This window comes from Janthinobacterium sp. BHSEK (genome assembly GCF_056174685.1).
Map to the genome: position 1 here is coordinate 1 of NZ_JBWBYV010000067.1, position 45,048 is coordinate 45,048.

The window sequence follows — 45,048 nt, forward strand, 5'->3', positions numbered from 1 at the left end:
CCTGCCTGCTATATCGCCGCAAGGTGGCGTTTTATCAGCTTCAGCCTGGAGATACGCGGCAAGCGGTGCTTGCCCGCTTCGGTACGCCCACCCATGTGGAGCGTGAAGGCGTCGCCTTCAAACAATATTCCTCCACGCCATGCGCGGTGCCTTGCGCCGAGCGGCTGTGGTTCGAGAACCGCTTGGACGCGGAGCTGGGAGTGTGGTCGGTAGAGCTGGACCGGCATGGCCGCGTGGTGAACAAGAATTATCTGGTATCGCTGCAGGCCTTCTTGCTAGGCCACCTCGCTCACCACATAGCGGTACTTGCCCGACGCCTCCGCCGCGATCTCGTCGACTTCCTCGATGGCGATGTCGACTTGCGCGCCCAGCCTGGCCCGGAAGCCGGTGACGATGGCGCTGCGCGTGGCGTCGTCCAGGCGCGGCAGGCAGACCAGCAGCACGCGCGTGCGCAGCAGGCTTTCCTGGATGATCTTGAAGCTGCGCACCTGCGGCAGTTCGCGCACGATGTAGACGAGGGCCAGGCCGTGCATGACGGTGCCGTCGACGGCCGTGAGGAAATCCGTGCTGCGCCCTTCGATTTTCTGCAGCAGGGGCAGGCCGCGGCCGCAGGTGCAGGGTTCGGCACCCAGCGCGCCCACGTCGCCCGTGGCGTAGCGGATGAAGGGGTAGTCCTGCGTGGCCAGGTGGGTGACGACGATGTCGCCCGTGGCCCCTGGCGGCAGCGGCTGGCCATTGCCATCAAGGATTTCCACGATGATGTCTTCGGCCGTGATGTGCATGCCGCCGTCCGGGCATTCGTGGGCGATGAAGCCCGCGTCGCGCCCGCCGTAGCCGTTCGCCACGGGGCAGGCGAAGGCGGCGGCGATCTGCGCGCGTTGCTCGTCGTACAGGCGTTCTGCGGTGACGAACGCCACTTTCACGCCCAGGCCGTCGAGCGGCAGGTCGCGCGCGCTGGCGTGGCTGGCGATGCGGCACAGGGCGGACGGATAGCCGAACAGCATGCGCGGACGCCAGCGGCGCAGCTGCCTGACATAATCGTCGAGGCGCGCGGGCGACATGGCAAACGCGGGCAGCAGGGTGGTGCGCAGCAGTGCGTCGCGCAGGCGGCGCACGCGGTCCTGCGCGTGCAGTTCGATGGGCGAGCCCCACAGCACGGCTTCGCGGTCGCCGATGTCGACGCCCCACCAGCGCGTGGCGCGCCACTTGGCGGCGATGTCGTGGCTGATGCGGCGCCGACCCAGGAAGAACTGCAGCGGCTCGCCGCTGGAGCCGCCCGTGGCGAACGGCCGCAAGCCCACGGCGCGGGCGGACTTGAAGCTGTCGCGCGCGCTGGCAATATCGCGTTTGCGCAGCAGCGGCAGGCGCGACAGGTCGGAAAGCTGGCGCAGCTGTTCCGGGTCGAAACCGCTGCGGGCGAACAGGGCGCGATAGTAGGGCACGTGCGCGCCCGCGTGGCGCAGCAGCGCGCGCAGGCGCGCCAGCTGCCATTCTTGCAGCTGTTCTGCGCTCCACCACTGCGAGCGTTCCAGCCGGCGCAGCAGGCGCACGCTGTGGTGGCCCTTGAACCATTCATGCAGGGGAAACAGCCAGTGGGCGACGAGGCGCGTGTAGGCGCCGGGACGCGGCGCGGCGCGGATACGGCGGTAATGGGCGGCCAGCCTGGGCGCGATGCCGGGCCAGCCGAAGGCGGCCGCATGCGCCAGGCCCGCGTTTGCCAGCGCCTGCGCGCGCGGCGGATCGCGCAGCAGCGCCAGGATGGCCTGCGCCATGGCGGCCGGATCTGCGGGCGGCACCAGCAGGGCCGTCACGCCGTCCTGCAGCAGCGCGGGGATGCCGCCCACGTTGGTGCTGACGACGGGCACGCCGCAGGCCAGCGCCTCGAGCACGGAATTGGGCATGTTGTCGGCCAGGCTGGGGTTGAGGACGATGTCGCCGGCCTGGTACAGGGCCGGCATGGCGGCGTTGTCGACGGGGCCGGCGAAGCGCACGGCATCCTTCACGCCGAGCGACCTGGCCAGGCGCGCCAGCGCCGCGCGCTGCGGCCCGCCGCCGGCCAGCACCAGGCGCGCCGCGGGAAAAGCCTCGCGCACGATGGCGAAGGCGCGCACGGCGCTGGCATTGTCGTACAGGCTTTCCAGATGGCGCGCCACGAGGATGCACGGGCCGGTATCGCCTGGCGCACGCGGCGCGGCCGGCGCAAAGCGCTGCAAGTCCACCACGTTCGGCACGATGTGGGCCGTATGGCCATGCTGCTCGAAGACGCCGGCCAGGTAGGCCGACGGCACGACGATGGCGCTGGCGCGGCGCAGGCTGAACGCCACCAGGCGCGGCGAGCGGGCGAAAAAGGCGGCCGCTTCGCCGCCCCGGTAGTTGAGCAGGGCGGGCTTGCCTTTCAGGCTGGCGATCCACAGGGCCGGTGCGGCCTGCAGGTGCCAGGACCAGCCGGAATTGGCCATGATGTGGAACAGGTCGACCGTATTGGCGGCGCGCCACAGACGCCACAGGTGCAAGGGCAGGCGCAGCGCGGCGCGCAGGTAGCGGATGCGCGCCAGCCAGGGCGGCAGGACGGGGCCGTTGACGGCCAGCAGCTGCACTTGCGCGCCGTCCTCGCGCAACAGCCGCGCCAGCTGCGCCGTCTGATTCGCCATGCCGCCGGCCGGCGGCGGCAGCGGGCCGACCAGCGCGATGCGCAGGCCCGTGAAGATCATGGCGTCGCTCCCGGCGCCATGCGTGCCGCCGCCACGCGCGCATACACGGGCGCATAGCGGCCCACGCTGGCGCCCCAGCTGCGCTCCGTCTCGACGAAGGCGCGCGCCTGGCGCCGCAGCGGCGGCCAGCTGGCCGGGGCCAGCAGCAGGTTCAATACCGTTTGCGCCAGCGCTTCGGCGTCGCCGGCGCGAAACAGCATGCCTGTCGCGCCATGCTCGACCAGTTCGCGGTGGCCGCCCACGTCGGACGCCACCACGAGACGCCCCTGCGCCATCGCCTCGAGCGGTTTCAAGGGCGTCACCAGCTCCGTCAGGCGCATCGGCAGGCGCGGATACACGCAGATGTCGACCAGCTGATAATAGCTGGCCACCTGCGCATGCGGCACCCTGCCCGCGAAGACCACGGCGTGCTCTATGCCCAGCTGCGCCGCCAGCGCGCGAAGCGGCGCGTCCTGCGGTCCGCCGCCGGCCAGCAGCAGGCGCAATGCCGGCTGCGCCGCCAGCATGCGCGGCATGGCGCGCAGCAGCAGGGCCAGGCCCTCGTAGGCATAGAACGAGCCGATGAAGCCGATAACAGGATGACCATCCAAACCCAGCGTGCGGGCCAATGCCGGATTGTGGGAGGCATGGAAGGCGCCCGTATCGACGGCGTTCGGGATCACCGTGATCTTATGCGCGGGCACGCCGCGCGCGCACAGTTCGTGCCGCAAGCCCTCGCAGATCGTGGTGACGGCGTCGGCGCGACGCAGCGCATAGGTTTCCAGCGCCCGCGTGAGCCGGTAGCGCAAGCCGCCGGAGCGGCTGCTGCCATGGTCGGCGGCCGCGTCTTCCCAGAAGGCGCGTACCTCATACACGACGGGGATGCCCAGCGCGCGGCCCGCGTTGAGGGCGGCGACGGCGTTCAGGGCGGGTGAATGCGCATGCAGGATGTCGGGCTTGAGCCGTTGCGCCAGCTTGCGCAAACGCACGGCCAGGCCGACGATGACGGCCACTTGGCGCAGCACGGGCAGGCGCGCCCACCAGCGCGCATCGGGCGCCGTGCGGTAGAAATGCCAGCCGTCGACCAGCTGCTGCGCGCCGTCGGCCGGACCCTGCTTGGCACTCGTGAGCTGCATGGTGTCCCAGCCCAGCGCGCGCTGCTGCCGCAGGATGGCCAGGGTGCGAAACGTGTAGCCGCTGTGCAGGGGCAGCGAGTGGTCGAGGATGTGCAGGATGCGCATGGATTAACCTGGGACGGATGTTGTGGTCAGTCCCTGCGGGAGCGGAATACGGCCCATTGGGCCATATTCCCCCAACGGGTCTGACCCCGTTGCAACCTGGCGCAAAAAGGCCTCGAACATCAGCAGCGCCCACAGGGGCGCGCTGTAGTCGCGCCGCCCGCTCGCGTGCTGCTCGAGCAGCAGGCGCACGTAATCCATGTCGAACAGGCCGCACTGCGCCAGGGTGGGTCCGAGCAGCCGCTGCTGCAGGCGCTGGCGCAGCGGGCCGCGCAGCCAGTCGGCCAGCGGGATGGAAAAGCCCATCTTCTGGCGGTACAGCAGGGTGTCTGGCAGCAGCGGGCGCAGGGCTTTTTTCAGCAGATACTTGCCGACACCGCGCCGCAGCTTGAATTGCGGCGGCAGGCCGGACATCCACGCCACCAGTTCATGGTCGAGCAGGGGCGAGCGCACTTCCAGCGCGTGCGCCATGCTGGCCCGGTCGACTTTCGTGAGGATGTCGCCGGGCAGGTAGGTTTTCAGGTCCAGGTACTGCACCTGCGACAGCGGATCCTGCGCGGGACTGGCCAGCGCGTGGCGGCGCAGCACTTCCACGGCGCGGTAGCCGTGCAGGCTGCGTCGCAGCTCGGGGCTGAACAGGCGCGCGCGCATGGCGTCGCCCAGCAGGCTGACGCCGTGAAAATACGCGTCCGTCGTATCGCGCGCCAGGCCCTCGAAGGTGGTCTTGGCGCGCAGGAAGCGCGGCGCCCAGTCGGCCTTCGGGTACAGCCGCCCCAGGGTGCCGAACAGTGACTGGCGCAAGCCGGCCGGCAGCAGCGGGTCCATCGCCTTGCGTACTTTTTCCTCGCGCGTGTGCAGGCGGTAGCGCCGGTAGCCGGCCAGGCTTTCATCGCCGCCGTCGCCCGACAGGGCCACCGTGACCCGCTGGCGCGCCAGCTGGCACACCCGATACGTGGGCATGGCGGAACTGTCGGCGAACGGTTCGTCGTACAGCTTGGCCAGCAGGTCGATCAGCTCGAAGTCGTCCTGCTCGACCTGGCGCGCGTGGTGCGCCGTGCCGTAGCGGCGCGCCACCAGGTCGGCGTAGCGCGCCTCGTTGTACGCCGGGTCGCCGAACGAGATGGAGCAGGTGTTGACGGGCGTGGCGCTGGCGCCCGCCATCAGCGCCACGACGGCGCTCGAATCGACGCCGCCGGACAGGAATGCCCCCAGCGGCACTTCGGCCACCATGCGGATGCGCACCGCTTCGCGCAGGCGCGCCAGCAGTTCGTCGGCCGCCTGCCCCTCGCTGGCGGGCGGGTTCGGCGTGAACGGGATGTCCCAGTATGCTTGCGGCGCGGGCAGCGGCTGGCCGGCGCGGATGGAGAGGGTATGCCCGGGCGGCAGCTTGCGCGCGTGCTGGAAGATGCTGCGCGGCTCGGGTACGTAGCCATAGGCGAAATACTCTTCCACGGCCAGCGGGTCGAGTTCACGCGGCATGGCCGGATGCGCGAGCAGGGCTTTGAGTTCGGAGCCGAACAGCAGGGTGCCGTCCTGCGCCTCGCCGTAGTACAGGGGTTTGACGCCCAGGCGGTCGCGCGCCAGGAACAGCACATGGCGCCGGCGGTCCCACAGGGCGAAGGCGAACATGCCGCGCAAGCGTTGCACGCATTGTTCGCCCCATTGCTCCCAGGCGTGGACGATGACTTCCGTGTCGCTGCTGGTGCGGAAGGGGTGGCCGAACTGGCGCAATTCCGCCATCAGGCCGCGATAGTTATAGATTTCGCCATTGAAGACGATGGCGATGCTGCGGTCGGCGTTGAACAGCGGCTGCTGGCCGCTGGCCAGGTCGATCACGGACAGGCGCCGGTGCGCCAGGCCCAGTCCCGGCTCGCGGTGCAATCCGCCTTCGTCCGGCCCCCGGTGGCGCAGGCTGTGGTTCATGCGCGCCAGCAGCAGCACGTCGATGTCGCGCTGGCCCTGCAAATCAAAGATGCCGCTGATGCCGCACATGGGAGGCCTTTCAGGGAGTGGTGGACAGGGGAGAGGGCTGGCGCGCGCCCGTCAGGCGGTCGTACACGGCCAGATAGGCGCCGGCCATGGCGGGCAGGCTGTGCTCGGCCAGCACCTGGCGCCGCCCGCGCGCGCCATGGCGCGGACCGAGTTCCGGCATGCTGTAGTAGTCGAGCATGGCGTCGGCCAGCATCTCGGGCGAACCGGGCGGCACCAGGGTGCCGCTCCAGCCCGACTGCACCAGTTCCGCGTTGCCGCCCACCTGCGTGGCGACGACGGGCAGCCCCGTCGCCATCGCTTCGAGGATGGTGTTCGAGCTGCCTTCGGCCAGGGACGGCAGCACGAACAGGTCCATGGCGCGCAGCAGCTGCGCCACGTCGTCGCGCGCGCCGGGCAGCCAGGCCAGATGGGCCGCGCCGGCCTGTTGCAGCAGCTCCAGGCAAGCCTGGCGGCACGGCCCGTCGCCGACGATGATCAGCCGCAGGCGCGCGCGGGCGCCCGGCTGGGCCAGCAGCAGCAGGAAGGCCCGCACCAGCGAGGCGGGATCCTTGACGGGGGCCATGCGGCCCACGCTGCCGATGACGAAGGCGCCGTTGCACAGGAAACCGGGCGGGCCCACGGCGGCGGGCGGCCCCAGGCGCGGATGGAATTGCACGCTGTCGACGCCATTGCCGATGTGCGACACCTGCGTGGGCGCCGCGCCGATGGCGTCCACCAGCCAGTGGCCCAGGTCGGCGCTGACGGCGATGAAGTGCTGCACCAGCGGCAGCATGCATTTGCGCAGCAGCCGGTATTTGCGGCGGGTGCCGTGCAGGTCGCTCATGTCGCGCCCGTGCTCGCCATGCACGCGCAGGCGCACGCCGGCCAGACAGGCCAGCAGCTGCGCCTCGAGGCAACCCAGGTTGCGCGTATGCACGAGCGCCGGGCGCAGCTGTTTCAGCACGCGGTACAGGCGCAGGTAGTGGCGCCAGTCCTTGCCTTCGCGCTTGTCCAGGCTGATCACGTCGACGCCAGGGGTGGTCAGGCGCTGGCGAAACGCGGTGGCGTTCTTCAGGCAGACGATGGCGTGCCGGTAGCGCCCGGGCGGCAAATGGTTGATCAGGTTGACCAGGCCGTTTTCCAGCCCGCCCACGTCGAGCTGGTGGATCACGTGCACGATCAGGGGGGCGCCGCCGGGCCCTGCGGCAGCCTGGCGCGTGCCGCCGGTATCGAAGTCAAGGGCCATGCGGCAGCTCCTGCAGGCGTTGTTCGATGACGGGCAGCGCCGCTTGCAGGAAGGCTTGCAGGCGCGCGTGCGGCGGCGGCGCCAGCTCGTCGTAGGCGGCAAAGACGAGGATGTCGGCGCCATCCTGGCGCCTGCCCAGCAGCTTGGCTTGCGCCAGCAGCAGTTTCACCAGCACGGGCCGGGCCGTGACGATGCCGCCCTGGCGGTAGAGGCGCCACACGAGCAGGCGCTCGCCGCCGTGCGCCAGCACGCTTTCGCGCACGGTCATGGGGCCGCCGGCCAGGGTGACGGGCCGCACGCGCTGCGCCAGTGCCATCCAGCGGGGGCCGTAGGGCAGGGCCTGGTGCGTCAGCAGTTCGGCATCGCGCGCCTGGCGCGCATACCAGTGCAGCTGCAAGCCCACCGGCGCGCCGTCGCCATCCCGGCGCGCATACGTGGCGGCAAAGCGCGCGGGCGCGCCCGCATACGGCGCCTGCCAGAGGGGCGCCGCGGCGTGCAGACGCCGCCAGGCGGGCGGATCGGGCAAGGCCAGCACGGCGGGGGAGCCGGGCGCCGCCATGCCATCCTGGCGCTGGCTGGCGAAGGCCAGCGCCGGCCACAGCGCCGCCAGCAGCAGGCAGGCGATGCTGGCGCGCACGGCGGCGCGCGGGCTGGCCGCAACGCCACCAGCGACAGGCCGGGGCGGCAGGACGGGTGGCAACGTGGGTGGCAAGATCGGCGCCGGCGGCAGTTCGCGCCAGCGCGCGGCCAGCCAGAACAGCAGCAGCGCCACCACGCCGAAGAACAGCCAGCCATAGATCAGGTGGTCGACGCCCACGGCCAGGCGCATATTGCTCAGGTGGCCCAGCATCACGATCAGGTAGGCGCGCACGCCATTGGCCAGGATGGGTACCAGCAGGGCGGCGGCCATGACGGCCACGCGCCGCGGCGCGCTGTGGCAGTTGACGTGGGCGAACAGGGCGCCCAGGGCCAGCGCGGCGATCAGGTAACGCAAGCCGCTGCACGCCTCCACCACCGACCAGTTGCCGGAGGGCAAAGAAAAATTGCTGCCGTCGCGAAACACGGGCACGCCCGTCCATTGCAGCGCCGTGACGGTGAAGGCGGCCGTGAAGTCGATCAGCGGGTCGAGGAAGACTTCGCCAAACGGCACGGCCAGGAACAGATACGCGAGCGGAAAGGCCAGCAGGCGCACGGCCGGCCAGCCGAGGATGGCCAGCACGCAGGCGGGCAGCATGGCCGTGGCCGCATATTGTTCCACCACGGGCACGTTGGCGGCGTCGGCCAGCAGCCAGGCCAGACCCAGCGCGCCCAGCAGCAGCAAGCCCTGCCGCGACGGCTGGGGCGCCAGCGCGGCCAGGCGGTCCCGCTGGCGCCAGGCCAGCCAGCAGCTGATGGGCACGATCAAGAAGCCGTGCGCGAACGTTTGCGAGCGGGACCACAGTTCCACCATCGACCAGAAGGTGGCGTGGTACAGCAGCACGACGGCGGCCAGGGCCAGCAGCAGGGCCGCCAGGGCGGCCTGGCGCCGGCCCCGCGGCAGGACGGCCGCGTCCGGCAAACGCGTGGCGCTGTCGAGCTGCAAGCTCATGTGGAGGGCTCCCGCGCCGGCAGCAAAGGCGCGGCGGCGCCGCTGCCAGCCGCATCGGTCCCGGCCTCGGCAGGCAGTCCCAGCATGGCGCCCAGGCCCCGCAGATTGCGTTCCCAGTCGTAATCCTGCAGGACCAGCTGGCGCGCCGCCGCGCCGATGGCCGCGCCGCTGCCTTCGGCCGCGTCGCCCTGGGCATGGCGCAGCACGCGCGCCGCATGGTGGATGAATTCGGCGTCGTCGCGCGCCAGCAGCAGTTCCAGGCCCGGCTGGGCGGCGATGCCTTCCAGCGCCTGCGGCGTGGCCAGCACGATCTTGCCCATCGCCATCGCTTCCAGTACCTTGTTCTGCACGCCGCGGGCGATGCGCAGCGGTGCCACGGCCAGGGCCGCGCCGGCCAGGTAGGGGCGGATGTCGGGCACCTTGCCCGTCACCACCACGCCAGGAGTCTTGGCCAGCGCCGTTACGGCGGGCACGGGCGCGCTGCCGACGATATAGAACCGCAGCTGGGGAAACTGGCGCCGCAGGGCGGGCCAGACGTGGCGCACGAACCATTGCACGGCGTCGACGTTCGGCCAGTAATCCATGGCGCCCGTAAACACCAGCGCCTGCACGCCGGGCGGATATACGCCGGGCTGGGCCGGCATGGGCGTGAAATATGCCGTGTCGACGCCGTTGTTGACATGGCCCGTCTTGCGCCGCGCCATCGGGGCGCACTGGCGGAACAGGGCCGCTTCGGCCGGCGAGACGAAGCTGGCGGCCGTGAACTGCTGGGCGATATGGCGCTCGTACTGCAGCAGCAGATGCGCTTCGCGGCGGTACAGCTGCGACATGGGCCAGGGCTTGCTGTCGCCGTACTGGCGCCACTTGTCGGAATCGACGTCGACGAAATCGATGACGCGGTGCAAGGCGCGGCCCGCGCTGCCGTCGATGTATTGCGCCATGGGGCCGGAAAAGGCCAGCGCGTGGCGCACCTTGCCGGTCGAGATCACGCCTTCGACCCATTGCAGCAGCCGCGCATCGCGGTAATACTGCACGCTCATGGCTTGCCGCGACAGCAGCGCCTGCGTGGCGCGCCAGCGGGCCGTAGTGCGCCGCAAGCCGATGAAGCGCGTGCTGGCGCACAGGGCGGCCACGGTTTTCGCGTGCTGCCAGTCGTCGTCATCGTCGATGAAGCAGCCCAGGTGCACGCGGAAATGCCGGCTCAGGTATTGCAGCATGTGCCACGAACGTATCTTGTCGCCCTTGTTGGGCGGATACGGCAGACGGTGGGAGAGGAACAGGAGTTCGCGCATGGTGTGTCCCCTTGCTTAGCCCAGTTGCCGCACGATGTGCGGCCCCAGCAGGTTGGCCAGCGGCAGCGGCAGGCGGCGCCAGGCGCGGATGAACAGCGCGTATTTCGGATTCAGGGGATTGACTTCCGGCAAGGCCCTGGCGCGCACGAGCTGGCAGGCATACGGCAGCGGCTGCGCACTAAAACCCCAGTTCTTCTTGAAGTCGAAGGCGCCCGTGCCCAGCTTGCTGCGGCCGAAATCGAACAGGCGGTAGCCGCGTGCGCAGGCGCGGCGCATCGCTTCCCAGTACATGAAGTCGTTGGCGCCCGTGCTGCGCGCCAGCGGCGTGCCGCCACCGTAATACGGCAATACTTCATCGCGGAAATAGAACAGCAGCACGCTGGCCTGCGCCTGTTGGCCGTGGTACACGGTGAGGATGTCGCAGGCGTCGCCGAAGACCGTGCGCAGCAGGGAAAAATGGCGCTGCGCGAAGACGGGCGTGCCCAGCCGGTGCACGCTGGCCGCATAGATCGGGTAGAAATGGCGCAGGTCGTAGTCGATGGCGCTGTGCAGGCCGCCCGCCATGGCCTTGCGCACGACGGCGCGCTGCTTGCGGGGTATGGCCAGCAGATTCTGCTCGGCATCTGGGCTTAACGGCCGGCGGAAGGTCGCGTACAGGGGTTTGTGCAGCCAGGAAGTCTCCATGTCTTCCGGCGCTTCGCGCCAGCGGTATTCCAGGTGGCCCACGCCGAGGCGCCGCGCCAGCGCCAGCGCGGCGCTGTCGAGCGCCTGGCGCACGGCCGCGCCGCCGCCGGCGATGCCGCCGTAGACGCAGAACGGCAGCGAGACGAGCGATGCGCCGAACAGGCGGCTGCGCAGATGGGCCAGCGGCAGCACGCCGGCGATGCGCCCGTCCTGTTCCGCGTACAGGAAATAGCTGTCGTGCTTGAAACCTTGCTCCATGATGGTTTGCCAGCCCGCCCGGTGAAAGAAGGTCGCTTGCTGGCAAGTATCGACAAAGGCATCCCAGCGTGCATGCTCGTGCGCCTGCAGGGAGCGCACGGCGATGGCGGCGCTGGACGGCGCGTAGTCGGGAGGAAGGCTGGCCTCGTGCATCATGTGCTTTCCAGAAAAATACGGTCCATGCGGTCCCAGGCGAAGTCGCGCGTCAGTCGCCCCAGCCGCGCTTCCATGCGCCCCAGGTTCAGGTAGTGGCGAAAGCGCGTCCTGGCGCTGAGACCAAGTGGACGCGGCTGGCCGGGATCGAGTTCCCAAGGATGAAAATAGAATATGCCAGCTTGCCCGTCGCGCGAATTGATGCGTCGCAAAAGCCAGCGCGACAGTGCATACGGCATCAATCTGAAATAGCCGCCGCCGCCGGCCGGCAGGTTGCGTCCGCGCAGGCGCACGGTGCTGACGGGCAGTTCCAGCACGCCGTGCGGCCCGCGCGGGCGCCAGGCGAAGCGGGGCGCGTCGGGCATGCCGTAATGGTCGTGGCGGATCGGGTAGATGCTGGAACTGTAGCGGTAGCCCGCTTCCTGCAGCACGTCGAAGGCCCACAGATTGGCCGCGCCGATGGAAAAGCTGGGCGCCCGGTAGCCGCGCACGGCCAGCCCCGTCAATTGTTCCAGGATGGCCTTGCTGCGGCGCACGTCGTCGGCGAACTGCGCGGCCGGCTGCTCGTTGGCGCGCAGGTGGGCATAGCCGTGGCTGGCCACCTCGTGCCCGGCGGCGGCCACGCGGCGCAGCATGGCCGGATAGCGTTCGGCGATCCAGCCCAGCGTAAAAAAGGTGGCGTGGATGCGCCGGCTCTCCAGCAGCAGCAGGATGCGCTCGATATTCGCCTCGACCCGGCATTCCAGGCGGGGCCAGTCGGCGCGGGCGATGTGCGGCGCGAAGGCGGACACCTGGAAATAGTCTTCCACGTCGATGGTGAGCGCATTCTTCAGCGCCGGCGGCAGCGCAGGCGCCGTCATGGCGTGCCCCGGCGCGCCGCCAGCCAGGGCGCGACGATGGCGGCGATGCGCGTGGCCGCGTGGCCATCCCACAGGGGCGGTATGCGGCCCCGCTTGCCGCCCGTGTCGAGGATGGCGCGCGCCAGCGCCAGAATGGCGGCCGGCTCCGTGCCGGCCAGCGTGTTCGTGCCGTCGCTCACGGTGACGGGCCGCTCCGTGTTGGCGCGCAGGGTCAAACAGGGCACGCCCAGGGCCGTGCTTTCTTCCTGGATGCCGCCCGAATCCGTCAGCACCAGGCGCGCCTCTTGCATCAGGCCCAGCATTTCCAGGTAGCCCAGCGGCGGCAGGCGGATGATCGCATGCCGCGCCAGCACGGGTTCCAGGCCCGCCAGGCGCAGGCCGGCCAGGGTACGGGGATGGATGGGGAACAGCAGCGGCAGCTGGCGCGACAGCTGCCCCAGCGCCTGCAGCAGCGCGGCGAGCTGCGCCGGGTCATCCACGTTCGACGGCCGGTGCAGGGTCAGCAGGCCATACGCGGGCGGGCAGGCGTGGCCGTGCGCGCGCAGGGTGGCGGCCGGCTTGACGGCGCGCGGCAGCTGCCGCCGCAGGCTGTCGATCATGACGTTGCCCGTGAAATGGATGCGTTCGGGAGCGATGCCTTCGCGCAGCAGGTTGGCGCGCGCGCCTGCCTCGCTGGTGAGCAGCAGGCTCGATAATTGATCCGTCAGCACGCGGTTGATTTCCTCGGGCATGCGCCGGTCGCCGCTGCGCAGGCCCGCCTCGACGTGGATCACGGGGATGTCCCGCTTGGCCGCCACCAGCGCGCAAGCGAGGGTGGAATTGACGTCGCCCACCACCAGCACGGCATCGGGCGCCAGCGGCGGATGGGCGTCGAGCACGGCGTCGAAGCGGCGCATGATCTCGGCCGTCTGCTGCGCGTGGTTGCCCGAGCCGACGTCGAGGGCGATGTCGGGCGGGCGCAGGCCCAGGTCCGTAAACAACTGTCCATTCATGGCCGTGTCGTAATGCTGACCCGTATGCAGCAAGGTCACGCGCACGGCCGGCGCCTGGCGGGCCAGGGCGGCCAGGATGGGCGCCATCTTCATCAGGTTGGGGCGCGCGGCCACCACGCACAGCAGGTGCGCCGGCGCGGCGGACGCAAAAGAGGGGTCGGACATTGCGGCCTCCTTAGAATTGCATGATGAGCGTGGCGCTGACGCCGTTCTCGCGGTAATCGCCGCCCCGGTTGCTGGCGTGGCGCGTGTGGCGCAGCTCGATGCTGGCCGTCATGTCCGGCTGCAGGATGCGGTTGTAGCCGGCCGTCATGGTGATGTTGTTGTCGCGCCGGGGCACGCTCAGCGAGCGCACGCTGGCGTAGCCGCCATTGAGATTCACGCTGGTGCGCGCACTGGCTTGCCAGCTCCAGCCCAGGTTGCCGCCGATCTGGCGCGTGCGGTCTTCGCTGCCGAATTCCACGCCGGGCAGCAAGCCGCTGTCGATGCCGCTGGCCGTCTGCGCCGTACGGTCGACAACCGTGATGCCGGCGATCATCGTGCTTTTCGCCGTGGCGCGCGCCATCGTCAGCTTCAGCTGTTTTTGCAGGAAATAGCGGTGGCTGAAGTAATTGATGGCGCCCCGTTCCGGCCCCAGGCTGTTGGCGTAGCGCAGGAAGGCATCGATGCGCAGGCGCCGGTCGCGCGTGTTGGGAAAGATGCCGCGCCATAACTGATCGAGCAACTGGGCCGCGTCGCGGTTTCCCAGGCGAGAAAATTGCGTCGGCATGGTGGTGATGTTTTCGCTGTAGCTCAGTTGCCAGTTGGTATGGCGCTGCAGGAAGTTGGCATCCAGGCTGTAGGTGGTGCCAAAGAAGCGCTTGCCCGTGCTGAAGGCCACGCTGGTGCGCGGCGATGGCGTCCACACGCCGCCCAGCGACCAGAAGCGCCCCTCGGGCGCCTTGCCGCTGGTAGAGATATAGCCTTCCTTTTCCAGGCCGCCGCTGGCCGTGGCCGCCCATTTGCTGCTGAACGGATAGCGCAGGCCCACGCTGCTGCGCTGCATGCGCACGGGCGCCAGCTTGCTGTCCTGCGTGCGGCGCACGTCGTGGCTGGCGTTCCAGGTCCAGCCGCCGGCGCGCGGCTCGCCGCTGAGCAGCAATTCCATTTCATCGCTGTGCACGGACAACAAGTCGCCGCCGCTGTCGACCGTGTTGCGCGTGTAGCGCAGCTCCGCCGTGGCCAGGCCGCGGAAGCGGTGGCGCAAATACGGGCTGATGCCGGTGGTGCGCACGGTGCTGGCATTGTCCGTGTCGGGCAGGTCGTCGATCAATTGGGGACCGAACGGCGAGATGTTGCGCCGGTTCACGCTGGCATCGGCATCGATGAAGAACCAGTCCTTCACCAGCTCGGCGTCGGCCGAGGCGTGCAGCTGGTGGTTATCGGTATCGGCACGCTGTCCCGACAGGTATTTGTGCCAGCTGTAGTCGAGGTGCACGCGCAGGCGGGGGCCCGTGCCGATGAGGGCGATGGCGGGCGCGATTTCCGTGATGAAGTCCGATTGCGCCTGGCCGGGCGGCGCGCGCAAGGCATTGTCCGTATAGCTTTCGCGCAGGCGCAGCGACGGTTTCACCAGCCAGTCGACGGCGCCGGCCGGCGCGGGCAGCAGCAGGGACAGGAACGGCAGCAGCGGCAGCGGAACCCGGCGGCTAATCGTAATGGCCATAGCCGTAGTAGTCGTTGCCGGGGAATGATCTGGTCTTGTTGTAGATTAAATGGATGTGCTCGCACGAGTCGATCTGGCGCAGCGCTTCCTTGACGGCGTGCTGGGTCGTCGTTTCCGCCTCGACCACCATCACCACTTGGCCCATCTGTCCCACCAGCGCGTGCGCCTCGCTGGTGATCAAGAGGGGCGGCGAGTCGAAGACGACGACGCGGTCGGCGTAGCGGCTGGCGATCTCGGCCAGCAAGCGGCTCATGGCCCGGCTGGCCAGCAGTTCCGTCGCATGCTTGTTGCTGCGCCCGGCGGGCAGGATGCTCAGGTTGGCCACGTTGGTTTTCAGGATCACGTCCGCCATCGCCAGCTGCGGGTCGAGCAGCACGTCCATCAGCCCCGGCTCGGGCGGCAGGCCCAGCACTTTCAGCACGGACGGGCGCGCCACGTCGGCATCGACCAGCAGCACTGTGATATCCATTTCCATGGCGATGCTCATGGCCAGGTTGACGGCGCAATACGTCTTGCCTTCGCCGGGCATGGCGCTGGTGACGACGATCAGGTTGCCGTGGCGGATGGCCTCGGCGCCGCTGGCGCGCGCCTGGCGCAGCAGCGGGCGCTTGATGATGCGGAAATCCTCGGCCACCGAACTGCGCCCGCCATCGTGCGTGAGCATGCCCTGCTCGGCCAGCCGGGCCAGGTTCAGGGGCCGGTACTGGGGCGAGCGGGCCGCCTGCGCGCCATCCGCGCCAGCGGCCACCTCCGGACCATCCGCACCATAGGGCACGCTGGCCTCGGCCACGCCCAGGATCGTGGGTTCCTGCTTGCCGCTGTCCTTGCTGCTCATCGTCGCTCCCCTGGTGGCTCTAGAATTTCAGCAGCGCGGCCGTCATGACCCCGCCGTACAGCACGAACAGGCTGCCCAGGCAGGCGCCGAAGCCATAGCGGGCGCGGCGGCGGCGCACCTGCTGCAGCGGCGTCCAGTTCATCGATACCGTGCCCAGCACGTTCAAGCCCGTCGCGTCGCGCAGTTCGGACGGACTGAGGAAGGTGGGGCGCACCTGGCTGATCAGCAGGGCCGCGGCGACGCCGGCCACCAGGGCCACGCCCAGCGCCGCGCTGAACAGCAGCGGGCGGTTCGGGCCGACGGGCGCATATTGCACCGTGGGCGGGTCGATGATCTTGAAGGCCATCATCTCGGTGGTGGAACTGAGTTCGCCCGACAGCTTGGCCGCTTCGCGCCGGCCGATCAGCTTTTCATAGTTTTCCTTGTTGATGATGTAGTCGCGGTTGAGCTGTGCCAGCTGCGATTCCACCTCGGGCACGGCATTGCTCTGCGCCAGCAGCCGTTCATTGCGCGCGCTGTATTCCTGCACGCGGGCGCGGATGGCGGCCACCTTGGCGTCCGCGTCCGTCAGCGCCACCTTCAGCTGCTGCAGCATGGGGCTGTAGTTCTTGCCCGGGTCGCCGGACGCCGTTTTCAGCTTGCTTTCCTCGATCTTGCGCTCTTCCAGCTGGGCCACCAGGCGCTTCGAGGCGATGATGTCGGGATGCAATTCCGTAAATTGCATGCGCAGGTTGTCGAGGTTCTTGTTGAGCGAGGCGATGCGCTCGTCGAGTTCGGGATTCGTGATGGACGACGCGTTCGGCTCCATGTCGAGCACGGGCTCGTCGCCCTCGATCTGGCTCTGGATGGCCTTGCGCGCCTGTTCCGCCTCGACCAGCTCCAGCTTGGCATTGTTCAGGCTATCGGACGACATCAGCAGCTGGCTGCCGTAGTCGATGCCCTGGCGCGGCAGCAGCAGGTTGTTGCGGATCTTGAATTCCTTCACCAGGTTTTCCGCCGCGCTCAGCTTGTCCTCGTAATTCTTGATCTGCTCGTCGATGAATTGCACCGCCTTCTGCGAATCGCCCTTTTTGCCCTGGAAACTGCCTTCGACAAAGATGGTCAGCAGGCTTTGCACCACGTCGCGCACCAGCTTCGGGTTGCGCCCGCTGTAGCTGATGGTGTAGATGTCATAGGCGTTGGTGCCGGTGATCTTGATGCGGCTCATCAGGTCATCGAGCTGGGCCTCGTGCTCGCGCACGGTCTTCGAATCGAGGTCGAGGTCGACCATGCGCATGACGCGCTCCACGTTGGGCCGGCTGAGCAGGGTGCGGCTCATGATGGCCACCTGCTGTTCCGTGTTCGGCACGCTGGTCATGCCGGCCATCAGCGGCTTGAGGATGGTTTGCGTATCGACAAACACGCGCGCCGACGTCTGGAAGTCGTCGGGCAGGCTGATCACCTTGATGAAGCCGACGATGGCCACCAGCCACGCCACCAGCACCGCATGCCAGCGGTATTTCCAGATGCCTTTCAGGCTGGAAAGCAGTTGCTGTATCAATTGCTCCATGTCGCTTCCTTCAGGTAACGGTGCTGCACGGCAGACGGGCGGGCGACGGCGTCTTGCAAGAAATGCTTGTCTGTTGAGTAAGCAAAGTATAGGGCGCCTGTCGAGCAAGATTTCCCAAGATGATTGCTTCTTGATACGCCTCAAGGTTCACTTGCCGGCTTTTAATAATCATAGGAAGTTCGCGGCCCAGGCTGGTTCTGCGGGGCCGGCCATGGACGCGCCATCGACTCGAAGAGGCTCCGCATGAATCCGTTTTGCCGTGCATTTGTCTGCAACACGCTGCTCCTGGCCGGTGCCGCCGGCCTGCTGGGAGGCTGCCGCACCCGCTATCCGCTGGCGCCCGCCGACGACAGCGCGCCCATGCACGATTACCTGATCGGGCCGGGCGATTCCGTCAACATCATCGTCTGGCGCAATCCGGAAGTGTCGCTGACGGTGGCCGTGCGGCCGGACGGCAAGATCACCACGCCGCTGGTGGAAGACCTGGAGGCCAGCGGCAAGACGTCGACCCAGCTGGCGCGCGACATCGAGCAAGCCTTGAGCAAGTTCATCCAGCAGCCCGTGGTGACGGTCATCGTCACCAATTTCTCGGGGCCGTATGGCGAGCAGATCCGCGTGATCGGCGAGGCGGCCAAGCCGCAGGCGCTGCCGTACCGGCTCGGCATGTCGCTGATGGACGTGCTCATCGCCGTGGGCGGCATCACCGATTTCGCGGCCGGCAACAAGGCCAGCATCATCCGCGTGCGCGAGGGCAGCCAGCAGCAGCTGCGCGTGCGGCTCGACGATTTATTGAAGGAGGGCGATATTTCCGCGAATGTCATGATGCGGCCGGGCGACGTTTTATTGATCCCGGAAAGCTTTTTTTAACAGCGGGCTCGACAATATCAAAACAGCACTTATATTTGTCATTTTGTACTTTTCGGCAAATTTCATCGTGTTATTTTGCTATCTAAAGACAGATTTCTTCTGTTTTTTTAGCTAAAGGTGGGAACTTCTCCCGTTTTTGTCTTGTCACAAGGCATTGGCTTCAGTCCGTCTCGACGGCTGCCGATGAACGTGAGGACAAGATGAGCTTTGAAGATGAACCCATTATTTCCTTCGACACGCCCGGTACTTTCAGCGACCTGGTGGTGGGCGAGGGGCAGATCGACCCGGCCATGGAGCATGAGCTCGACCTGCAGCGCTTTCATATCCGCATGGCCAATTCGCGTGGCCGGCGTGAAGCGGCCAGCTTGCTGATCCGCAAGATGTACGGCTGGCGCGGCTATGCCGTCGATCCCGGCATCGCGCACGCCTTGAACAAGATCACCTTGTTCGCGGAAACGGCGGGCACCACCGTCGGCACCATGACCCTGTGCCTCGACAATGACGAGACGGGCTTGCCGGCCGATGAAAACTTCCGCGACAAGCTCGACGTCCTGCGCGAGCAGGGCCGGCGCCTGTGCGAGCCGTCGCGCCTGGCCATCGACAAGGGTGTGAGCAAGCGCGTGTTTGCGGCGCTGATTCATATTTCTTATATCTATGCCCACAATATTCACGGCTTTACGGATTACGTGATCGAAGTCAATCCGCGCCACGTGGTGTTTTACAAGCGCATGCTGGGCTTCCAGGACTTCGGCGGCGAGCGCGAGTGCACGCGCGTGGGGGCGCCGGCCGTGCTGCTACGGCTGGACCTCGACTACATGGGGGCCCAGATCCGCAAATACGGTGGCCTGATGGAACAGCATGGGGGTGAACGGTCGTTTTACCCCTTTTTTTTTCCGACATGGGATGAGCCCGGCATTACCGACCGGCTGAGGCAAGGGCGCAACTGAGGTTTATTTGCTTTTCAGTAAGATCGCCTGCATGTAGCCGCCCGGAATCGCGTAGGTGATGCCGCTCGGCGCGCTGATGGCGGCCTCCTTCAGGCCCTTGACGTACACCATGTTGACGATGCCGTAGACGAGACCGGTCTCGGGATCGAACAGCGGGCTGCCGCTGCTGCCCGGATACGCCGTCGCGTCCAGCTGGAACACGGTGTAGGGCGCCTTTTGCAGCTGCGCCAGGCGCCGGACGTCGAGGCGCTGCGCGTTTTCGCTGGGCATGACCACCGGCGTCAGCGATGACACGGTGGCGCGGTGCGTCACGTGGTGCAAACCGAGCAAGGTCCCGAGCGGAAAACCCGTGAAAGCCAGGGCCTGGCCCTCGCGCACCGTGGCAGCGTCGCCCAGCGCCAGGGCGGGCAGCGGCGCGCCCGCCAGGCGCAGCAAGGCCAGGTCGTGTTCCGTGTCCAGCGCCTGGACTTTGGCGGGGCGAAATTGCGCCACCTCGCCCTGGCCCGTGAGTATGCCGATGACTTCGTTCGGATTCGCGTCGAGCAGTTTCTGGATCACATGCGCGCACGTCAGCACGCTCAAGCCGTCGCCGGCCACGAAACCCGTGCCGATGAAATTCATCGGCGGCGTGCGCGTCTTTTGCAGGCTGCCCACGCCGACGATCGACGGCTTGACGCGCGCGATGGTCTGCGCCAGCGATGCGTCGGCGCGGCACGGCGCGCAGGCCAGGAGCCAGGCCAGGCAGGTGAGCAGGGCGAAGGGGAATGTCAACGGCAGGGCTTTCATGGCGGCGCGCTTTCAAGGGCAGGAGGTGGCGGGGAGTGGGCGGGCCTCAGCAGCGCGCACAGCAGCAACAGATAGCACAGCAAGGCGATGCGCGGCACGTCGAGCAGGCTGTCGAACAGGCCGACGACGAGAAAACCCAGCAGGGCGGCGGCGCAGGCCAGCGCGCCTGGATCGCCCCCCCTGGCCTGGCGCAGCAGGCGCGTGCCGGCCATGGCCAGCAGGGCCAGCATGGCCAGTGCGCCGCACCAGCCCGTTTCCACCAGCACGTGCAGCGCCATGCTCTTGATATGCCATGGCAAGTGATGGTGGTCGCTGCTGAAAAACCAGTAATTGTTGGCCTGCGTAAAGCGTCCGTTGGCGAGCAATTCCTCGCCGCCGGGCGTGCGCAAGCTCAGATTGTCGACTTCGAGCACGGACGAGTCAGCCGTGCCGCTGGCCGCCAGTTCCAGCTGCACGGGCGGGCGCAGCAGCCAGGCGCCCGCGCCCAGCCAGCCGCTGTCGAACGGCACGTCGTAGTGCTGCCAGACCGCCGCCGGACTGCCGGTCGGATGAGGACGCAGGCGCAGGGGGACGGACACGCAGCCTTGCGCATACAGCAATTGCCGCTGGCACAGGCGCACCTGCAGCACGGGCATGGGGCCGCTTCGGCGCACGTCCAGCGCCAGGGTGTAGCGCGTGGCGGGCTGCACGCGCACGCGCTGCAGCAGCCGCAGCAGTTCGCCATAGCCGGCGCTGTAGCCGGGACTGGCCAGGCGCACATAGCGATTCCCCCCTTCTTCGGCATACGTGATGGTGGCCGGCACTTCGCGCTGGGGATTGTGCCAGTAATAGGTGGCGGGAAAGCTGCCCATGCCCATGCCGAACAGGCGCTCGCCCCAGTCGGCTGGCTGCATGGCCAGCGCTTGCCGCCAATGGCGCAAGCGGCCCTGCATGTCGAAGGCCGTGGTGGCGAAACGCTCGGTGGCGTAATAGCTGGCCGAGACGGGGATGGCCAGCAGCAGCAGGATGCCGGCCGCGCCCGCGATGCTCAGGCTGGCCCGGTCCAGCCGCCACAGGGGCGGGCGCAGGCGTCCGTTGCCCAGCATCAGCATGGCCAGCAGCACGACCAGGCCGGCCGGCAGCAGCGCGCCAGCACCGGCCCAGTGCCAGCCTATCCAGGCGAGATTACATGCGAGCATGGTCCACGCCATCATCGCCACGCCCAGCCTGGCTGGCCCCTTGGCGGCGCCAGCGCCGGGCCACAGCATGGCCGCCAGCAGCACGGCCGCCAGCAGGAACAGGAAATACGGGCCTTTCAGCCAGCCGGCCGTGTGCTGATCAAGCGGCTCCGGCCACCAGGCGGCCAGCAAACCCTGCAGGCACAGCGCGCACAGCAGGCTGGCCGGCGCCAAACGCCACGGCAAGGGCCGCGCGGCCAGCACGAAGCTGGCCGCGAGCAGGACCACGGCGGCGAGCAAGCCCCGGTAGCCGGCCAGGCTGAACATGTACACGAGCAGGCCGGTGCCCAGACCGGCCAGCAGCAGCCTGAGCAACACACCGCGCACGGGCGGGCGGCCGGGCGGGCGCCGCGCCGCGCCGGGCGGCGTGCGCAGGGTTTGCCAGAATCCCAGCAGCATGGCCGCCGCCAGCGCCGCATACAAGCCCCGTGAAAAGGTGGTGAACGCCGCGTGCAGGGCCAGGGCCAGCAGCAGCATGGCCAGCGCCGCCTGCCAGCGGCTGCGGGCGCGCGCCAGCCACAGCGCGGCAAACGGCAGGCTCAGGGCCAGGTAGCCATCGAGCGCGGCGCCGCCCGTGTGCATGGCGGAAAACGGCGCCGTGATGCGGTAGTCGCTCGACAGGTTCGACAGGCCGGGAAACACGGCCCGTTCCCACAGCGCGAACAGCGACACCATCGCCAGCCCGGCCAGCATGCCCGGCAGCGCGTAGCGGCGCAGGGCGGAAGGATCCCCGTCGCGCAGCAGCAGCGGCAGCAGCAGCATGCTCCAGGCCCAGGCCTTGCCCAGCCGCAGGCTGTTGTAGGGGCTCAAATAATTATCCCAGGCATTCAGGTCGAGCGGCGCCAGCGGCAGCACACCGCGCAGCACGGCCGCCAGCCAGGCCAGGCTGCACAGCAGCAGACAGGCGCGGGCGGCGGGCGAGAGCGTGGCCGCGGCGCTCTGGACAGGGCCGCCCAGGCGCCAGTAGCCGCACGCCACCGTCAGCAACAGCAGCACGTCGATTTCCTCGAGGAAGAACCAGCCCGTCCACGGCGCCAGGTCGAGCACGGGCAGCAGGGCGGGCACGCAGAACAGCCAGCAGGCGGGGCGCCAGCACAGCAGCAGGAAATAGGCTGGCAGCAGGATGGCAAACAGCAGGCCGGGCCAACCGTGGCCCAGCGGATAGTGGCGCAAGGCCAGCGCGCAGGCCGCGCCCGCCAGCAGGGCCAGCGGCCGCGCCGCCAGCCCGGGCATGGCAGCGTGCATGGCCATGGCTTACAGCTGGGTCAGCAAGGCCTGCGCCGCGGCCCGCTGCGGAAAGTCCTTGTTGGCGGCAAGCAATTGTTCCAGTTGCTTGCGCGCGCCGCCCTTGTCGCCCGCTTTCGCCAGGGCCGCACCCAGGTGGTACAGCACTTCGGGGGATGTCGGCGCCAGCCCCGCCGCCTTGCGCAGCAGGGCCGTGGCGCGCGGGACGTCGCCCCGTTCCAGTACGATCCAGCCCAGGGTGTCGAGCACGGCGGGATTGTCGGGCGCCAGCTTGAGCGCCTGCTCGGCCGTGGCTTGCGCGCGCGGATCTTTTTCCTGCTGATACGCCCAGGCCAGGTCGTTCAGCGCCACGACATTGTCCGTGTCCTTGGCCACCACATACTGGAAGTGCTCGATGGCGGCGCGGTATTGTTTCGCCGCCAGCCGTGTGCCGGCCAGGTAGGTGTGCGTCGGCACGTCTTCCGGATGTTCCTTGAGCCAGGCGGCCATGCGCGCCTCGGCGTCGCGCTCCTGGCCCGACGCCTGCAAGGCGCGGTACAGCTGCACCTGCAGCGGGCCGATGGGGCTGATGTCGAACGCGTGCTGGTACAGCTTGACGGCTTGCTGCGGCAGCTTCTGTTCCATCAGCACGTCGCCCTCGAGCTTGTAGCCGGCCGCCAGCTTCGGCTGCTGTTCCTGTACCTGCCGCGCCACGGCCAGCGCCTCGCGCTGGCGATTCAGGTTCAGCAGCAGAGCCACTTCCACCACGCGCGCTTCGAGCAGGGACGGGTCAAGCGCCTGCGCCCGCTTGACGGCTTGCAGCGCATTATGGTGGTCGCCCAGCGCCAGGTGCAGGCTGGCGATGCGCATCTGCAGGGGCGCGGACGTGGTTTGCAGGCTGGCCAGCTTGTTGTAGCTATCGAGCGCGGCCGGCGCCTGGCCGGCGCTGTATTCGACCTGGGCGCGCAGGGCCAGCGCATCGGCGTCGCCCGGATGGCCCGTCTGAAAGGTGCGTGCCAGTTCCAGCGCCTTGTCGGGTGCGCCCGTCTTCAGGTAGAAGTTACTCAGCAGCAGGGCCGGCGCGACGGCGTCGGGATTGTCGCGGTGGGCCCGTTCGAGCCAGCGCCGCGCCTCGTCCGTCTTGCCCTGCGATGCGGCCAGCTTGGCCAGCGCCGCGCACAGGTCGGCATTTTTCGGCGCCTTCGCCAGCGCCCGCTCGAAGCGCTGTTTTGCCTGCTCCGGCTTTTTCTCCGCCAGGTCGATCTGCGCCAGGTTGTTCAGGGCGGGCAGATAGACAGGGTCCATGCCCAGGGCTTGCTCGAAACTGGCGCGCGCGGCGGGCAAGTCGCGCAAGGCCAGGTAGACGCCGCCTTTCAGGTTCAGCAGCAAGGGATTCGTGCCTTTCTGCTGCTGTTCCATCATCTTGACCGTGGCCAGGGCCTTGTCGTTCTGCTTGTTGCGCAGCAAGGTCATCACCAGCATGGTGCCCGCCTGCGGCGTGCTCTTGTCGAGCATGCTGGCGCGTTCCAGTTCATTGATGGCGCGGCTGTTCTCTCCCATGCCCAGGCGGCTGATGCCCAGCGCCGCATGCAGCCTGGCCGTGTCCGGCGCCAGGGTGCTGGCTTGTTCGAAATACGCCGTCGCCTTGTCGTAGCGGCGCGCGCGCAAGTGGGCTTCGCCGGCCAGCGACAGCAATTCCACGTCGTCGGGGAAGGCGGCCAGCATCGGTTGCAGCAAGTCGATGGCCGCGTCGGTCTTGTTGCGCATCAATTCAATCGACGCCATCATCTTGACTGCATACAGGTGTTTCGGATACACGGCCAGGAAGCGCCGCAGATAGTTTTCCGCCTGTTGCGGCGAACTGAGCGCCAATTGCACGGCGCCGGCCAGCAGGATGGACGGCATGTGGTCGGGCGCCGCCTTGAGCACCAGCTGCAAGCCTTGCAAGGCCGCCTTGTGCTTGCCCTGGCGAAAATCGAGCAACGCCTGCGCCTGCAGCAGGCCCAGGCTGTTGGGCGCCGATTTGCGCGCCGTGGCCAGCTGGGCCGCCGCTTCCGGGTAGCGGTTTTCCACGATGTCGAGGTTGGCCAGGTCGATGTGCGCCTGGGTATTGTCCGGTTTGATCTTGAGGATCTGCATGTAGGCGAGGCGCGCCGCGCCGTTCTTGCCTTGCAGGCGCAGCAGGTCGCCCTGCAGGCGCAAGGCGTCGAGGTTGGCGGGCGCGTTTTTCAGGGCTTGCGCCAGCAGCAGCTCGGCCGCCGTCACCTGCTGCTGCAGCGCCGCCAGGCGCGCCAGGCCCAGCAATGCCTCGACCTGGTCCGGATGGGCTTCCAGCAGGCGCGAGAACAGGGCGCGCGCCTCGTCCTGGCGGCCCAGTGCCAGCAGGGCGTCGCCGCGCAGGGCCAGCACGCTGGCCGGCTGCGCCGCATCGTCGGCGATCTCGGCCAGCACCTTGTCGAACTGGCCCAGCATCAGCCAGGTCTTGCCCAGCAATGGCATCACTTGCTGCGCCGACAGGCCCAACGATTTTGCCTTGCGCAATTCTTTCTCGGCCGACAGGGCCTCGCCCGTGTCGATATAGATGCTACCCAGCAGCAAGCGCGCGGCCGCATTGTCCGGCTCCTTTTGCAGCAGGTTCTTCAACTGGATGATGGCGGCCCGCGCCTCGCCTTTCTGCCGGTACTGCTGCGCGTCGGCCAGCAGGCTTTCGCTGCTCTGCGTGCCGTGGCAGCCCGTCAGCAAGGGCAGCAGCAGGGTGCAGCACAGCGCGGCGGCCGGCAGGCCTGGGAAAGGGCGGGGCAGGGAACGGGCCATGGAAGTCTCCGGTAGCGGCATGCATGAACGATGAGCATGGCCTAGCTTAAAAAGATGGCCGCCGGTCTCCTTGATTGCGCTCAACAAGCCGCCGATTGTCCGCGCGCCTGCCGGCCGCCGCTCCGCGTTTCTTGTTCCCGCTCAAGAATGGCCGAACCGGCAACCGTAGAATTTCCCGGACGGCGATGCTCAGGCCGCAACCCTTCGGAGCACAGGCTATGGACAGCAAGGTGAATAACAAGGCGGGCGTGGTGGCGGTGGTGGGGCTCGGCTATGTGGGCTTGCAGCTGGCCGTGGCGTTCGGCATGCGCCAGCGCACGGTCGGCTTTGACTTGTCGGCCCGCAAGGTGGAAAGCTACCGGCGCCATATCGATCCGACGGGCGAAGTGAGCACGGAACAGCTGCTGGCGGCGCAATGGCTGAGCGTGGGCTGCGACCCGGCCGAGCTGCAACTGGCCGATTTCATCGTCGTGGCCGTGCCCACGCCCGTCGACAGCGCGCACAATCCCGATTTTTCGGCCCTGGCCGGCGCCAGCGCGGCCGTCGGGCGCCACATGCGGCGCGGCGCCGTCGTCATCTACGAATCGACCGTGTATCCGGGCGCCACCGAGGAAATCTGCATCCCCATCCTCGAGCAGCATTCGGGCTTGCGCTGGAAGGAAGACTTTCACGTAGGCTTTTCGCCCGAGCGCATCAATCCCGGCGACAAGGACCACACCCTGCACAGCATCCGCAAGGTGGTCTCGGGCGACGACGCGGCCACCCTGGACAAGGTGGCGGCCCTGTACGAAGGCGTGGTCGAGGCGGGCGTGCACCGGGCTTCGAGCATCAGGGTGGCCGAGGCTGCCAAGGTCATCGAAAACACGCAGCGCGACCTGAACATCGCGTTGATGAACGAGCTGGCCATCATCTTCGACCGCATCGGCATCGACACGCTGGAGGTGCTGCAGGCGGCGGGCACGAAATGGAATTTTTTACCGTTCCGTCCCGGTCTCGTGGGCGGCCACTGCATCGGCGTCGACCCCTATTATTTGACGCACAAGGCGGAAATGCTCGGTTACCACCCGCACGTGATCCTGGCCGGGCGCCGCATCAACGACGGCATGGCCAAGTTCGTGGCGGAAAAAACCATCAAGGAAATGGTGCGCGCCGGCTTCAAATTGAAAGGCTCGCACGTCAACGTGCTGGGCCTGACCTTCAAGGAAAACTGCCCGGACCTGCGCAATTCGAAAGTGGTCGACATGATCCACGAGCTGCAATCATACGGTGTGCAGGTGCACGTGCACGACCCCGTCGCCGATGGGCGCGAGGCGCTGGAAGAGTACGGTCTATTGCTGGAAAGCTGGGAGCAGCTGCCGCAGGCCGAGGCCATCATCAGCGCCGTCTCGCACCAGGCCCTGCTGGCCCGCCCGCTGGCCGACTTCCAGGCCAAGGTGCTGGAAAACGGTTGCTTCATCGACATCAAGTCGCATTTCGACCCCCGTCCGCTGCAGGACGGCGGCTTGCACGTGTGGCGGCTGTGATGGCGGCCGCTACCATCGGTCCCGCCGGCAGCGACAGCGCGTATGCCCGGGCCTGCGCGCAACTGGCGCAAACGCCGCGCCGCTGGCTGGTGACGGGCGTGGCCGGCTTCATCGGTTCGCACCTGCTGGAAACCTTGCTGAACCTGGGCCAGGAAGTGCGCGGCCTGGACAACTTCATGACGGGCCACCGCCACAACCTGGAGCAGGTGCGCGCCAGCGTGGGCGAAGCGGCATGGCGGCGCTTCACCTTTATCGAAGGCGATATCCGCGACCCGCAGGCGTGTGCGCGCGCGTGCGGCACGCCGGTACTGACCGCCAGCGGTGGCGACGGCGACGGTGAGGCAGACGGTGAAGCCGGCGGCGGGACAACTACGGCCGACGGTGGCGGCGGCGCCAGCGACCCCGGCGGCAGCCGGGCCGCGTGCAACCGTGCCGATCCGGGCGGCTCCGTCGCCGTCGACTACGTGCTGCACCAGGCGGCGCTCGGTTCCGTCTCGCGTTCGCTGGAAGACCCGCTGCTGTGCCATGCCGTCAATGTCAGCGGCTTCCTGAACATGCTGGCCGCCGCGCGCGACGCGGGCGTGCGGCGCTTCGTGTATGCGGCCTCGAGCGCCACGTATGGCGACCATCCGGCCTTGCCGAAAGTGGAGCAGCACATCGGCGCGCCCCTGTCGCCATATGCCTTGAGCAAATATGTCAACGAGCTGTATGCGCAGGTGTACGCGCGCTGCTACACCATGCAGACGGTGGGACTGCGCTACTTCAATGTCTTCGGTCCGAGACAAGACCCGCTGGGCGCCTACGCGGCCGTCATTCCCCGCTGGATCGCCGCCATGCTGGACAATCAGGCCGTGCGCATCCATGGCGACGGCGCCACCAGCCGCGACTTTTGCTTCGTGCACAATGCCGTGCAAGCCAATATCCTCGCCGCCACCGGGACCGACCCGGCGGCCGTCAACCAGGTCTACAACGTGGCCGTCAACGCCCGCACCAGCCTGACCCAGTTGCACGCCACCATGCAGCAGATGATGCTGGCCGTGCGCCCGCAGCACGTGCCCCAGGCGCCGCACTACGGCGAGTTTCGCGCCGGCGACGTACGCCATTCGCAGGCGGACATCGCCAAGGCGGCCCGCTTGCTCGGCTATGTGCCCACGCACAACCTGGCGCAAGGCTTGCGGCAGACCATCGCCTGGTATGTGGCACAGGCTGGCCGGGCCTGAATCGCGCCCATCCTGCCGGCAAGTCTTGCCTGCAAGTTCCGCCTGCAAGTTCCGCCTCTTAGCGCCGGACGGGCGCCGCCGTCGGTGCCGGTGGTGCTGTCGGGGTGGGCGGCGCGGGCGGCTCCGGTACGCCGTCGGCCTTGCTGCGCAGGACCCGCGGCGTGCCCCGGAAATCGGCCGTATGCAGGGTGACGGGGCGGCGCCAGACGCGGGCGATATACGCCAGCACCTGTTCGGCCCGCTCCAGATCGAGGCCGCGCCCGTCGCGCTGGTGATCGTGGCGCAGCACCAGGCTGCCGTCGTCGTTGAGCAGGGTGACGGCCACGCATGGCGCGCCATAGTTATATTTGGGCGCCAGGATGGCTTCGCGGATGGCCGTCAAGTCGCGGCTGGCCAGGCGCGTTTCGCCGTCAAGGCGGCTTTCATGCACGAACAGGCCCAGGCGGTCAGCCAGTTCGGCGTCCAGATAATTGCGTATGAAACTGCAGTCGTCGTCGTCGCGGCAGATCTGGCGCGCCCGCGCCAGTCCTTCGCGCTCGATGATGTGTTCCCACATGCAAAAGCCCAAATGATAGGGGTTGACGGCCAGCGCCTGCTGGTGCTCGCCCGCGTAAGGGCGCACCACGTCCGAATGCGACTTGATGGCGGACAGATACAGCGCCGGCGGCAGGAAGTGGGCTTCGCGCAGCAGCCGCGCATGCCAGTACGAGGCCCAGCCTTCGTTCATGATCTGGCAGGCATATACGGGATAGAAGTAAAACGACTCTTCGCGCACGGCGAGGAAAATGTCGCGTTCCCAGTCGGCCAGCTCCGGCCCGTATTGTGCGATGAACCACAGCAAGTCGTACTCCGCTTGCGGCGGCACGAGCGGGCGCTGGGTCAGGCGCGCCCTGGCCGCCCCGTGCGCCGCCAGCGCGGCCGCTTCGCCGGGCAGGCGCTGCCAGCGCCGGGCAAAAGGTTCGTCATCGGCGGCGTTGTCTGGCGTGCCCGCCGCGCCGGCTGGCGCCGATGCCGCGGCATACGGCGGGCGGTGCAGTTCGGCGTGGATGTCCACGTGCTGTTCCAGCGCCAGTGCCGCGTCGAGCACGGCCTCGACCTGTTCCTGCCCGTGGCGCTGCAGCGCCAGTTCGAGACGCTGCGCCCGCGCCGCGCTTTGTTCCAGGATGCGCTGGCCCGCCATGGCGCCGAAACGCAGGAACAGGGCATTGCGGCTGGCAAAGTCGGCATGGCCCAGCACGTGGGCCGTGACGAGGGTGTTTTCCGCCACGGAATTGTGTTCAGCCATGTAGGCATGGCATGGGTCGCCGGGAAACATGACTTCGAACATGTGCGAGTTGCCCATCTTTTGATGCACGAGCTGGTGGATGTAGCGCACGCCGAAGGACCAGTGGCGCATGCGCACGGGCAAACCATAGATGGCGATCTCGGCCATGAAACTGTCCGGCACCAGTTCGAACTCGACGGGGGCAAATTCCAGGCCCAGTTTCCGCGCCAGCGCTTCGATGCGCGCCGCGTAGGCGTCCAGGCCGGGTTTGTCTGGCGCGCTGCCGTGGCCCTGTGCGTCATGCCGCGTCATGCCGCTTCCTCCGTACCGGCCGCCTCGTGCTGGAAAAAGGTGCGGATGGCCGCCCAGATATCGTCATTCCTGCTCAGGATGCTGCTGTGCAAGGGCAAGCCCCGCCTTTCCTGCTCGGCGCACAGGCTGTGCATTTCCGTTTCCAGGCTGCGCGGCACGCCGGGCACGGTTTCCACATAGCCCATGTAGTTGAGCAAGGCGGCCAGCTCACCGAGGGCCAGGCTGGCCGCCGCCCGGTCTTCGCTGAAATTCTCGCCATCGGAGGCATAGAACAGGTAGGCGTTGTAGCGGCCCGGCGCATAGTGTTCCTGCAGCAGTTCGCGGCTCAGGCGAAAGGCGGTGGAGGCCATGGTGCCGCCCATGCCATTGACCTGGAAGAACTCGGCTTCGGAAAATTCCCAGGCCCGCGTCGTATGGGCGATAAAACGTGTTTCCACGCGCGCATACCTGCGGCGCAAGCCCTGCAAGGCAAAGAAAAAGAAGGATTTGGCCAGCTTGCGCTCGGCCTGCGCCATGCTGGCCGACACGTCCAGCACGAAAAACACGATGGCATTCGCGCTGGGCCGTGGCTGTAGCAGCACCTGGCGGTAACGCAAGTCGTCATTGGTGAACGGCACGGGCCGCGCCTGCAAGGCGCGCCGCTTGATGGCTTCCTTGACGGTGCGTCGACGGTCCAGCCGCGAACGGGCGCCATGACGGTCCAGTCCGCTACGCACGAGCCGCACCTCGTCGATGGCGCCCAGGTGGCGCGGTTTCAGGTCCGGCAACTCGAAGGTCTCCCACAGCCAGTCGAGAATGTCGTCGATGGGAAACTCCAGCAACAGGCGCACGGCGCCCTCGCCATTGCCGCCTTCGCCTTGCGCCCCGGCCCCGTCCGTGGCGGGGCGCGCCGCGCGCAGGAGATCGCCGGGCTGGCCGTCGCCCTGTCCCGCGCCCACGCTGTTGCGCGCGGGCGCCAGACGGAAGCGCGCATGTTCGAGCAGACGCAGGGGCACTTGCACCGTGCGCTGCTGCGGTCCGCCGATCAGGTCCGGCGTGGCGATCAGCTCGGGCAAATGCGCCTGCACGGCGTCGCGCACTTTCTGGTTGTGGCGCAGCCAGTCGCGCGCGCCGCGCGAGAACAGCGCATACCAGGGCCGGGCCAGGGCAGGCGCGGCGCCCGCCGGTGCTGCCGCGCCGGTGGCGGCGTTGCAGCCAGTGGTGCCAGCCGTGCTTGCCGTGCCAGTCATGCCTGTCGGGCCGTCGCGTACCGGAGGACCCTGTTGCTTGCCGCTGTCTGGCGTGGTCGTGGCGGACATGGCTATTCCTGCGCCAGCAAGGTGGTCACGTAGTTGAGCGCTTCGCGCGCGCTATGGGCGTCGTAGCCGTATTCGTCGACCAGGCGCTGCTCGACGGCGGAGATCCTGGCCCGCACGTCGTCGTCGGGGCGTTTGGCCGAGCCGACCAGGCGCAGCACGTCGCGCCGCTGTTCGAACAGATATTGCTGGATGGCGTCGTGCAATTGGGCATGGCTGCCCAGGCCGAACGCCTCGCCCCGCTTGAAGGCGCTCATGGCCTTGCGCACCACTTCTTGGCGGAAAGACTGCTTGCCCGAATCGCTGATGTGGATTTTTTCTTCCACGGCGCGCAGGAAGCGCTCGTCGGGACGGCGCTCTTCGCTGGTGATGGGATCGCGGATCTGGCGGTTGTCGAGCATGGCTTCGACTTCATCGAGGTATTTGTTCAGCAAGTCCTGTGCTTCTTGCTCGAATGACACGAACAAGGCCTTGTGCACGTCGGCCTTGACCCAGCGGTTATAAAAATCCTTGCGCGTGAGCACCAGATAATCGACCCATTTGCGCTTGCGCCGCGGCTCGATGCGCGCATCGCTTTCGATGCCGTCCTTCAGGGCCAGCAGCACGTCCATGGTCGACAGGCTGTTGCGCTGGGCGGAAATGATGGCGTGCGACAGGGCGTTGATGACGAAACGGGGCGACACGCCCGACAGGCCCTCGTCGGGCGCCTTGTCGCGCTCGCGCAGGCGGCGCAGGTCGGCCGGTTGCAGGTCGTCGACGTCCTCGTTGGCATACACGCGCAGCTTCTTGACCAGTTCCGCTTCCTTGTCGTCGCCCTCGGGCAGGCGGCTCAGGATGGCAAACACGGCGGCCGCATGCAGCACGTGGGGATCGAGGTGCACGTCGCGGAAGGCGGGCGCGGCCGCCTGGATCAGCTTGCGGTAGATGCGCGCTTCTTCGCGGTAATTGAGCGTGTACGGCACTTGCACGATGACCATGCGGTCGAGCAGCGCCTCGTTCTCGCTTTCTTGCAGGAATTTACGAAATTCGGCCAGGTTGGTGTGCGCGAGGATGGTTTCATCGAGGTATATCAGGGGAAAGCGCGACACCTTGACATTCTTTTCCTGCGTCAGGGTCAGCAGCAGGTAGAGGAATTCCCGCTTGACCTTGAGGATTTCGATCATTTCCAGCATGCCGCGGCTGGCCGCATACACGGCGCCGGACCAGGACCAGGCGCGCGGGTCGCCTTCGTCGCCGTATTGCGCCACTTTCGACAGGTCGACGGAACCGACGAGGTCGGCCAGGTCGGCCGTCGTGGGATCGTGCGGCGCATACGTGCCGATGCCGCAGCGGCCCGCCTCGGACAGGTGGATGCGTTCGACGGGCATGCGCAGGAAGTCGCCGGCGTACTGCTCTTCCAGGCGGGCGCGGCAATGGGGGCACAGTTCGCCATGCAGTTCGGCATCATAGCTGGCGCGAAAATCGGCGCGCATGCTGTGCGGCACCAGATGCAGCGGCGATTCGTGCACGGGACAGCCGGCGATGCCGTACAGCGCGCCTTCGCTGCTGTGGCTGTACTCTTCCAGCCCCCGCTTGAGCAGGATCACCATGGTCGACTTGCCGCCCGACGGCGGGCCCAGCAGCAACAGCATGCGCCGGCCCACCTCGGAGCCGGCGGCGGCCGCCTTGAAGTAGGCGGCGACCCGGTCGATCGCCTCGTCGATGCCGAACAGTTCGTCGTCGAACAGGCGGCAGCGGAAGCGCCCGGCGGCGTCGGTCTGGCCATTCCAGCGCATCATGTCCCACAGGTACTGGTGCGCGCTGCGCGTCAGCAAGGCGGCGCGGCCGGGCAGGATCTGTTCGATGAAGTCGGCAAAACTGCCGCGCCAGGGGCTGATGCGGTGCTTTTCCGCCCATGCCGCCATGCCGTGCACAAAACCCGCATGCTGGCCTGCGTCTGGGCCGCCGGCATCCGCGGCGCTGTGGCCTGCCTGTCCGCCCGCAGGAGCCTCGTCGTGGCTTGTCGTACCAGGGCTCGTCATTGTTTTCCCATCCATACCGTTGCTGGCGTTGCCGCATTGTTGCCAACCCTGCCAACCTTGCCGGCCTTGCTGCCGTGGAACAGGCCCGCTTCCCGCCTGTCAGTCAAGTATACGGCGGCGACTCCGGCCGCACGCCTGATCTTGCTCAACCTTGGCAAGGGAACTATTTTTTCCTTTGCTGTCTCCTGCGGCGCAGGGCGGCCATGCGTCCGCGCGGTTCAATCCAGATCAATACCGGCCCGCGCGGGCCGTCCACACTGGTGGTTTGCGGCGACCCACGAGGAGAACACGATGACAGGCAACGAGAATGGTTTCAGCGCCCCGCCTGGCGGCAGCGGCAGGGGGCAAAGCGCGGACGATGAAGAGGCCGTCGGCCAATTCGCCGTCCCCGGCGCAGACGACAATACGATCGAGAGCGCATCCGTCGCGGACGTGCCCGACGCCTTGAGCGGCGTCAGCATGGAATTGCTGGAAATCAAGCGCAGCATCGAAGACGGCATGCGCCAAAGTATCACCCAGGCGGGCGGCGTGCGCGCGGCCGATGCCTTCAGCGACGGCGGCAATATCCAGGGCGTGTCCATCGGCCTGGGCGAGGGCGCCAGCGACAGCTCGTCCGGCGAGCCGGGCTTGCCGGCCCTGACCCTGTACGTGGCCGAAGCCACCTCCGTCGACCGCGCCAAGGCTGCCATCGTGGGCGCCATGGGCGTGCGCGCCGTGGCCAGCGACCATGTCCCCGTGAATATTGTCGTCACGGGCGTGATCGATGCGCAGCCGCACCGGTTCCGCCTGCGCCCGGCGCCGGGCGGCGTGTCGGTCGGGCATTTCCGCATCACGGCCGGCACCATCGGCTGCCTGGCCGTGGGACGCAGCGCGCCGCGCAACGGTCGTTTGATGATTCTTAGCAATAATCACGTGCTGGCCAATTCCAATGGCGGCGTGTTCAACGATTGTATCGTGCAGCCTGGCCCCGTCGACGGCGGCCGCTGCCCGCAAGACCAGGTGGCCGTGCTCGAGCGCTTCGTGCCCATCAATTTCAGCGGCGGCGTCAATTATGTCGATTGCGCCACCGGCTGGGCCTGGCCAGACCGCGTGCGGCCCGAACTGGTCTACCTGAGCGGCGGCGTACCCGCGTATTTCCGCATCAGCAATGCGCTGGTGGCGCCCGCGCTGGGCATGATGGTCGGCAAGTCCGGCCGCACGACGCAATTGACGCAGGGCCGCATCACGGGCCTGGGCGCCACCATCAACGTCAATTACGGCGGCGGCAGGATCGCGCTGTTCCAGGACCAGATCGCCATCACGGGCGTGAGCGGGGCCTTCAGCGCGGGCGGCGATTCCGGCTCGTCCATCTGGACCTGGAACCAGCAGCGCAATCCCATCGGCCTGCTGTTTGCGGGCGGTAACAACATCACGTTCGCCAACCAGATGCGGCGCGTCGTGGCGGCGCTCGACATCAATTTGTACACCTGAGCACGCTGCCAGGACCGGGCAAGGCGGTGGCGCGCCGCCTTGCCTGACGCCGCTTTTTGCACGATGATGGTGTAGTGGCCACGCATGCTTGCGCCCGGCGAAGGGCGCTGCAGCGCAGGATGGCCGGGTGTATCATGGAATGCATCAGGAGGGTGTGTCATGTCAAACAGTAAATTCGCACAATCGCCATATGCCGTCTTCGAGGACGCCGCCATGCCGTATTTGCCGGATGAGGCTACTGGACAGGGCGTGGGGCAGTACGCGCCTGCCGCGCCGCACGGCCGCCTGGAAGCGGCACGACGGCGCAATGAGCGGGCGCTGATGGCCATCGACGGCGTGGAAGGCGTCAGCCTGGGGCAGACGGCCGTGGGCAAGGAGGCGCTCGTCGTGTATCTGCGCGACTCGTCCGTCAAGCGGCGCGTACCGTTGCAGATTGAGGGCTATCCGGTGGAAACCAGCATCACGGGCCAGATCGATATCCAGCGCTGGTAGGCCGCAAGCGGGCCTGCCGGCTGGTATGCCTGCCAGAAAGTATTGCGTGGAAGGCCTGTTGCCAGGCCCTCCACGCAGTCTTGCGGCCTGCCTTATTTGCTCAGGCGGGCTATCGCTTCGGCCACGCCCGCGCCATAGGCGGGGTCGCACAGGGTGCAGTTGCCGATGTGGCGTTGCTTGACTTGCTCCGAGGCGCCCGAGATGGCGCGCGCCGTGTTGTCGAACAAGGCTTGCTGCTGCGCCGCGGTCATCAGGCGGAACAGGGCGCGCGGCTGCGAATAGTAATCCTCGTCAACCCTGTGGTTCCAGTGGTCGGCCGCGCCCTCGATGCTCAATGGCGGCTCGCGGAAATCGGGTTGCTCGGCCCATTCCTGCGCGCTGTTCGGTTCATAGCCCAGGGTGCCGCCCTGGTTGCCGTCGACGCGCATCTGGCCGTCGCGGTGATAGCTGTGGAACGGGCATTTCGGCGCATTGACGGGAATATGGCTGTGGTTGACGCCGAGGCGGTAACGCTGCGCGTCGCCATACGAAAACAGCCGGCCTTGCAGCATCTTGTCCGGCGAAAAACTGATGCCCGGCACCACGTTGGCCGGGTTGAAGGCCGCCTGTTCCACTTCCGCGAAATGGTTGTCCGCATTGCGGTTCAGTTCCAGCACGCCCACTTCGATCAGCGGATAGTCGCCGTGCGGCCACACTTTCGACAGGTCGAAGGGGTTGAGGTGATACGTGCCTGCCTCTTTTTCCGGCATGATCTGCACGTACAGGGTCCAGCGGGGGAAATCCTTGTTTTCGATGCTGTCATACAGGTCGCGGTGCGAGCTTTCGCGGTCCTTGCCGACCAGTTCCTCCGCTTCCGCATCCGTCAGGTTTTGTATCCCTTGCTGGGTTTTGAACGTGAACTTGACCCAGAAACGCTCGTTTTGCGCATTCAGGAAGCTGAAGGTATGGCTGCCGAAGCCGTGCATGTGGCGGAAGCTGCGCGGCAAGCCACGGTCGCTCATCACCACCGTCACCTGGTGCAGCGCTTCCGGCAGCGAGGTCCAGAAATCCCAGTTGCTGTTGGCGCTGCGCAAGCCCGTGCGCGGGTCGCGCTTGATGGCATGGTTCAGATCGGGAAATTTCAATGGGTCGCGCATGAAAAACACGGGCGTATTGTTGCCGACCAGGTCCCAGTTGCCTTCTTCGGTATAGAACTTCAGGGCGAAGCCGCGGATATCGCGTTCCGCATCTGCCGCGCCCCGTTCGCCGGCCACCGTGGAAAAGCGTGCAAACATGGGCGTTTGCTTGCCCACTGCGCCAAAGATCTTCGCGCGCGTGTAGCGCGTGATGTCGTGCGTGACGGTAAACGTGCCGTGCGCGCCCGATCCCTTGGCATGCATGCGGCGTTCGGGAATCACTTCGCGGTCGAAGTGGGCCAGCTTTTCCAGGAACCAGACATCTTGCAGCAGGGCGGGGCCGCGTGGGCCGGCCGTCTGGATATTCTGGTTGTCGACGACAGGCGCGCCAAAGGCGGTGGTCAGCTTTTTCATTGGACTCTTTCTTTCATGGCTAGGCAGAGCAATGGACGCACCGGCGCTACTCAAACACTGGCTGGGTTGAATGCACACTCACCGGGGCTGGTCCAGAGTAAAATTTCTAAAATGCAAATTAGTGTAAACCTTTTCTTGCAGGGCGGCATGTCACGCCGCCTGGGCAAGCTCAGGCGGTGCACTTGCATCATAAGCGCTGAATGGCTTGCGCTCCCGCACGCTTGCAAGTTGCAAGTATACAAAGGCGGGCACCGCTCACGCCACTGGCCTTTTGTCCAGGCCCTAGAACTTGTTCCAGTTGTTATGCCGGTGCTCCGTCGCTTCCTTCATCAGGTGGCCCGCGCGCAGGGCGTCGTCGGCCTGCACCGTCATCGCCAGCTCCTGGAGGGCGGGCGGGTAGTCGTGGTGGGCCGCTTCTTCCAGTAACTCACGGCCCTTGGCCAAGTCGCGCGGCACGCCGCGGCCTTCGCGATAGGCGTTGTACAGCAGGAACATGGCGTGTGGATTGCCCAGCTCGCTGGACTTGGCCAGCCAGTGCGCCGCTATGACGGGATCTTGCGGCACGCCTTCGCCATTCGCCGCCAGCAAGCCCAGCATCAGAGCCGCCTTCGCATGGCCTTGCTGCGCCGCTTGCCGGTACCACAGCCAGGCTTGGGCAGGCGTAGCCGCGCGCAGCATCTGGCCCAGCTCGAACGCCGCTTCCGTGTCGCCGGCGCGGGCCGCCTGTTCGAACAGGCTCAGCGCCTCGGCGCGGCGCTCGGGACGGGACTGGTAGATCAGCGCCAGTTCGCGCTCGGCGACGGGCATGTCCTTGCCGGCCCAGCTGCGTACCTTGCGTTCGGCCTGCCGGTCGCCCGCCTGGCGCGCGTGCATGGCCACGGCTTCGATTTCGGCCGCCGTGGGCGGCGGTGACGCCTGGCAGGCGGCCAGGACGCTAGCCAGCACGACGGCGGGGAGGGAGAGTGCGTGTTTCATCTGGATACATTTCATCAAGACAGGCCGGAACTGCGGCAGTCCCGGCCCATGGACCTTATTTGCTCAGGTCGATGCGGTACTTGGCGAAGCCGCTGGCGTCGAGCCCGCCTTCGGCCGCCACGTTGGCGATGCCGCTGCCTTGCGCCAATGCCAGGCGGCCCGGCGCCGAGCGCAGGATCACGGGGCCGGCCGTGGCCGTCTTGACGAAGCTCCAGCTGCGCGCGCTGCCATTGGCCGCCAGTGTCACCTTGCCGCCCTTGGTGCTGAGCGAGGCCAGGTAGTTGCTGACCACGGCCTGGTTCGCATCGGGCGACTTGATGATGGTCTTGCTGCCGTCGATGCCCGGCACGGCGCCGCCGCCGCCGGCGCGGTAATCGTTGGTGGCGACGATGAAATCATCGCCATCGGCCACCGGCGTACCCTTGTACGTGAGGTTGACGATGCGGCTGCCCGGTTTTTTCGTCACGTCGATCTGATACGTGAGGGCATTGTTTTCCGCGTAGAACACGTCATAGTTGTAGATCGTGCCATACGACGGTACCAGGTCCTGCTCCGTCGTGGCGCTCGGGTCGATCTGGGCGAATTGCCTGGCCGACGTTTCCAGCCAGGCCTTCAAGTCCGCGCCCTTGATCTTCACGGCTTGCAGGTTGTTATTGCTATATAAATACAGGTCGCCCGGATTGCGCACCTGCAAGCCGATTGGTGCGGCCGGTGTCGCGCCCGCGGCCACGTCCGTGAAGTCCGACGGCCCGTTGCGGCCCGCCTTGAATGGCGCGCTGCACGAGATGACGGGGATATTCTTGTAGCTGGACAAGGTCGCATCCGTGCTGGTGGCGATGAAGTTCTTCACATAATCGAGCTGCGCCTGGTTCACCAGCTGGATGGCGCTGACGTCGCCCACCAGCGCGAAGTAGGCGGACATCTCGAAATCCGTGCTGATGCCCAGCGGCTGCTTGGCGTAGGCGATGGTGGCCGCGTGCTCGGTGGCCACCAGCGGGGCGATGGCCGGGTCGGCTTTCACGAGGGTCGTGCCATCCGTGTACTTGAAGCCGCGCGATTCCACCGTCGTCCTGGCCGGCTGCACCACCCACTTGCCGCCCTGATACATCAGCGTCAGCTTGATGATGCCCAGGCGGCGGCCCCAGCTTTGCGCCATGACGGTGGGCACGCCGTTCACAAAGCCGTTGACGGCGTCGATCTTCGCGCTGGCGGGAAAGGCGGCGAACGAGGCGTCCAGCGCGGCCGCGCCCGTCTCTTTGCCTTTCGGGAAGATCAGGTGCGAGTGGCCGATCATCAGCGCGTCGATGCCCGTGCTGGTCAAGTGATAGCTGCCGTTTTCCATCTTCGGGCTGTAGGCGCTCGTGTCCAGGCCGCCATGCGACAGGGCCACGACGAGGTCGGCGCCCTTGTTGCGCAATTCCGGCACATATTGCTTGGCCGCTTCCTGCACGCCCGTCACACTGACTTTGCCGGCGAGCACTTTCTGGTCCCATTCGAGGATTTGCGGCGGCACAAAGCTCAGCACGCCCACATTGATTTTCACGGTCAGCTTGCTGCCGTCGGGCGCCGTGGCGGCGAAATCGCGGGGCAGCAGGGCGTAGGGCTGGAAGATGGGCTTGCCGCTGGCCACGCCGATGACATTGCTCAGCACGGAAGGGAAGGCGGGCGCGCCGCAGGTCCCCGTCGGCTTGGCCACGCCGGGAATGCCGAAATCCGTGTTGGTGATCTGGCTCAGGTAAGGCAAGCCATAGTTGAATTCATGGTTGCCCATGCCGCCCGCGTCGTATTTCAGCGCGTTCATGGCCTTGTGCACGGCCAGCGTCCCGGAACAGGGCACGGGCGCGGCCACGGCCTGCAGGTCGGCCAGCAAGGTGCCCTGGATGACGTCGCCATCGTCGAGCAAGACGTTGTTCGGGTTTTCCGCGCGCGCCGCCTGGATCAGGGTCGACGTGCGCTCCAGGCCCAGGCTCGTGTCTTCGGCCAGCGCGTAATAGTTGTAGCTCAACACGTTCGAGTGGATATCGGTGGTTTCCAGCAATGCTACGGTGACCGTCGTACCCTCGGGAATGGCTGGCGCCGTGTTGGAACTGCCGTTGCAACCGACCAGCCCCGCACTTGCCAGCGCCGCCAGCATGACCCAATTTGTTTTCATTACCGCCCTCGGAAAGATTCAAAGGACGCGACTGTAACGCCGCCATATGACGCTGCGATGACAGCCGTGCAAGGCGCATGGAATCAGGGGGCGCTGCAGGCGGCCACGGCACTGACCAGCCAGGCCGCATTGACGGGCCCCAGGCGCAGCGTGCAGATCTGATGTTGAGAGTTTAGAATCACTGTATACGGCAAGCCCTTGATTTGATTGCCAAAGGTGACAAGCAAGGCGGGCGAGCCCAGGGCTTGGCGATAGCTGGCCGGGTGCCGCCGCAGAAACGCCCGCGCGGCCGTCCGCGTATCGATGGCGATGCCGACGAAGGGCAGTTTCGGCTGGCTGGCGGCATGAGCATTGAGAATCGGCAACTCCTGGACACAGGGCAGGCAGTTGCTGGCCCAGAAGTTCAGCACCATGGCCCGGCCCTGGAACTGGCTGAGTCTTAGCTGGCCGCCCGCATCGAGGCGGGGCAGGTCGAAGGCCAGCGGCGCGGCGGCTGCATGGCCGGCCAGCAACAGGAGCAGCGCCGGCCAGCGCGTCATGGCGGCACCACGGCCGCGTCAGTCATGCGGTAGTACAGGCCCATGGGATCGCTGGCCAGCACTTTCAGCTTGCCCTGCATGATGAAGGGCGCATAGCTGAATTTCACGGGCGTGCGGCTGTTGATCTCCACCACGCCTTCCGGGCCGGCCGGCAGGCAAAACGGGCAACTGGCCGAGGTGACGGTGAGCAGGAAGTGTTTCTGCTTTTGCCCCGGCTCCAACGGCATCATGAAGCCTTGCACTTTCACGTTTGTATTGTCGAGCGCGCTGATTTCCGGCGTGTAGTGCGGCACCATGCGGCCCTTTTTCGCTTTCACGGTGGTGGCCTGGCCCAGCAGTTTCCACGAGACGACGCCGGGCAAGTCCGTCAACGGGGCGAAGAACGAGGGCGGTTCGCCGGCGGGCGCGGCTTGCACGCCTGTTGCCAGCAGCGCGCAAGCGCCCAATGCCATGATTTTCAACATGTTTGTCCTTTCAGGGGCGGGCCAGGGTGGCGGCGATATCGGTGCCGTAGGCGCGCAGGGCGGGCAGGACCGCGGCCAGCAGGCCCACGGCGACGGCGATCACGGGAAGCCAGGTTTCGCCAGGGGCGATGCGCCAGGCCTGCAGGTGCAGGTCCTGCATCGGTTCCAGCCAGCCCAGCAAGCGGACAGCTGCATGGCCCAGCAGCCAGCCCAGCGCCGCGCCCGTCAATGACAGCAGCAAGCCTTGCGCCAGCAGCAGCCGCAGCAGTTTGGCGGGCGAGGCGCCCAGGGTGCGCAGGATGGCCAGGTCCATTCTGCGTTCTTCCAGCGCGCCGTAGAGCGCCACGAACAGCGACAAGGCCGCCACCAGCAGCACGCCGGCGGCAATGGCCCGCAGCACGGCGATGCCCACGCCCAGCAGATTGAACAGTCGGGCCGCCTCGAAAGCGGGCTGGGCCGCCTGCAGCCGGGCCTGGCCATTCACCCAGCGCGGCAGGCTGACGGCGGCCAGCGGCGAGGCGTATTGCACCAGCACGGCCGTCAGTTCGCGCCCGGGCGCAGCCGTTGGCACGGCAGGCTGCTCGTCGGGATCCGTTTCATGCACTTGCCACACGGAGGCGACGGGCGTGAGGATCAGCCGGTCCAGCACCGTGCCCGTGGGCCGCAGGATGCCCGTCACCGTGTAGGACGCATGCGCGTGCAGTTCGCCGCCCGCCGCCAGACCGTGCGAGCCGGCGAAACGGGCGCCCAGGGTTGCGCCCGTTTCGCGCGCGGCGCGGGCGCCGAACACGGCTTGCATCGGCTGCGTGAACAGTTGTCCTTGCGCCAGGCGCGCGCCGTAATGATCGAGCAGCGCCGTGGTGCTGCCGGCGATGCGGAAGCCGTGGAAGTTGTCGCCCAGCGCGAGCGGGATCGCCGATTTGATGAGCGGCTGCGCGGCCAGCGCCGCCAGCGCGTTTTCGGGAATATTGCCGGTCGGAATATCGGCGTGGTACACGGACGACAGGATCAGTTGCAGCGGAGAACCCTTCGCGCCCACCACCAGGTCGATGCCCTGCGCGTCGCGCTCGGCGTGCTCTTCCAGCTGCGTCGAGACGCCGAGAATGAAGGTCATCATCGCGATGCCGATGGCGACCAGCAGCAGATTCAGGCTCGATGCCAGCGGCTTGTGGCGCACGGCGCGCCAGGCCAGCGTGGCCGCGTTCATGCGGCGACCCTGGCGCGGGGCAGGCGCAGCACGGCAGCGCCCGGCAAGGCCGCCAGCACGCGCGCGTCATGGCTGGCAATCACCAGCGAGGCGCCAACTTGCGTGGCCTGGCCGGCCATCAGGGTGACGACGGCGGCGCAGGCTTCGTCGTCGAGGTTGTCCGTCGGCTCATCCACCAGGATCAGTCTTGGGCGCGGGAAGACGGCGCGTGCGATGGCGGCCCGCTGCCGTTCGCCGCCGCTCAAGGCATGCGGGTAGGCGGCCAGCTTGCCGGCCAGGCCCAATTGATCCAGCAGCATGGCGGCGCGGATCGGATCGGGCCGCTGGCCGCTGGCGTAGGCGGGCAGCAAGACATTATCGAGCACGTTCAAGCTGGGCACCAGCGCCAGTTGCTGGGGCAGCAAGCCTACGGTGCGGCCGCGCCAGCTGTCGCGCTGGCGCGGCGTGAGGCAGGGCAGGGACGTGCCCGCCACTTCCAGGCGTCCTCCCTGGGGCGCCAGGATGCCAGCCAGCAAATGCAGCAAGGTCGACTTGCCGGAGCCGGACGGCCCCAGCAGCAGCGCGTGGCGCCCGGCGGGTAAATCAAAGGCGGCAATATCGAGCACGGGGCGGGCTGGATCATAGCCGTACGTCAGTGAGGCAAGGTGGAGCATGGATAGTCTTTCGGGTGGCCGGCGGGCAAAGATTGCCGCACAAATGCAACTGAGCTGCATTATAATTCAAAACGCAATAGACTTGCATTTGAGAATTCAGCGTCCATTGCCACGCTTTTGCTGCCCCTCATCCACGCCATCCAAAGGAACATCATGCCCCAGCGCAAACTCCCCGTCACCGTCCTGTCCGGCTTTCTCGGCGCCGGCAAGACCACCTTGCTCAACCACATACTGCGTAACCGCGAAGGCAAGCGCGTGGCCGTCATCGTCAACGACATGAGCGAAGTCAATATCGATGCTTCGTTGGTGAAAGACAGCGCCGAGGCGGCCGGCGCGGCCCTGTCGCGCACGGAAGAAAAACTCGTGGAAATGTCGAACGGCTGCATCTGCTGCACCCTGCGTGACGATCTGTTGCTGGAAGTGCGGCGCCTGGCGGCCGAAGACCGCTTCGATTACTTATTGATCGAATCGACGGGCGTGGGCGAGCCGATGCCCGTGGCCGCCACTTTCGACTTCGAGGACGAGCACGGCGACAGCCTGAACGACGTGGCGCGCATCGACTGCATGGTCACCGTCGTCGACTGCGCCAACCTGCTGGCCGATTTCCACAGCGAAGACAGTCTGGAGCAGCGCGGCGAGATCGCGGGCGAGGGCGACGACCGCCAGTTGGCCAACTTGCTCACGGAACAGATCGAGTTTGCCAATGTCATCGTCCTCAACAAGGTCGACATGGTCGATGCGGCCGAGCGCCTGCGCGTGCTGGCCGTCATCAAGGCCCTGAATCCCGGCGCGCGCATCATCGAAACCAACCAGTCCATCGTGCCGCTCGACGCCATCCTGGGCACGAACTTGTTCGATCTGGAGCAGGCGGCCGCCATGCCGGGCTGGGCGCAGGAGCTGGCCGGCACCCACACGCCGGAGACGGAAACGTACGGCATCGGCAGCTTCGTCTACCGGGCCAAGGAACCGTTCCACGCGCAGCGCTTGCACGACTATATTTCGCAGCCGATACCGGGCGTGGTGCGCAGCAAGGGATATTTCTGGCTGGCCAGCCGCCCCGAGTGGGTGGCCAGCCTGTCCGGCGCGGGCAAGCTGATGAATATCGAGCCCGTGGGACTGTGGTGGGCGTCCGTGCCGAAGGAGCGCTGGCCGACGGATGCGGCATCGCTGGCGGAAGTGAAGGCGGGCTGGAGCGAAACGTACGGCGACCGCTACCAGGAGCTCGTCTTCATCGGCCAGGACATGGACCAGGCGGCCATCGAGGCGGACTTGAGGAAATGTCAACTCAACTACACGGAAACGCGCCAGGGCATGGCCGCCTGGCGCAAGCTGCCCGATCCGTTTCCCCAATGGCAACGGATGGAAGAACTCGAAGATTAACCATCGATAGGAAAGCAATATGACAGAACTGATCCCCGTCACCATCATCACGGGTTTTCTCGGCAGCGGGAAAACGACCTTGCTCAAGCGCATATTGCAGGGCGACCACGGCGTGCGCATCGCCGTGATCGAAAATGAATTCGCCGCCGAAAGCATCGACCATGGCTTGCTGGTGCAGGACAGCGGCGAGCAGATCGTGGAAATGAACAATGGCTGCATCTGCTGCAGCGTGCGTGGCGACCTGATCCGCATTCTGGGCGAGCTGCACGCCAAGCGCGCGGCAGGCAGCATCGATTTCGATCACGTGATCATTGAAACGACGGGCCTGGCCGCGCCGGGCCCCGTGGCGCAAACCTTCTTTGCGGAGCCCAGCGTCAGCGAGTTTTACATGCTGGACGCCATTTTGACGGTGGTCGATGCGTGCCATGCGCAGCAGCAATTAACGGCGCACAAGGAAGCGCAGGAACAGGTGGGCTTTGCCGACCGCATCCTGCTGTCGAAGACGGACCTGGTCGGCAAGGATGAACTGGCCGCGCTGCGCCAGCGGCTGGTCGCCATCAATGGCCGCGCCAGCATACAGAAAGTGCGCTTCGGCAATGTGCCGCTGCGCGATATCCTGAACATCCGCGGCTTCAACCTGAACGCCATCGTCGAGCTGGAGCCGGATTTCCTCGGAGAATTGGGACACCGCCATGGCGACGGCGTGCAATCGTTCGTCTACCACCAGGCACAAGCCCTCGATCTGCTGCAGGTGGAAAATTTCCTCGATGCCGTGGTGCAACTGTTCGGCAGCCAGCTGATGCGCTACAAGGGCATCTTGTACGCGGCCGACCTGCATTGCCGCGCCGTCTTCCAGGGCGTGCACATGCTGATGGGCTCGGAGTTGGGCGCGCCGTGGCGCGAGGATGAGACGCGCGCCAGCAAGATCATCTTCATCGGCCGCGACTTGCCGCAGGATATGCTGATCCGGGGCCTGGACCGTTGCGTGGTCAAGTCAGCCAGCCCGGCCCAGGTGGCGGCATGAGCGTCGAAGCGGGCTTGCCCGCCCTGGCGCTGATCTTCCTGCTTGGCATGCGGCATGGCCTGGAACCGGACCACCAGGCCGCGCATCCCCACTGGACGCCTTGGATGGGCGCGCTGTTTGCGCTGGGCCATGGCCTCACCGTGCTGGCCATCGTGGCCGTCGCTGCGCTGGCTTCGCGGCAATTTACGCCGTCGCCAAACCTGTTCGGCTGGCTGGAATGGCTGCCCATCGCCTTGCTGCTGATGATATCCGCCCTGAATGCGCGCAGCCTACTGGCCGGCGCACAACTGTCCGAGGTGCGGGGCCGGCTGCTGCCGCGCTGGCTGCGGGGCGCTTCCGGGCCGCTGGGCACCATCCTCGTCGGCATGCCGTTCGCGCTCGTGTTCGACACGGCCCTGCAGGCGGCCGCCTGGGGTTACGCGGCCGTGGCGCTGGGCGGCATGGGCGTGACGGATACCTTCGATGGCTGGGTCACGGCAAAGGTCATACGCACCGGCAAGATCGATGTCGTGCGCGCGTTCCGGCGCCGGTGGCCGTACGGTGCAGACAATCGAAATCCTCGGGCTGTGCGAGCTGCTGCGCCTCGGCGACGCTCTCGGCGATGGCATCCCA

The 45,048-nt window shown here is 67.1% G+C and carries 33 protein-coding genes and 1 pseudogene; 9 read left to right on the plus strand and 25 right to left on the minus strand.

Annotation, left to right across the window (positions count from 1 at the left end; genetic code table 11):
• Window positions 1-275: 275 nt before the first annotated feature.
• The 12 genes from AC0V2Y_RS22330 to AC0V2Y_RS22385 are packed head-to-tail and all read right to left on the minus strand — an operon-like array spanning window position 276 to window position 17,061.
• Entirely contained in the window at window positions 276-2,711 is a 2,436-nt protein-coding gene (locus tag AC0V2Y_RS22330; RefSeq protein ID WP_475416042.1) for a glycosyltransferase, read from the minus strand.
• A complete protein-coding gene (locus AC0V2Y_RS22335) occupies window positions 2,708-3,931 on the minus strand; it encodes a TIGR04063 family PEP-CTERM/XrtA system glycosyltransferase (RefSeq protein WP_475416041.1) in 1,224 nt (407 codons plus the stop codon). Before AC0V2Y_RS22335 ends, AC0V2Y_RS22330 begins: the two co-directional genes overlap by 4 nt.
• Window positions 3,932-3,934: 3 nt before the next feature.
• On the minus strand, window positions 3,935-5,920 hold the full coding sequence (locus AC0V2Y_RS22340) for an XrtA/PEP-CTERM system amidotransferase (protein WP_475416040.1): 1,986 nt from the start codon (window positions 5,918-5,920) through the stop codon (window positions 3,935-3,937).
• A 10-nt stretch (window positions 5,921-5,930) separates the two neighbouring features.
• On the minus strand, window positions 5,931-7,145 hold the full coding sequence (locus AC0V2Y_RS22345; protein WP_475416039.1) for a TIGR03088 family PEP-CTERM/XrtA system glycosyltransferase: 1,215 nt from the start codon (window positions 7,143-7,145) through the stop codon (window positions 5,931-5,933).
• The gene (gene xrtA / locus AC0V2Y_RS22350; RefSeq protein ID WP_475416038.1) at window positions 7,135-8,733 is read right to left on the minus strand and encodes an exosortase A; all 1,599 of its coding nucleotides are present in this window, start codon (window positions 8,731-8,733) and stop codon (window positions 7,135-7,137) included. Before xrtA ends, AC0V2Y_RS22345 begins: the two co-directional genes overlap by 11 nt.
• Window positions 8,730-10,025 carry a TIGR03087 family PEP-CTERM/XrtA system glycosyltransferase gene (locus tag AC0V2Y_RS22355; protein WP_475416037.1) on the minus strand — a complete coding sequence of 432 codons (1,296 nt, stop codon included), beginning with the start codon at window positions 10,023-10,025 and terminating at the stop codon, window positions 8,730-8,732. Before AC0V2Y_RS22355 ends, xrtA begins: the two co-directional genes overlap by 4 nt.
• A gap of 15 nt (window positions 10,026-10,040) precedes the next feature.
• Window positions 10,041-11,120, minus strand: coding sequence for a FemAB family XrtA/PEP-CTERM system-associated protein (locus AC0V2Y_RS22360; RefSeq protein WP_475416043.1), 1,080 nt, complete (start codon window positions 11,118-11,120; stop codon window positions 10,041-10,043).
• Window positions 11,120-11,980, minus strand: coding sequence for an XrtA system polysaccharide deacetylase (locus tag AC0V2Y_RS22365; protein ID WP_475416036.1), 861 nt, complete (start codon window positions 11,978-11,980; stop codon window positions 11,120-11,122). Before AC0V2Y_RS22365 ends, AC0V2Y_RS22360 begins: the two co-directional genes overlap by 1 nt.
• Window positions 11,977-13,137 carry a non-hydrolyzing UDP-N-acetylglucosamine 2-epimerase gene (gene wecB, locus AC0V2Y_RS22370; RefSeq protein WP_475416035.1) on the minus strand — a complete coding sequence of 387 codons (1,161 nt, stop codon included), beginning with the start codon at window positions 13,135-13,137 and terminating at the stop codon, window positions 11,977-11,979. The genes AC0V2Y_RS22365 and wecB overlap by 4 nt, the downstream gene beginning before the upstream one ends.
• Before the next feature lie 10 nt (window positions 13,138-13,147).
• Window positions 13,148-14,677: a TIGR03016 family PEP-CTERM system-associated outer membrane protein gene (locus AC0V2Y_RS22375; RefSeq protein WP_475416034.1), complete on the minus strand. Its 1,530-nt coding sequence runs from the start codon at window positions 14,675-14,677 to the stop codon at window positions 13,148-13,150.
• Window positions 14,661-15,512, minus strand: a complete 852-nt coding sequence (locus AC0V2Y_RS22380; RefSeq protein ID WP_475416033.1) for an XrtA-associated tyrosine autokinase — start codon at window positions 15,510-15,512, stop codon at window positions 14,661-14,663. The genes AC0V2Y_RS22375 and AC0V2Y_RS22380 overlap by 17 nt, the downstream gene beginning before the upstream one ends.
• Window positions 15,513-15,531: 19 nt before the next feature.
• Window positions 15,532-17,061 carry an XrtA system polysaccharide chain length determinant gene (locus tag AC0V2Y_RS22385; RefSeq protein WP_475416032.1) on the minus strand — a complete coding sequence of 510 codons (1,530 nt, stop codon included), beginning with the start codon at window positions 17,059-17,061 and terminating at the stop codon, window positions 15,532-15,534.
• A gap of 243 nt (window positions 17,062-17,304) precedes the next feature.
• On the opposite strand from AC0V2Y_RS22385, the gene AC0V2Y_RS22390 reads away from it, so the two are divergent.
• Both AC0V2Y_RS22390 and AC0V2Y_RS22395 read left to right on the plus strand, forming a co-directional pair.
• A complete protein-coding gene (locus tag AC0V2Y_RS22390; RefSeq protein WP_475416031.1) occupies window positions 17,305-17,928 on the plus strand; it encodes an XrtA/PEP-CTERM system exopolysaccharide export protein in 624 nt (207 codons plus the stop codon).
• Between the two features lie 200 nt (window positions 17,929-18,128).
• Complete coding sequence (locus AC0V2Y_RS22395) at window positions 18,129-18,875, plus strand: N-acyl amino acid synthase FeeM domain-containing protein (protein WP_475416030.1); 747 nt, start codon at window positions 18,129-18,131, stop codon at window positions 18,873-18,875.
• A gap of 3 nt (window positions 18,876-18,878) precedes the next feature.
• On the opposite strand, the gene AC0V2Y_RS22400 is transcribed toward AC0V2Y_RS22395, so the two are convergent.
• Genes AC0V2Y_RS22400 through prsT form a run of 3 tightly spaced genes read right to left on the minus strand, consistent with a single transcriptional unit; the run spans window position 18,879 to window position 24,916 of the window.
• Window positions 18,879-19,661, minus strand: a complete 783-nt coding sequence (locus tag AC0V2Y_RS22400) for a S1 family peptidase (protein WP_475416029.1) — start codon at window positions 19,659-19,661, stop codon at window positions 18,879-18,881.
• Window positions 19,658-22,129 carry a hypothetical protein gene (locus AC0V2Y_RS22405; RefSeq protein ID WP_475416028.1) on the minus strand — a complete coding sequence of 824 codons (2,472 nt, stop codon included), beginning with the start codon at window positions 22,127-22,129 and terminating at the stop codon, window positions 19,658-19,660. The genes AC0V2Y_RS22400 and AC0V2Y_RS22405 overlap by 4 nt, the downstream gene beginning before the upstream one ends.
• Window positions 22,130-22,132: 3 nt before the next feature.
• On the minus strand, window positions 22,133-24,916 hold the full coding sequence (prsT, locus tag AC0V2Y_RS22410; RefSeq protein ID WP_475416027.1) for an XrtA/PEP-CTERM system TPR-repeat protein PrsT: 2,784 nt from the start codon (window positions 24,914-24,916) through the stop codon (window positions 22,133-22,135).
• A 218-nt stretch (window positions 24,917-25,134) separates the two neighbouring features.
• On the opposite strand from prsT, the gene AC0V2Y_RS22415 reads away from it, so the two are divergent.
• Window positions 25,135-26,439: a nucleotide sugar dehydrogenase gene (locus AC0V2Y_RS22415; RefSeq protein ID WP_475416026.1), complete on the plus strand. Its 1,305-nt coding sequence runs from the start codon at window positions 25,135-25,137 to the stop codon at window positions 26,437-26,439.
• The gene (locus AC0V2Y_RS22420) at window positions 26,439-27,659 is read left to right on the plus strand and encodes an SDR family oxidoreductase (protein ID WP_475416025.1); all 1,221 of its coding nucleotides are present in this window, start codon (window positions 26,439-26,441) and stop codon (window positions 27,657-27,659) included. Before AC0V2Y_RS22415 ends, AC0V2Y_RS22420 begins: the two co-directional genes overlap by 1 nt.
• A 58-nt stretch (window positions 27,660-27,717) precedes the next feature.
• Here AC0V2Y_RS22420 and AC0V2Y_RS22425 read toward each other — a convergent pair whose 3' ends face one another.
• The 3 genes from AC0V2Y_RS22425 to AC0V2Y_RS22435 are packed head-to-tail and all read right to left on the minus strand — an operon-like array spanning window position 27,718 to window position 32,551.
• On the minus strand, window positions 27,718-29,235 hold the full coding sequence (locus AC0V2Y_RS22425; protein WP_475416024.1) for a SpoVR family protein: 1,518 nt from the start codon (window positions 29,233-29,235) through the stop codon (window positions 27,718-27,720).
• Window positions 29,232-30,533 carry a DUF444 family protein gene (locus tag AC0V2Y_RS22430; protein ID WP_475416023.1) on the minus strand — a complete coding sequence of 434 codons (1,302 nt, stop codon included), beginning with the start codon at window positions 30,531-30,533 and terminating at the stop codon, window positions 29,232-29,234. Before AC0V2Y_RS22430 ends, AC0V2Y_RS22425 begins: the two co-directional genes overlap by 4 nt.
• Before the next feature lie 2 nt (window positions 30,534-30,535).
• Window positions 30,536-32,551 (minus strand): serine protein kinase, encoded by a 2,016-nt coding sequence (locus tag AC0V2Y_RS22435; protein ID WP_475416022.1) that lies wholly within the window; start codon window positions 32,549-32,551, stop codon window positions 30,536-30,538.
• A 291-nt stretch (window positions 32,552-32,842) separates the two neighbouring features.
• Between AC0V2Y_RS22435 and AC0V2Y_RS22440 the strand changes: the two genes are divergently transcribed.
• A complete protein-coding gene (locus AC0V2Y_RS22440) occupies window positions 32,843-34,021 on the plus strand; it encodes a hypothetical protein (RefSeq protein ID WP_475416021.1) in 1,179 nt (392 codons plus the stop codon).
• A 159-nt stretch (window positions 34,022-34,180) separates the two neighbouring features.
• Window positions 34,181-34,513, plus strand: a complete 333-nt coding sequence (locus tag AC0V2Y_RS22445) for a hypothetical protein (protein ID WP_475416020.1) — start codon at window positions 34,181-34,183, stop codon at window positions 34,511-34,513.
• Between the two features lie 92 nt (window positions 34,514-34,605).
• Here AC0V2Y_RS22445 and AC0V2Y_RS22450 read toward each other — a convergent pair whose 3' ends face one another.
• The 7 genes from AC0V2Y_RS22450 to AC0V2Y_RS22480 all read right to left on the minus strand — a co-directional run bounded on the left by AC0V2Y_RS22450 (window position 34,606) and on the right by AC0V2Y_RS22480 (window position 42,032).
• Complete coding sequence (locus tag AC0V2Y_RS22450; protein WP_475416019.1) at window positions 34,606-36,042, minus strand: catalase; 1,437 nt, start codon at window positions 36,040-36,042, stop codon at window positions 34,606-34,608.
• 282 nt (window positions 36,043-36,324) lie between these two features.
• Window positions 36,325-37,017, minus strand: coding sequence for a tetratricopeptide repeat protein (locus AC0V2Y_RS22455; RefSeq protein WP_475416018.1), 693 nt, complete (start codon window positions 37,015-37,017; stop codon window positions 36,325-36,327).
• A gap of 55 nt (window positions 37,018-37,072) precedes the next feature.
• The gene (locus AC0V2Y_RS22460; RefSeq protein ID WP_475416017.1) at window positions 37,073-39,169 is read right to left on the minus strand and encodes a bifunctional 2',3'-cyclic-nucleotide 2'-phosphodiesterase/3'-nucleotidase; all 2,097 of its coding nucleotides are present in this window, start codon (window positions 39,167-39,169) and stop codon (window positions 37,073-37,075) included.
• An 83-nt stretch (window positions 39,170-39,252) separates the two neighbouring features.
• The gene (locus AC0V2Y_RS22465; RefSeq protein WP_475416016.1) at window positions 39,253-39,708 is read right to left on the minus strand and encodes a TlpA family protein disulfide reductase; all 456 of its coding nucleotides are present in this window, start codon (window positions 39,706-39,708) and stop codon (window positions 39,253-39,255) included.
• The gene (locus tag AC0V2Y_RS22470) at window positions 39,705-40,172 is read right to left on the minus strand and encodes a DUF3299 domain-containing protein (protein ID WP_475416015.1); all 468 of its coding nucleotides are present in this window, start codon (window positions 40,170-40,172) and stop codon (window positions 39,705-39,707) included. Before AC0V2Y_RS22470 ends, AC0V2Y_RS22465 begins: the two co-directional genes overlap by 4 nt.
• Window positions 40,173-40,182: 10 nt before the next feature.
• Window positions 40,183-41,379, minus strand: a complete 1,197-nt coding sequence (locus AC0V2Y_RS22475; protein WP_475416014.1) for an ABC transporter permease — start codon at window positions 41,377-41,379, stop codon at window positions 40,183-40,185.
• Window positions 41,376-42,032 carry an ABC transporter ATP-binding protein gene (locus AC0V2Y_RS22480; RefSeq protein WP_475416013.1) on the minus strand — a complete coding sequence of 219 codons (657 nt, stop codon included), beginning with the start codon at window positions 42,030-42,032 and terminating at the stop codon, window positions 41,376-41,378. Before AC0V2Y_RS22480 ends, AC0V2Y_RS22475 begins: the two co-directional genes overlap by 4 nt.
• 153 nt (window positions 42,033-42,185) lie before the next feature.
• On the opposite strand from AC0V2Y_RS22480, the gene zigA reads away from it, so the two are divergent.
• The 3 genes and pseudogenes from zigA to AC0V2Y_RS22495 form a co-directional block, all read left to right on the plus strand.
• Window positions 42,186-43,412, plus strand: coding sequence for a zinc metallochaperone GTPase ZigA (gene zigA, locus AC0V2Y_RS22485; protein WP_475416012.1), 1,227 nt, complete (start codon window positions 42,186-42,188; stop codon window positions 43,410-43,412).
• A gap of 19 nt (window positions 43,413-43,431) precedes the next feature.
• Entirely contained in the window at window positions 43,432-44,436 is a 1,005-nt protein-coding gene (locus tag AC0V2Y_RS22490; protein ID WP_475416011.1) for a CobW family GTP-binding protein, read from the plus strand.
• Window positions 44,433-45,048: pseudogene (locus tag AC0V2Y_RS22495) on the plus strand (hypothetical protein); the annotation flags it as partial. The gene AC0V2Y_RS22490 and the pseudogene AC0V2Y_RS22495, both read left to right, overlap by 4 nt.

Excerpts from the sequence above, each read along its gene's own strand:
- AC0V2Y_RS22340 (WP_475416040.1), bottom strand. The coding sequence starts at position 5,920 with ATGTGCGGCATCAGCGGCATCTTTGATTTGCAGGGCCAGCGCGACATC.
- AC0V2Y_RS22400 (WP_475416029.1), bottom strand. The coding sequence starts at position 19,661 with ATGAAAGCCCTGCCGTTGACATTCCCCTTCGCCCTGCTCACCTGCCTG.
- AC0V2Y_RS22415 (WP_475416026.1), top strand. The coding sequence starts at position 25,135 with ATGGACAGCAAGGTGAATAACAAGGCGGGCGTGGTGGCGGTGGTGGGG.
- AC0V2Y_RS22345 (WP_475416039.1), bottom strand. The coding sequence starts at position 7,145 with ATGGCCCTTGACTTCGATACCGGCGGCACGCGCCAGGCTGCCGCAGGG.
- AC0V2Y_RS22335 (WP_475416041.1), bottom strand. The coding sequence starts at position 3,931 with ATGCGCATCCTGCACATCCTCGACCACTCGCTGCCCCTGCACAGCGGC.
- AC0V2Y_RS22490 (WP_475416011.1), top strand. The coding sequence starts at position 43,432 with ATGACAGAACTGATCCCCGTCACCATCATCACGGGTTTTCTCGGCAGC.
- AC0V2Y_RS22475 (WP_475416014.1), bottom strand. The coding sequence starts at position 41,379 with ATGAACGCGGCCACGCTGGCCTGGCGCGCCGTGCGCCACAAGCCGCTG.
- AC0V2Y_RS22465 (WP_475416016.1), bottom strand. The coding sequence starts at position 39,708 with ATGACGCGCTGGCCGGCGCTGCTCCTGTTGCTGGCCGGCCATGCAGCC.
- AC0V2Y_RS22420 (WP_475416025.1), top strand. The coding sequence starts at position 26,439 with ATGGCGGCCGCTACCATCGGTCCCGCCGGCAGCGACAGCGCGTATGCC.
- AC0V2Y_RS22430 (WP_475416023.1), bottom strand. The coding sequence starts at position 30,533 with ATGTCCGCCACGACCACGCCAGACAGCGGCAAGCAACAGGGTCCTCCG.
- prsT (WP_475416027.1), bottom strand. The coding sequence starts at position 24,916 with ATGGCCCGTTCCCTGCCCCGCCCTTTCCCAGGCCTGCCGGCCGCCGCG.
- AC0V2Y_RS22380 (WP_475416033.1), bottom strand. The coding sequence starts at position 15,512 with ATGAGCAGCAAGGACAGCGGCAAGCAGGAACCCACGATCCTGGGCGTG.
- AC0V2Y_RS22455 (WP_475416018.1), bottom strand. The coding sequence starts at position 37,017 with ATGAAACACGCACTCTCCCTCCCCGCCGTCGTGCTGGCTAGCGTCCTG.
- AC0V2Y_RS22375 (WP_475416034.1), bottom strand. The coding sequence starts at position 14,677 with ATGGCCATTACGATTAGCCGCCGGGTTCCGCTGCCGCTGCTGCCGTTC.
- AC0V2Y_RS22360 (WP_475416043.1), bottom strand. The coding sequence starts at position 11,120 with ATGCACGAGGCCAGCCTTCCTCCCGACTACGCGCCGTCCAGCGCCGCC.
- AC0V2Y_RS22425 (WP_475416024.1), bottom strand. The coding sequence starts at position 29,235 with ATGACGCGGCATGACGCACAGGGCCACGGCAGCGCGCCAGACAAACCC.
- AC0V2Y_RS22365 (WP_475416036.1), bottom strand. The coding sequence starts at position 11,980 with ATGACGGCGCCTGCGCTGCCGCCGGCGCTGAAGAATGCGCTCACCATC.
- AC0V2Y_RS22460 (WP_475416017.1), bottom strand. The coding sequence starts at position 39,169 with ATGAAAACAAATTGGGTCATGCTGGCGGCGCTGGCAAGTGCGGGGCTG.
- AC0V2Y_RS22385 (WP_475416032.1), bottom strand. The coding sequence starts at position 17,061 with ATGGAGCAATTGATACAGCAACTGCTTTCCAGCCTGAAAGGCATCTGG.
- AC0V2Y_RS22405 (WP_475416028.1), bottom strand. The coding sequence starts at position 22,129 with ATGGCCATGCACGCTGCCATGCCCGGGCTGGCGGCGCGGCCGCTGGCC.
- wecB (WP_475416035.1), bottom strand. The coding sequence starts at position 13,137 with ATGTCCGACCCCTCTTTTGCGTCCGCCGCGCCGGCGCACCTGCTGTGC.
- AC0V2Y_RS22395 (WP_475416030.1), top strand. The coding sequence starts at position 18,129 with ATGAGCTTTGAAGATGAACCCATTATTTCCTTCGACACGCCCGGTACT.
- AC0V2Y_RS22480 (WP_475416013.1), bottom strand. The coding sequence starts at position 42,032 with ATGCTCCACCTTGCCTCACTGACGTACGGCTATGATCCAGCCCGCCCC.
- AC0V2Y_RS22470 (WP_475416015.1), bottom strand. The coding sequence starts at position 40,172 with ATGTTGAAAATCATGGCATTGGGCGCTTGCGCGCTGCTGGCAACAGGC.
- AC0V2Y_RS22450 (WP_475416019.1), bottom strand. The coding sequence starts at position 36,042 with ATGAAAAAGCTGACCACCGCCTTTGGCGCGCCTGTCGTCGACAACCAG.
- AC0V2Y_RS22390 (WP_475416031.1), top strand. The coding sequence starts at position 17,305 with ATGAATCCGTTTTGCCGTGCATTTGTCTGCAACACGCTGCTCCTGGCC.
- AC0V2Y_RS22445 (WP_475416020.1), top strand. The coding sequence starts at position 34,181 with ATGTCAAACAGTAAATTCGCACAATCGCCATATGCCGTCTTCGAGGAC.
- AC0V2Y_RS22435 (WP_475416022.1), bottom strand. The coding sequence starts at position 32,551 with ATGACGAGCCCTGGTACGACAAGCCACGACGAGGCTCCTGCGGGCGGA.
- AC0V2Y_RS22330 (WP_475416042.1), bottom strand. The coding sequence starts at position 2,711 with ATGATCTTCACGGGCCTGCGCATCGCGCTGGTCGGCCCGCTGCCGCCG.
- xrtA (WP_475416038.1), bottom strand. The coding sequence starts at position 8,733 with ATGAGCTTGCAGCTCGACAGCGCCACGCGTTTGCCGGACGCGGCCGTC.
- AC0V2Y_RS22355 (WP_475416037.1), bottom strand. The coding sequence starts at position 10,025 with ATGCGCGAACTCCTGTTCCTCTCCCACCGTCTGCCGTATCCGCCCAAC.
- zigA (WP_475416012.1), top strand. The coding sequence starts at position 42,186 with ATGCCCCAGCGCAAACTCCCCGTCACCGTCCTGTCCGGCTTTCTCGGC.
- AC0V2Y_RS22440 (WP_475416021.1), top strand. The coding sequence starts at position 32,843 with ATGACAGGCAACGAGAATGGTTTCAGCGCCCCGCCTGGCGGCAGCGGC.